The organism is Ohtaekwangia kribbensis (assembly GCF_042676245.1).
GTDB classification, from domain to species: domain Bacteria; phylum Bacteroidota; class Bacteroidia; order Cytophagales; family Cyclobacteriaceae; genus Ohtaekwangia; species Ohtaekwangia kribbensis.
In genome coordinates, this window is record NZ_JBHTKA010000007.1 from 1,095,757 (window position 1) to 1,153,427 (window position 57,671).

Annotated in this window: 51 protein-coding genes (2 of these 51 only partly in view); 24 read left to right on the top strand and 27 right to left on the bottom strand. The window is 43.7% G+C overall.

Annotated features, from left to right (window positions below):
* From ACFQ21_RS19625 to ACFQ21_RS19650, 6 genes are all read left to right on the top strand, one after another.
* Positions 1-548, top strand: partial view of an ABC transporter permease gene (locus ACFQ21_RS19625; RefSeq protein WP_377581517.1) — the 3' end only. It extends 904 nt beyond the left edge of the window; only the last 548 of its 1,452 coding nucleotides appear in the window; the start codon falls outside the window, past its left edge; the stop codon is at positions 546-548.
* 2 nt (positions 549-550) lie between these two features.
* Positions 551-1,897, top strand: coding sequence for a DUF3526 domain-containing protein (locus ACFQ21_RS19630; protein WP_377581519.1), 1,347 nt, complete (start codon positions 551-553; stop codon positions 1,895-1,897).
* Between the two features lie 96 nt (positions 1,898-1,993).
* Entirely contained in the window at positions 1,994-2,851 is an 858-nt protein-coding gene (locus tag ACFQ21_RS19635; protein ID WP_377581522.1) for an AraC family transcriptional regulator, read from the top strand.
* 97 nt (positions 2,852-2,948) lie between these two features.
* Entirely contained in the window at positions 2,949-3,179 is a 231-nt protein-coding gene (locus ACFQ21_RS19640; RefSeq protein ID WP_377581524.1) for a hypothetical protein, read from the top strand.
* 94 nt (positions 3,180-3,273) lie between these two features.
* Positions 3,274-4,182, top strand: coding sequence for an NAD(P)/FAD-dependent oxidoreductase (locus ACFQ21_RS19645; RefSeq protein ID WP_377581526.1), 909 nt, complete (start codon positions 3,274-3,276; stop codon positions 4,180-4,182).
* 142 nt (positions 4,183-4,324) lie between these two features.
* Complete coding sequence (locus tag ACFQ21_RS19650) at positions 4,325-5,560, top strand: multidrug effflux MFS transporter (RefSeq protein ID WP_377581529.1); 1,236 nt, start codon at positions 4,325-4,327, stop codon at positions 5,558-5,560.
* Between the two features lie 33 nt (positions 5,561-5,593).
* Here ACFQ21_RS19650 and ACFQ21_RS19655 read toward each other — a convergent pair whose 3' ends face one another.
* Positions 5,594-7,978 (bottom strand): ABC transporter permease, encoded by a 2,385-nt coding sequence (locus ACFQ21_RS19655; protein WP_377581531.1) that lies wholly within the window; start codon positions 7,976-7,978, stop codon positions 5,594-5,596.
* Positions 7,979-8,840: 862 nt separating this feature from the next.
* Here ACFQ21_RS19655 and ACFQ21_RS19660 point away from each other — a divergent pair.
* Genes ACFQ21_RS19660 through ACFQ21_RS19675 form a run of 4 tightly spaced genes read left to right on the top strand, consistent with a single transcriptional unit; the run spans position 8,841 to position 16,680 of the window.
* A complete protein-coding gene (locus ACFQ21_RS19660) occupies positions 8,841-12,107 on the top strand; it encodes a SusC/RagA family TonB-linked outer membrane protein (RefSeq protein WP_377581534.1) in 3,267 nt (1,088 codons plus the stop codon).
* Positions 12,108-12,140: 33 nt separating this feature from the next.
* Positions 12,141-14,117: a RagB/SusD family nutrient uptake outer membrane protein gene (locus ACFQ21_RS19665; protein ID WP_377581537.1), complete on the top strand. Its 1,977-nt coding sequence runs from the start codon at positions 12,141-12,143 to the stop codon at positions 14,115-14,117.
* A gap of 23 nt (positions 14,118-14,140) precedes the next feature.
* The gene (locus ACFQ21_RS19670) at positions 14,141-15,346 is read left to right on the top strand and encodes a DUF4959 domain-containing protein (protein WP_377581540.1); all 1,206 of its coding nucleotides are present in this window, start codon (positions 14,141-14,143) and stop codon (positions 15,344-15,346) included.
* Between the two features lie 47 nt (positions 15,347-15,393).
* Positions 15,394-16,680 carry a DUF4998 domain-containing protein gene (locus ACFQ21_RS19675; protein ID WP_377581542.1) on the top strand — a complete coding sequence of 429 codons (1,287 nt, stop codon included), beginning with the start codon at positions 15,394-15,396 and terminating at the stop codon, positions 16,678-16,680.
* 211 nt (positions 16,681-16,891) lie between these two features.
* Here ACFQ21_RS19675 and ACFQ21_RS19680 read toward each other — a convergent pair whose 3' ends face one another.
* The gene (locus ACFQ21_RS19680) at positions 16,892-17,260 is read right to left on the bottom strand and encodes a TfoX/Sxy family protein (RefSeq protein ID WP_377581545.1); all 369 of its coding nucleotides are present in this window, start codon (positions 17,258-17,260) and stop codon (positions 16,892-16,894) included.
* 36 nt (positions 17,261-17,296) lie between these two features.
* Positions 17,297-19,618, bottom strand: a complete 2,322-nt coding sequence (locus ACFQ21_RS19685; RefSeq protein WP_377581548.1) for a helix-turn-helix domain-containing protein — start codon at positions 19,616-19,618, stop codon at positions 17,297-17,299.
* Positions 19,619-19,637: 19 nt separating this feature from the next.
* Between ACFQ21_RS19685 and ACFQ21_RS19690 the strand changes: the two genes are divergently transcribed.
* The 4 genes from ACFQ21_RS19690 (at position 19,638) to ACFQ21_RS19705 (ending at position 23,447) form a co-directional block, all read left to right on the top strand.
* Entirely contained in the window at positions 19,638-20,210 is a 573-nt protein-coding gene (locus tag ACFQ21_RS19690) for an ankyrin repeat domain-containing protein (RefSeq protein WP_377581550.1), read from the top strand.
* A gap of 28 nt (positions 20,211-20,238) precedes the next feature.
* Positions 20,239-21,354: an acyltransferase family protein gene (locus tag ACFQ21_RS19695; protein WP_377581553.1), complete on the top strand. Its 1,116-nt coding sequence runs from the start codon at positions 20,239-20,241 to the stop codon at positions 21,352-21,354.
* 242 nt (positions 21,355-21,596) lie between these two features.
* Positions 21,597-22,616 (top strand): SDR family NAD(P)-dependent oxidoreductase, encoded by a 1,020-nt coding sequence (locus ACFQ21_RS19700; protein WP_377581556.1) that lies wholly within the window; start codon positions 21,597-21,599, stop codon positions 22,614-22,616.
* A 15-nt stretch (positions 22,617-22,631) separates the two neighbouring features.
* Positions 22,632-23,447: a helix-turn-helix domain-containing protein gene (locus ACFQ21_RS19705; protein ID WP_377581559.1), complete on the top strand. Its 816-nt coding sequence runs from the start codon at positions 22,632-22,634 to the stop codon at positions 23,445-23,447.
* Positions 23,448-23,461: 14 nt separating this feature from the next.
* On the opposite strand, the gene ACFQ21_RS19710 is transcribed toward ACFQ21_RS19705, so the two are convergent.
* Together ACFQ21_RS19710 and ACFQ21_RS19715 are read right to left on the bottom strand one after the other, a co-directional pair.
* Entirely contained in the window at positions 23,462-24,358 is an 897-nt protein-coding gene (locus ACFQ21_RS19710; RefSeq protein ID WP_377581561.1) for a hypothetical protein, read from the bottom strand.
* Positions 24,359-24,495: 137 nt separating this feature from the next.
* Positions 24,496-25,245, bottom strand: a complete 750-nt coding sequence (locus ACFQ21_RS19715) for a DeoR/GlpR family DNA-binding transcription regulator (protein ID WP_377581564.1) — start codon at positions 25,243-25,245, stop codon at positions 24,496-24,498.
* 124 nt (positions 25,246-25,369) lie between these two features.
* Here ACFQ21_RS19715 and ACFQ21_RS19720 point away from each other — a divergent pair, with 124 nt between their 5' ends.
* Positions 25,370-26,611, top strand: a complete 1,242-nt coding sequence (locus ACFQ21_RS19720; RefSeq protein WP_377581566.1) for an MFS transporter — start codon at positions 25,370-25,372, stop codon at positions 26,609-26,611.
* A gap of 51 nt (positions 26,612-26,662) precedes the next feature.
* Entirely contained in the window at positions 26,663-27,112 is a 450-nt protein-coding gene (locus tag ACFQ21_RS19725) for a DUF1569 domain-containing protein (RefSeq protein ID WP_377581568.1), read from the top strand.
* Positions 27,113-27,134: 22 nt separating this feature from the next.
* Here ACFQ21_RS19725 and ACFQ21_RS19730 read toward each other — a convergent pair whose 3' ends face one another.
* Entirely contained in the window at positions 27,135-29,576 is a 2,442-nt protein-coding gene (locus tag ACFQ21_RS19730) for an ABC transporter permease (RefSeq protein WP_377581570.1), read from the bottom strand.
* Positions 29,577-29,941: 365 nt separating this feature from the next.
* On the opposite strand from ACFQ21_RS19730, the gene ACFQ21_RS19735 reads away from it, so the two are divergent.
* Positions 29,942-32,104, top strand: coding sequence for a xanthine dehydrogenase family protein molybdopterin-binding subunit (locus tag ACFQ21_RS19735; RefSeq protein ID WP_377581573.1), 2,163 nt, complete (start codon positions 29,942-29,944; stop codon positions 32,102-32,104).
* Between the two features lie 172 nt (positions 32,105-32,276).
* Here ACFQ21_RS19735 and ACFQ21_RS19740 read toward each other — a convergent pair whose 3' ends face one another.
* From ACFQ21_RS19740 to ACFQ21_RS19800, 13 genes are all read right to left on the bottom strand, one after another.
* On the bottom strand, positions 32,277-33,101 hold the full coding sequence (locus ACFQ21_RS19740) for a hypothetical protein (RefSeq protein ID WP_377581576.1): 825 nt from the start codon (positions 33,099-33,101) through the stop codon (positions 32,277-32,279).
* 138 nt (positions 33,102-33,239) lie between these two features.
* Positions 33,240-35,921: a carboxypeptidase-like regulatory domain-containing protein gene (locus ACFQ21_RS19745; RefSeq protein ID WP_377581579.1), complete on the bottom strand. Its 2,682-nt coding sequence runs from the start codon at positions 35,919-35,921 to the stop codon at positions 33,240-33,242.
* Positions 35,918-36,826 (bottom strand): FecR family protein, encoded by a 909-nt coding sequence (locus tag ACFQ21_RS19750; RefSeq protein WP_377581582.1) that lies wholly within the window; start codon positions 36,824-36,826, stop codon positions 35,918-35,920. The genes ACFQ21_RS19745 and ACFQ21_RS19750 overlap by 4 nt, the downstream gene beginning before the upstream one ends.
* Positions 36,827-36,829: 3 nt before the next feature.
* On the bottom strand, positions 36,830-37,321 hold the full coding sequence (locus ACFQ21_RS19755; protein WP_377581584.1) for an RNA polymerase sigma factor: 492 nt from the start codon (positions 37,319-37,321) through the stop codon (positions 36,830-36,832).
* Positions 37,322-37,391: 70 nt separating this feature from the next.
* Complete coding sequence (locus tag ACFQ21_RS19760; RefSeq protein WP_377581587.1) at positions 37,392-37,829, bottom strand: lipocalin-like domain-containing protein; 438 nt, start codon at positions 37,827-37,829, stop codon at positions 37,392-37,394.
* A 140-nt stretch (positions 37,830-37,969) separates the two neighbouring features.
* A complete protein-coding gene (locus ACFQ21_RS19765) occupies positions 37,970-40,129 on the bottom strand; it encodes a T9SS type A sorting domain-containing protein (protein WP_377581590.1) in 2,160 nt (719 codons plus the stop codon).
* A 122-nt stretch (positions 40,130-40,251) separates the two neighbouring features.
* The gene (locus ACFQ21_RS19770; RefSeq protein ID WP_377581593.1) at positions 40,252-41,019 is read right to left on the bottom strand and encodes a hypothetical protein; all 768 of its coding nucleotides are present in this window, start codon (positions 41,017-41,019) and stop codon (positions 40,252-40,254) included.
* A gap of 141 nt (positions 41,020-41,160) precedes the next feature.
* Positions 41,161-41,472, bottom strand: coding sequence for a hypothetical protein (locus ACFQ21_RS19775; protein ID WP_377581595.1), 312 nt, complete (start codon positions 41,470-41,472; stop codon positions 41,161-41,163).
* Positions 41,473-41,620: 148 nt separating this feature from the next.
* Complete coding sequence (locus ACFQ21_RS19780; protein WP_377581597.1) at positions 41,621-42,193, bottom strand: sugar O-acetyltransferase; 573 nt, start codon at positions 42,191-42,193, stop codon at positions 41,621-41,623.
* Positions 42,194-42,245: 52 nt separating this feature from the next.
* Positions 42,246-42,824 (bottom strand): YdeI/OmpD-associated family protein, encoded by a 579-nt coding sequence (locus ACFQ21_RS19785; RefSeq protein ID WP_377581600.1) that lies wholly within the window; start codon positions 42,822-42,824, stop codon positions 42,246-42,248.
* 110 nt (positions 42,825-42,934) lie between these two features.
* A complete protein-coding gene (locus ACFQ21_RS19790; protein ID WP_377581603.1) occupies positions 42,935-43,351 on the bottom strand; it encodes a DUF1761 domain-containing protein in 417 nt (138 codons plus the stop codon).
* A gap of 80 nt (positions 43,352-43,431) precedes the next feature.
* On the bottom strand, positions 43,432-44,121 hold the full coding sequence (locus tag ACFQ21_RS19795; protein ID WP_377581605.1) for a helix-turn-helix transcriptional regulator: 690 nt from the start codon (positions 44,119-44,121) through the stop codon (positions 43,432-43,434).
* Between the two features lie 2 nt (positions 44,122-44,123).
* Positions 44,124-45,224, bottom strand: coding sequence for an ATP-grasp domain-containing protein (locus tag ACFQ21_RS19800; protein ID WP_377581607.1), 1,101 nt, complete (start codon positions 45,222-45,224; stop codon positions 44,124-44,126).
* Positions 45,225-45,329: 105 nt separating this feature from the next.
* Between ACFQ21_RS19800 and ACFQ21_RS19805 the strand changes: the two genes are divergently transcribed.
* The 5 genes from ACFQ21_RS19805 to ACFQ21_RS19825 are packed head-to-tail and all read left to right on the top strand — an operon-like array spanning position 45,330 to position 47,732.
* Positions 45,330-45,653 carry an ArsR/SmtB family transcription factor gene (locus tag ACFQ21_RS19805; protein WP_377581609.1) on the top strand — a complete coding sequence of 108 codons (324 nt, stop codon included), beginning with the start codon at positions 45,330-45,332 and terminating at the stop codon, positions 45,651-45,653.
* Between the two features lie 8 nt (positions 45,654-45,661).
* On the top strand, positions 45,662-46,129 hold the full coding sequence (locus ACFQ21_RS19810; protein WP_377581611.1) for an SRPBCC family protein: 468 nt from the start codon (positions 45,662-45,664) through the stop codon (positions 46,127-46,129).
* A 7-nt stretch (positions 46,130-46,136) separates the two neighbouring features.
* Positions 46,137-46,520 carry a DoxX family protein gene (locus ACFQ21_RS19815; RefSeq protein WP_377581613.1) on the top strand — a complete coding sequence of 128 codons (384 nt, stop codon included), beginning with the start codon at positions 46,137-46,139 and terminating at the stop codon, positions 46,518-46,520.
* A gap of 6 nt (positions 46,521-46,526) precedes the next feature.
* Positions 46,527-47,108: a YdeI/OmpD-associated family protein gene (locus ACFQ21_RS19820; protein WP_377581615.1), complete on the top strand. Its 582-nt coding sequence runs from the start codon at positions 46,527-46,529 to the stop codon at positions 47,106-47,108.
* A 57-nt stretch (positions 47,109-47,165) separates the two neighbouring features.
* Positions 47,166-47,732, top strand: coding sequence for a DUF4256 domain-containing protein (locus ACFQ21_RS19825; RefSeq protein WP_377581617.1), 567 nt, complete (start codon positions 47,166-47,168; stop codon positions 47,730-47,732).
* A 27-nt stretch (positions 47,733-47,759) separates the two neighbouring features.
* On the opposite strand, the gene ACFQ21_RS19830 is transcribed toward ACFQ21_RS19825, so the two are convergent.
* A complete protein-coding gene (locus ACFQ21_RS19830) occupies positions 47,760-48,218 on the bottom strand; it encodes an SRPBCC family protein (RefSeq protein WP_377581620.1) in 459 nt (152 codons plus the stop codon).
* A 4-nt stretch (positions 48,219-48,222) separates the two neighbouring features.
* Complete coding sequence (locus ACFQ21_RS19835; protein WP_377581622.1) at positions 48,223-48,549, bottom strand: ArsR/SmtB family transcription factor; 327 nt, start codon at positions 48,547-48,549, stop codon at positions 48,223-48,225.
* Between the two features lie 154 nt (positions 48,550-48,703).
* Between ACFQ21_RS19835 and ACFQ21_RS19840 the strand changes: the two genes are divergently transcribed.
* The gene (locus tag ACFQ21_RS19840; protein WP_377581624.1) at positions 48,704-49,900 is read left to right on the top strand and encodes a DUF3592 domain-containing protein; all 1,197 of its coding nucleotides are present in this window, start codon (positions 48,704-48,706) and stop codon (positions 49,898-49,900) included.
* A gap of 48 nt (positions 49,901-49,948) precedes the next feature.
* Here the strand turns inward: ACFQ21_RS19840 and ACFQ21_RS19845 are convergent, their stop codons facing one another.
* The 6 genes from ACFQ21_RS19845 to ACFQ21_RS19870 are packed head-to-tail and all read right to left on the bottom strand — an operon-like array spanning position 49,949 to position 55,569.
* The gene (locus ACFQ21_RS19845; protein ID WP_377581626.1) at positions 49,949-51,145 is read right to left on the bottom strand and encodes a nucleotidyltransferase family protein; all 1,197 of its coding nucleotides are present in this window, start codon (positions 51,143-51,145) and stop codon (positions 49,949-49,951) included.
* Positions 51,145-52,779 carry an ABC transporter ATP-binding protein gene (locus tag ACFQ21_RS19850; RefSeq protein WP_377581628.1) on the bottom strand — a complete coding sequence of 545 codons (1,635 nt, stop codon included), beginning with the start codon at positions 52,777-52,779 and terminating at the stop codon, positions 51,145-51,147. The genes ACFQ21_RS19845 and ACFQ21_RS19850 overlap by 1 nt, the downstream gene beginning before the upstream one ends.
* Positions 52,779-53,459 (bottom strand): glycosyltransferase family A protein, encoded by a 681-nt coding sequence (locus ACFQ21_RS19855; RefSeq protein WP_377581630.1) that lies wholly within the window; start codon positions 53,457-53,459, stop codon positions 52,779-52,781. The genes ACFQ21_RS19850 and ACFQ21_RS19855 overlap by 1 nt, the downstream gene beginning before the upstream one ends.
* Entirely contained in the window at positions 53,443-54,162 is a 720-nt protein-coding gene (locus tag ACFQ21_RS19860) for a glycosyltransferase family 2 protein (protein ID WP_377581633.1), read from the bottom strand. Before ACFQ21_RS19860 ends, ACFQ21_RS19855 begins: the two co-directional genes overlap by 17 nt.
* Positions 54,163-54,166: 4 nt before the next feature.
* Positions 54,167-55,192 carry a hypothetical protein gene (locus ACFQ21_RS19865; RefSeq protein ID WP_377581635.1) on the bottom strand — a complete coding sequence of 342 codons (1,026 nt, stop codon included), beginning with the start codon at positions 55,190-55,192 and terminating at the stop codon, positions 54,167-54,169.
* Positions 55,189-55,569 carry a PqqD family protein gene (locus tag ACFQ21_RS19870; RefSeq protein ID WP_377581637.1) on the bottom strand — a complete coding sequence of 127 codons (381 nt, stop codon included), beginning with the start codon at positions 55,567-55,569 and terminating at the stop codon, positions 55,189-55,191. The genes ACFQ21_RS19865 and ACFQ21_RS19870 overlap by 4 nt, the downstream gene beginning before the upstream one ends.
* 944 nt (positions 55,570-56,513) lie before the next feature.
* Between ACFQ21_RS19870 and ACFQ21_RS19875 the strand changes: the two genes are divergently transcribed.
* A protein-coding gene (locus ACFQ21_RS19875) for a glycine-rich domain-containing protein (protein ID WP_377581639.1) crosses the window boundary here: on the top strand, positions 56,514-57,671 show its start. 7,599 nt of this gene lie beyond the right edge of the window; 1,158 of the gene's 8,757 nt are visible here — the first part of the coding sequence; it begins with the start codon at positions 56,514-56,516; its stop codon lies beyond the right edge, outside the window.

The window sequence follows — 57,671 nt, forward strand, 5'->3', positions numbered from 1 at the left end:
ACGACCCGCACTACAAAACATTGCGCGATTCGGTACTGCGCGTATATCGTGTGGATTCCGTTCAGCAATTACCTTTTAATTATAGTGGTTTTGTTATGCGCGAGGGCGAACGTATCAGTGCTGAAATATTCAGGCGCCATCTGGATAAGCTTATAGCTACCTATAAGAAGCAAAACCGAATCAATGAACTTACTGCGTGGATAAACCCCTATGCAGCCGTTCGGAATATATCGATGGCGCTGTCCGCAACAGATTTCGAATCATACGTTGTTTTTCAACAGGAGGCAGAGCGTTACCGGTACCAACTGGCACAGACGATGAATGAATTGCAAATGAAATTTATCAGCAACCAGAAACAGGTACCTGATGATAAACCCTATACCATTAGTCATGAGCACTGGAAAGCACTCCCGGACTTCAAACCACAGCAAGCAACCATTGGCACTGCCTTGAGACACGAAGCCGGTTCTGTGCTGGCGCTTGTGATGTGGAGCATCCTGTCTGTCCTGTTCCTTATACGTCTATCCAAAAAAGCCAAAGCTGTTTAGTTATGTACATGCTTCTTGTAAAACAATTTATCCGATCGAAGGCTGTTGTACTTTCATTTATACTGATCGTGGTTATGGGCATCATCAGTATATTGATTGGCCGGCAATTTTTGTCGCGGCAGGAGAATACGATCCGGCAGGTAACAACACACCAGCGTGAACACATTGAGAGAAATGTAGCTGCGCACGATGAGATGGGATTGTTGCTATATTACCTGCGTTTTTCGTTAATCAGCAAGCCCGATAAACTGGCTGCATTATCAATAGGACAACGTGATGTCAATCCCGGTATACAAAGCGTCACCATTCGTACACTCGAAGGTCAGAAGTACGATACAGATCTGAACAATCCTTCAAACCTTCAATCGGGAAACCTGGATTTGGGATTTATTATCCTGTACCTCTTTCCGCTTCTTATTATAGCTTTCACATTCAACCTGCTGTCGGAAGAGAAGGAAGCCGGTACGTGGCGATTGATTGCTGTGCAGGCCCGGTCGGCCAAGGTATATCTGCTTCAAAAGGTATCGGTACGTGCCGTTGCTCTCTATAGCTGGCTGGTAATTTTACTGCTTATCGCTATATTGGTTTTGTCCCTTCCCGTCAATGAAGCTTTGTGGGCGTTTATTGTTGCGAGTATATTATACCTGGCCTTCTGGTTTGCGTTTTGTTTCTGGATCATTACGTTCAGGCGAAGCTCCAGTTTCAATGTTCTTACGTTACTGTCGGCCTGGGTTGTATTTACCATTTTGCTTCCGGCCTCTGTTAATAATATAGTTGCCAATCTATACCCGGTGCCTGAGTCGCTGGCCACCATGGTAAAGCAACGGGATGGCTACCATGAAAAATGGGACATGGACAAAGGCATTACCATGGAGAAATTTTACGCGCATTACCCCCAGTACAAGAGCTATGGAATACCGGAACAAACTTTCAACTGGTTATGGTATTATGCCATGCAGCAGATGGGCGATGATGAATCGGTGCAATACAGCAACGCGATGCGGGAAAAGATCCTGCAACGTGAGCGGGTGAGTCGCTCCATTGCGATGGTTATGCCTACGATGCATACACAATTACTCTTCAACGATGTTGCCCGAACAAGCCTGACGGATTACGTGCAGCTTCTGGATAGTACGCATGTTTTTCATGAGCGCTTGAGATTGCATTTCTATCCAAAGATTTTTGATAATGCTGCCGTAAAGGATGAAAACTGGAAGAGCTTTATTCCCGAATATATATCGGATCGAAAAGATATGAACTGGTCGGCGATGCTATTGCCTTTAATTGTGGCGGTTGTGCTTCTCAGTATATTGTCAGTTGCCAACATGAGACAGATAAAATCAGTTTAAGAACGTGCTTGCAACAGTATAAGGAGGATAATCCATGTATATTTTTGAACTTAATGACTTTTTTATAGGTTGCAGCATTCGTCAGCGATCTGAGCAATGAAAAACATTCCCGTACGACATATTACTAAAACTTCGGAAGGAGAGAATATAGCGGCAAGCTTCAACATACGTGATGTTCGGGATGTGTTAAAGGGAAAAGATATGACGCAGGAACTTCACCGTCATGATTTCTTTTACGTACTGGTATTAAAGAAAGGAGCGGGGACTCATGCGATTGATTTTACATCGTATAAAATTGCTGACCATACTGTTTTCTTTATACGTCCCGGGCAGGTGCACCAGCTTACGCTGAAAGCAGGAAGCACCGGGTACCTGATGGCTTTTAACAGTGGTTTTTATTACACGCATGATCTGGCATCAAACCAGTTATTACGCAAAGCCGGCACTATCAATCTATACCAGCTTGATAGTGCCGGGATAAAGAAGGTGCTGTCCATAGTAAACTATATATGGGACGAGTATACTAGCCAACAGGAAGGTTACCAGGAAGTGATCAAGGCAAATCTGGGTATTCTGTTTATCGAACTGGTTCGGCAGAATACCCATACTGTTTCCGGTAAATCCGATTCGTATGCAGCGCAACGCCTCGATGATTTTACAGCACTTCTGGAGGAGCATATATATACTCATAAACAAGTGTCCCAATATGCCGATATGCTGAACCTTTCGTCTTATCAGCTCAATGCCATTACGAAAGACACGCTGGGAAAAACCGGTTCAGAAGTTATCACGGAGTATATTATACTGGAGTCGAAAAGATACCTGCTGGCCACTTCCAGCCAGGTGAACCAGATTGCCTATCAACTGGGATACGAAGATGTTTCGTACTTTATCCGGTTCTTTAAGAAACATACCGGGTATTCACCGGAAGCATTCCGGGCTAATTTTAAATAAGTCCCATTCAACTTCATTTTTGTCCTACACGCTCCGTTATCACGCGAAGTACTTTTGTTAAACAATTAATGATTGTTCAACAAAATGTAAAGTGAAAATGAAAACAAAAGCAAAGTTACTGGCATCTTTAAAGATATGGGTAGTTATATATCCGTCCATCACCTTATTCCTGTATTGGTTTGGTGAAGTCTTATCGGTCTTGCCGCTATACCAGCGAACATTCTTACTGACGCTTTCATTGGTTCCATGGATTGTTTTTGCAGGAGTTCCGTTCGTGGATTTGATCATCAAGCAGCTATCACCACAAAATCCAGACAAAGCCCATTAAGCATGTCCTCGAGAAAGGATTTTATAAAGTAAAGCAGACTGAGTTAACAGGTCTCGCTTAGTCATTTGATTCATTCCCTTTCAACGATAGTCTTATGATACCCAATAAAAGTTTTGATGTAATTATAGTCGGAGGCAGTTACTCCGGACTCGCGGCAGGTATGGCGCTCGGCAGAGCGCTGCGAAAAGTTCTGATTATTGACAGTGGCAAACCTTGTAACCGGCAAACTCCTCATTCGCATAACTTCATTACGCACGATGGGAGAGCACCTGCCGAGATAGCCGCCATTGCACGACAACAGGTAGAAAACTATAGCACCGTAACATTTCTGAATGACCTGGCTATATATGGTGCAAGGACTAATAAGGGATTTGAAGTAAAGACGGCATCCGGAGATATATTTCGTGCAGAGAAATTGATTTTAGCCACGGGTATCCGAGATATACTTCCTTCTATACCAGGCTTGGCGGAATGCTGGGGAATATCTGTTCTTCATTGTCCATATTGCCATGGTTATGAAGTACGTTATGAGCGCACCGGTATAGTAGCGAACGGTGAAGCAGCCTTTGAACTTGCTGTGCTTATTTCGAATTGGACAAAAGATCTTACGGTATTTACCAACGGTATGGCTACGCTAACTATTTCACAAACGGAAACACTGATGAAACACCGTATCAATATTGTGGAGAAACCGCTGGAAATGCTGGAACATACCAACGGCTACCTGCAACGAATCATCCTGAAAGACGGAACAGTCTACCCGTTGAAATCGCTATATATACGCGCTCCGTTCGGGCAACATTCGGAAATACCAAAGTTGCTGGGCTGTGAATTTACGGATGATGGTTACATCCGGATTGATATGATGCAAAAGACCAGCGTACCGGGAGTTTTTGCCTGTGGTGACAATACAACCCGTATGCGTACGGTTGCCAACGCTGTGGCTATGGGCACAGCCACCGGGATGATGGTAAACAAGGAACTCGTAAGCGAGGCGTTTTAGCTATAGAAGTTTACCGTGTCCAAATCAACCCCTTATAAAGTCTAATTGACACCTCGGGGTGTGTACATTCCGACATTAATTTTGTGTTATTGCACAAATTGGAGAATATGTGTTAAATCAGACATTTTCTCCACCTGCATTTATGAAGGAAAATGATATGCACTCGAATCGTTCACAGTTCGGAAAAATAAAACCTGCCGAGTTCATCGCGTTGTCGGCTTGCACCATGATGCTGACGGCATTGGGTATTGATATAATGCTTCCGGTATTCGGAGAGCTCCGACAATATTTCGGACTTAAACCGGAATCGACTGCCACGGCACAGATCATTGTATTCTTTTTCCTCGGGCAGATTTGTCAAATCATCTTTGGAGCACTGTCTGATCGTTTCGGAAGATTACCTATACTTCGTGTGGGATTTCCGCTTTATATTATTGCCGGTATAGCTGCTGCTTTTTCACCAAGCCTTGAGTTTATGTTCGCGGCACGTTTTGTAGCCGGCATGGGAGCATCAGCCGTTTTCATGACGACTATAGCCGGTGTTCGCGATCGTTTTGTAGGCGATGAGATGGCGCGCATTATGTCGCTGATCTTTACTATATTTTTGTTCACGCCGATTGCTGCACCATTTTTAGGACTTGCCATTTTATCGATTTCGTCTTGGCAAATGGTATTCCTGACACCACCGCTGTTTGCCATTATTATTTTTGTCTGGTCGCTTCGCTTGGAGGAATCGCTTCCACGCGAACAACGTATTGCACTTGATCTGGCAAGTATAGGGCAGTCGATTCGCAAGGTGATCAGCAATCGCGTTTTTCTTCGCTATACTTCCATCACCACCATTCTTTTTGCCGGGTTGAGTTCGTATGTCTCAAGCTCTGAACATATAGTTGGGGAGATCTATGGAAGGCCCGAGTTATTCGTCTGGATCTTTGCAGGTATAGGATTGGGAATGGCTTTTTGCACATTGATAAATTCGCGCCTCTCATCACGCTATGGAGCCCGCAGAACTATACGAGGGCTTCTGGTTATATATACCATTGTAGGGGGATTGCTGCAGGTATATACGTTTACCGTTGGTGATCCACCGGATATGGTATACTTCTTCATTGCTGTTGCTTTGCTGATGGGAATCAATTTGGCAATTGAACCCAACAGCAGCGCATTGGCCATGGAACCGATGGGAGATATGGCGGGTATAGCGTCTGCTGTTTATGGAACTTCGTTCTTTTTTATAGGCGCCTCGTTGGGAGCACTCATCAGCAACCTGATGGTACATGGTGTTTTACCACTGGTACTTGGATTCTTTGTGATTGGACTCACTGCTATATTCCTGGTGTTTAGTGACAAGCGTCCGTTCCCGCAGCAAGCCTCCTGAAGTTGGGCTATATATTTGGTGTCCACGAATGTCTCAATCGTTTCTCAAATTCTTCACCGGGTTTTGAATCGATGCCCGGAAGGTTTGAGAAATGATCATAACGAGGCCAATGAATAACAGAAAAGTAAATACCATCAGCAATGAACCAGCACCCATTGAAATACGGTTGGCAAAGTTCATCAGGAAGAAGGAACTCAGAACATAGCCCGTTGGTATAGCTATAATTCCTGCAATCACCAGGAGTTTAATATACCCTTTGGACAGCAGGTTGATAATTTGCACGACACTCGCCCCGATAATTTTCCGGATGCTGATTTCTTTTCTGCGTGTCTCAACGGTAAACACAACAAGTCCCAATAAACCAAGCGAAGCAATGGTAACCGTCATGAACGCAAGGAAACCGAGCAGCGATATGGTTGCCGATTGATCATAGCGTTGTTCATTCTCATGATCGAGCCAGGTATAGTTTAAGGCTATTCCCGGATATACTTTGTTCCAGAGGTGTTCGATCTGCTGTGTAGTTTCCTGCAGTACATGCGGGTTGATCTTTACCAACAGTTGTTGGTTGGACGTGTTGCTGCGAAGCACCATAGGCGAAATAGCATGTGCAACGCCCTGGTGATAGAAATCTTTTACAATACCGACTATACGCAACTGCAGTGTATCGATCCAGACCGTTTCACCCAGAGCACTGTGTATATTTTTAAGGCCTAGTGCCTGCACGGCTTTCTGATTCAGGATAACCGATTGCTCATCGCGATGTATACCCCTGTCAAAATTGCTGCCGGCTATAATGGTCAGTTCACTGAGCGGTATAGCACCGGCATCACAAAAGTAATAACCGGCTTTAACCAGCTGTTGTGATTCCTGAGACAGTTTTATATCAGCATATCCTGTGGGACGATTCCCAAACGTGGAAGATATTGAACCAACCTGCTGCACACCTGCGAGGCGCGTTATTTCATTTCGGAATGGATCTCGTTCATTTGTCTGCGCCGGTATCGCTACTATATTTTCACGTGCAAAGCCCTGGTCAGCATTCTCCATAAACGAAAACTGTTTATAGAATGCTGTGAGAAAAATCAATACAACCAGCGAAATAGAGAATTGAAATACAAGCAAGATCTTTCGCAGGGTGAGCCCACCCATAATATTTTCTGCCATGGTGTTTCGCAGCATCTTTACTGCTTTGAAAGAAGATTGTATCCACGCAGGCATAATACCGGCGAGCAGACCAGCCGCAAGGGCGAAACCTACAAAGCATGCTATCAATACCCAGTCAACGCTGATCTCCGGTATAAATTCATAGCCATCATTGAACGGCTTATATTCCAGTATGCAGGAGAGCATAGCAGCGGCAAGTACAAGTGAGAAGAGAGACAGCACGATCGATTCCACTATATATTGAAAGAATATCTGCGAACGTTTGGCACCGGCAATCTTCCGAATGCCAATCTCGCGGGTCCGCGTAAGCGAGCGAGCTATCGACAGACTGGTATAATTGAAACATGCTGCCAGTAGTATAATAAAGGCTACAGTACCTTCTGTGATAATTTTGCCCCATGATGCTGCGCGTGCAAAGTCATTGTATAATGTTCCCCAATTAGGAGTAATGGCGGAAAGTTTTTGTGTGTTAAAGGCGAACGTCCCGTGGTTGGATTGTTGATTTATACTTTGTGCCACGCTGTTAAGGTGCCTTTGAAGATCATCGAGCGATGCATGATCATTTAAAACTATATAGGTATAAGCTTTCTCGAAAGAGTTCCATGTTTTTGATTTGGCCGGGAGTTTTCCCAATGTTTCCAGTTTGTCAATGGTTGCGTATGCTATATATACATCGTGTTTGATATGCGTTTTTCCGGGATCTTCGTTGAGTACACCCGTTATTTGGAATACGCCAAGTTTACCAACTGTTAACATGGAGCCGACCGGATTATTGCTTCCGAAGAATTTTTCGGCCGTTGCTTTACTGAGCACAACACTATACGGATGTTGCAAAGCCGTGCGGGCATTACCGTGCAACAGCGTGAAGCCGAATACATCGAAGAAAGAACTTTGGGTGAAACAACCGGCAACGTCAATATCTTTTGCACCATCGGTTAACGTTTCATATATACCCGGGTATAAACTTGTTGATGCCTGGACTGCTAATGTATCGCTGTCCAGAATTTCCTGCAGGGGCAGGGGAGTGCTGGCAAGTTCCCACGATAACTTCTCGGGGTTGGTTATTTGCGAGGTAATTCTATAGGTATAGGCACGATGCGGATGAAAGTGATCATAGCTGAAAGAATCTTTAACACGAATCATTACCATCATGCCAACCGACATCGCGAGCGCGAGTCCGAATATATTGATGAATGAAAACAGTCTGTTCTTGATAAGACTGCGCCATGCGATGATGAAGTAATTTTTGATCATAGAGGGTTGTTGCTGCCAGACGTTGCCAATAATCAAACCAAACTAAATGTCGCGATTTTACTTTGTTTATTGCTATAGCCTGAAGTTCCTAAGTTCGTTTCCGAGCGTGAACGTTCGATATCGAATGTTTTCTCCGTTTGATGTGATCCATGAAAGGCATATATATCGGTCGAAGGTATAACTGTTAACAGGACTAAATTGATGATTATGGAGTGACACAGAGCTGCTTCGGTCATGATCGACCTGACAGCCAAGTCCGGAGTCCATACGATGCGTGCCGGGAGCAATTTCAATTCCTGACACAGACATCCCTGAATTCAATATGAGCCCCCGAGGTTGTGCTGAAGCAGCGTGGATCAGGTGTCGTTATAAAGCAATAAATGCTGCCAAAAGCAGTATGTCAGCCGATCGTAAAATACCCTCCGAGATCGTTTTTTTAAGCGCCATTGCGCGAAAATGAATGTCAGTGTTTCAAATTTCTAAAACTATTGACAACTTTATTATTGTTAATGCAAACGATTTTATAGCTATTTCAAACGATTGAATTTTGGTGGCCCTAAATTCAAATGATGTTTGTTAATCAGCAGTATAAGATAAATTCTCGCTTTCAATAAAAATGGTAATTCAGTTTTTCGATAGCTGTTTCGAGAGTTTACCCGGTATGGGTACCGGTATTTTTATGTCTGTCCGGTACCGCGATTTGATCCTTTCATCTTCAATTTAATCACCTAAAAAAATGACTCTATGACCAGAAACAGATCGCCTTCTTACGCATGATTTAAAAAGTGTCTTTAATACACCTAAAAGTAATACAAAGGTCCATTGACCTTGTATTTATTCTTCAACCTAAACCTGATCTTAAATGAAAGTAAATCTACTGTTGCCAGCAGAGAGGTTTGGCTTTTTCCTGTCGCAAGGAAAAACGATAATTATCCTGCTGCTATATTTTATTTCTGCAGGCGCAGCATATGCGCAGCAAAACACTACGGAGCGAAAGATTTCCGGGACGATCGTAGATGAAACCGGATCTGCCATGCCGGGTGTGAGTATACTTATCTCCGGGACCAGTACCGGTACACGCAGCGATGCCGATGGTAAATATGAATTGATTGTTCCGGCAGACCGTGATGTGTTGCACGTCACATTTATCGGTTATAAAAATGTAGACATTACCGTTGGTTCGCAGACGATCATCAACGTGACGATGACACCCGATATACAATCACTCGAAGAAGTGGTTGTAGTTGGTTATGGTGTTCAGAAAAAACAGAGTGTGGTAAGTGCAGTTACAAGCGTATCGCCCGAGACTCTGAAATCACCCACCGGTAATCTTACGAATTCTATAGCCGGACGCGTAGCCGGTATCATTGCTTACCAGACCAGTGGTGAACCGGGTTTGGGAACTGACAACTCTGCATTCTTTATCCGCGGCCTTTCCAGTTTCGGAAGTGGTAAAGTAAATCCGCTCATTCTTATTGACAATATCGAATCTACTGCGACTGACCTGGCGCGTTTGCAGACGGATGATATAGCAAGCTTCTCTGTATTGAAAGATGCATCAGCAGCTGCGGTATATGGATCGCGCGGTGCCAATGGTGTTATACTGGTAACAACAAAATTAGGTATACCGGGTAAAGCAAGGTATAATTTCAGAGTGGAGAATACGATCTCTACCAATACAAGAAATTATCAGTTAACCGATAATATATCTTATATGCGGGATGCTAACGAAGCAACCCTGACCAGAAATCCTGCTTCAGCTTTACCGTACGGTGAAAACAAAATAAACCACACGCTGGCAGGAGACGATCCTTATCTATATCCCAACAACAACTGGATTGATAAGATGATCAAAGACTATACGGCCAACCAAAGATACAACCTGAATATATCCGGAGGTAGTGAGAACTCTTCCTACTATATAGCAGGAACATACAACGTTGATAACGGGGTATTGAAGATAGATCCGATCAATGACTTCAACAGCAATATCAAACTCCGGAACTACTCCATCCGCAGCAACATCACGGTAAACTTTACAAAGACAACCGAATTTGTACTCAGACTATATGGACAGTTTGATGACTATCGCGGACCGGTAGGAGGAGGAGCTATCGCATTCCGGAATGCACTCGCTGCGAACCCGGTTATGTTCCCGGCAGTATATCCTAAATCAAAGTTGCCCTATATTAACCACCCGTTGTTTGGTTCAGTACCAACACAAGGCTCGGGTTCATTAACAGGTGGATTATTTCTGAATCCGTATGCCGAGATGGTACGCGGTTACCAGGTATATAAAACATCGAACATCAATCCGCAGATTGAACTTCGGCAGAATCTGGATTTTCTAACGGAAGGGCTAAGCGCCAGCGTTATGACTTACCTGCAGCGCTATTCCTTTTTCTCGGTTGCACGTGCCTACAACCCGTTCTACTACACTGCCAATATAGACCCGATAGATCCTTCGCAGTATACATTGTCGGTGTTAAACAACGGTGCGCAGGGCTCTGCTTTTCAACCTACCGGAACCGAGTACCTGGGCTATGCAGAGTTCCCGAAGGAAATTACTTCCAAAATGTATCTTCAGGGATCGATCAATTATGCGCGCACCTTTAATAATAAACATGAAGTCAGTGGTTTGTTAACCGGGTTTATTTCAAGCTTTGAAGCAGGTAATTCCGGTAGTGTAGTAGCATCGTTACCACAGCGCAATACCGTATTGGCTGGTCGGGTTACGTATGGCTATAACAGTAAATATCTGGCTGAATTCAACTTCGGCTATAACGGATCAGAACGCTTTTCAGAGAAGAATCGCTTTGGATTTTTCCCTTCCATTGGTGTTGCTTACAATATATCCAACGAATCATTCTTTGAACCGCTCAAGAATAAAGTATCCGAACTTAAGCTGAGATTCAGTTATGGTCTGGTTGGAAACGATCAGATCGGAAATGTGAATGACAGGTTCTTCTATCTGTCGGATGTAAGCGCAAACGACAATAACTTCGGAGCAAGCTTTGGTACAGGCATTGGTACTGCGCTATATTCCAGACCCGGTTACCGGATTAACCGCTACGGAAATAATAATATAGCATGGGAAGTATCGAGACAGCTCAACCTCGGTGTTGATGTAACGTTGTTCAATTCATTGTCTATCATTGCCAACGCATTTAAGACAAAGCGTTCTAATATATACTTCCCCAACCCGAATATAGAGTCCGCACAAGGTCTCACCAGTGTTCCGTCTGCTAATTATGGATCGGGCGAAACAAAAGGTATAGATCTCTCGCTGGACTATACAAACATGGTCTCGTCAGATCTCTCCTTAACCATCTCCGGCACATTTACCTATGCTACCAGTAAAGTACTGAAGAACGAACAGATCCAGTATGGTTCTGACCTCGCACACTTGTCGAAAAAAGGGTATTCGTTCTCGCAGTCGTGGGGATTTATAGCAGAGCGATTGTTCATTGATGACGAAGAAGTGGAGAACTCTCCCGATCAGTCATTCTTCGGCAGCGAAGTACGCGGAGGAGACATAAAGTATCGCGATATCAATGGTGATAAAGTGATCAATAACGATGATGTGGTACCGATAGGGTATCCTACACAACCTGAAATTGTATATGGTATTGGTCCGTCCATCACCTACAAGCGATTCGATTTTGGATTCATGTTCCAGGGTGCTGCCCGTTCAACGTTCTTCATCGATCCGTTGAAGACATCACCTTTCATCCAGTTTGGTGGTTATGATCAGTATGGAAATATAGTGCTCGGTACAGGTTTTCAGAATGGAGAACTGGAGGCAATTCACCAGGATCACTGGTCGGAAGAAAATCCGAATCCCTATGCATTCTGGCCACGGTTAAGTAATCAGATCGAATGGAATAATGTACAGCGCTCTACCTGGTGGATGCGCAACGGAAGTTTCATTCGCCTTAAAACCGTAACGCTGGGCTATACATTTCAGCCTATAAAAAAACTGTTCGATCTGCAGCCACGCATTTACTTCTCTGCCAATAATCTTTTCGCGATGAGCAGCTTTAAGCTGTGGGATGTTGAGATGGGAGGCAATGGATTGGGATATCCTGTGCAGCGGGTATATATGGTCGGCCTCCAGCTGGACTTTTAACCGAATTGAAATGTGAGTATAAAAAGTATAGATATGAATATATATACATGGATTAATCAAAAGGAACAGAAGAAATACTCCCGGAGTGTTTCCATAAGCATGATCGTGCTTGCTGTTGGCTTGATGTTCAGCGCGGTGTCGTGTAGTGATTACCTGGATGTAGTACCGGATAACGTAACCACGTTAGACAATGCCTTTTCCCTGAAGAATGAAGCAGAGAAATATCTGTTTACCTGCTACTCGTATATTCCCAGGAATGGCGATGGCTGGTTTAATATAGGGATGATGTCGGGAGATGAGATCTGGTTACCGCAGACTGACCGAACATATTGGAACCCGGCCTTCCGGATTGCGCAGGGAAATCAGAATAGTAATATACCGCTGCTGGATGCCTGGAGAGGTTATCAGTTGGGTGCTACCGGCAGTGATAAGAGACTCTTCGCAGGCCTTCGAAGCTGCAATATATTTCTGGAGAATGTTCGCAACCTGAACAAAGTACCGGATCTCACGCTGGATGTACGAACACGCTGGATCGGTGAAGTGGAATTTTTAAAAGCATACTATCATTATTACCTGTTCCGCATGTACGGTCCTATTCCCATCATCGATGTGAATACTCCGCTCGATGCCGATGTACAGGCCAGCTATGTATACCGCAGACCTGTTGATGAATGCGTGAACTATATAGATGCATTACTCGATTCATCAATAGCGAAACTTCCCGATGTAGTGGAGAATGATCTGCAGGAAATGGGAAGAATAACCAAGCCCATAGCCCTGGCGTTGAAAGCCAAACTCTGGGTGTTGGCCGCGAGTCCGTTGTTCAATGGCAACAGCGACTTTGCCAATTTTACCGATCACGAAGGAACGCAGCTGTTTAATCCAACGTACGATCCAACCAAGTGGCAAAAAGCAAAAGAAGCCTGTAAAGCTGCCATTGATGCAGCAGAAGGTGTAGGACACAAGCTGCATGTATATACCAATGATCCATTCGGTCTCACCGATACAACCAAAATACAATTGAGTATACGACAGGCAGTATCAGAACCCTGGAACAGCGAAGTGGTATGGGGAAATTCCAACAGCTACTTCTGGAATTCCAACATGTGCCAGATACTGTTAACCGGTACAAAAGCACAGAACCGTCTGCCAACACCCGGTGTATGGGAAGCTCCTCTTAAAATTGCCAAGATGTTTTATACCAGCAACGGTGTGCCTATCGAAGAAGACATCACGTTCGATTTTACGGACTACGAACAATTACGCAAGGCAACTAAAAGCGATAGCTATAATATTAAAACCAACTATATAACAGCGCGACTGAACTTTGATCGTGAAAACAGGTTTTATGCTGATCTTGGTTTTGATGGTGGCATCTGGTATAAGAAAGATGCGCGTGGTGTAGACACTGCATTTTATGCGCAGACAAAATGGGCTGATCTCGGAGGCGCGCCTTCAACCCTGAGCTGGAATGAGACAGGCTACTACATCAAGAAGCTCGTGAATTGGGAAATGGTATTCGGTGATAATGATGCTACTACCTATGGACAGTATCCGTGGCCTGAGACTCGTCTCGCAGATTTATACTTGCTCTATGCAGAAGCGTTGAATGAGACAGAGCCTGCTTCCGCAGAAGCAATAGTATATCTCGACAAGATCAGGGCGCGGGCAGGACTTGCCGGTGTGGTGGAATCGTGGACTAATTATTCATCGATCCCGGGCAAGTTTGCAACACAGGACGGACTCCGTGAAATTATACATCGTGAGCGTTTGATCGAACTTGCCTTTGAAGGACACCGGTTCTGGGATCTTCGCCGGTGGAAGAAGGCTGCCGAAGAATTGAATAAAGATATAACCGGATGGAATTATACCGGAACTACGGCCGCTACGTATTACCGCGAAACACAGATATATAGTCAGACCTTTGTAACACCACGCGACTATCTCTGGCCCATTGGTGCAGAAGACACCCGGAAAAATCCGAAGCTGGTAGAAAATCCGGGATGGTAATGAATCACTTAAAATTTACAAAGATGAAAATACATGCAATAAAATATAGTCTGTTGGGTATAGCAGCGCTTCTGCTGGTTTACGCCTGTAACGAAGACTTAAGCTACAGGCAGCCTGCGGGTACATCCAACGGAGCACCTCAGCAGGTAGCAGAAGTGCAGGTGAAGAACTATCCAGGTAAAGCCACGATATCGTACAAACTCCCGGCTGATCCTGATTTGCTTTATGTAAAGGCAAGCTATACGCTGGCCAGTGGAAAAGTGATGGACGTGAAATCATCTTACTTTGTCGATTCGCTTGTAGTGGAAGGATTCGCAGATACACAGGAACATGAGATCAAACTATATACTGTAAATCGTCAGGAAGTTGAGTCTGAACCTATATCTGTTACTGTAAAGCCACTTCGCGCTCCCATCTGGTCAATCCTTGAAAGTATAGATATACGTGATGCCTTTGGCGGATATAAGCTCACGGCTGTTAATAAAACGCAGGAGTCGATCGGTGTATTGATTATGGAGCAGAATGTATTGAAAGAATGGGAAGTAAATAACAACCTCAGTGTATATACATCGGTTGATTCTATTCTTTCGCAGCGCAGTGGAATGGATACGATAACACGACACTTTGGTATTGCGATACGTGACCGGTGGAGCAACATTACGGATACACTGTATAAAGACATCAACCCGATCTACGAAGTAGAACTCAATACTGCCAACTTCAGACATTTCCCGTTGCCGGGTGATCCGGCCCAACAACCAGGAGCTGCTGTTGCCAACATGTGGGACAAGCGCTATGGCTGGCCGGTTAGTTTCAGCAGTCTGGCGGCAGCTACGTTAAATGTTCCTTCTATCGTAACAGTTGATATGGGCGTCTCGGCAAAGTTGAGTAAGGTTTGGATCAGACCTTTCAAGGAATTGAGCAATCTATACTATGGCTTTACAACCTTGAAGCACTTTGAGTTATGGGGCTCTTCAAATCCGAATCTGAACGGTGAACTGGATGACAGCTGGACCTTGCTGGGTAAATATGAATTGAAGAAACCTTCAGGAAGTGCAGGCAATACAGAAACAGCATCCGATCAGGAAGCTGCAGCCAATGGATTCTTCTATGACATCGATCTGGATGCTCCGAAGATTCGATATTTGAGAATCAGGTGTCTTGTAAACTGGGCCGGTTCCTGTCCGCAGAGTGTGGATGAACTTAAAGTGTTCGGTGATCCACGCTAACATCTATAGCGGCAGGTTTGATAGTCATAACCATAAAGAATAAACTTATGATATATACATATAAAACCAGGCAGTTCGTGAGCACCATCATGGCTGTATTTTGCCTGGTAATAATACTCGTGTCGTGCTCCGAATGGGACGAATATAAAAAGTATACAAAAAACGGTGAGATCATATATACCGGAAAGTTTGACTCCGTTGTTGTATTTCCCGGAAAGGAGCGGGTAAGACTCTGGGGAATTATTACGCGCGATCCGAAGGTAGAGAAATGCAAGATCTACTGGAACAACTTCAGTGATTCAGTGATCTTTGATGTTGATGGATTGAATGATGACTATATATTCGATGGAATTTTTGATGTAGAGGAAGGCACGAAAAGTTTCTCGGTATATACTTACGATGCTGCGGGTAATTCATCCGTTGGCGTAAACATCACCGGTAATTCATACGGCAGTCGCTATCGCAATACATTGTCAAATCGCAAAATAAAATCCATTGCGTATGACGATGCCGCTACGACTGTATATTGGGACCTCATCGATAAAAGTCTTGGTCCGGTTCAGATGGAAGTACGCTATAAAACGCAACATGGCGACACAGTGGTAATAACACCTGCGTCAGAAACTACTTCAACGCTGAAAGGTCTGGACTTTGGAAATGAAGGGTTCACGTGGCGTACTGTCTTTAAACCATTGCCTGTTACCCCGAACGTTGTGTGTATCGATACATTCTGTACGAAATATAGTACACGCGGTATACCAAACTTTGTAGAGAAAGAATTGGACAGATCTTTATTCGCGGCAATATCCCTTCCGGGTGATGCCGGGGCAAACGGTGGCGCCGGTGGCGTTGCCGCGATGTGGGATGGACAAGCACAGAATTCATACGGTGGTGCCAACTTTACAGATATAGGGGCCGGAGGCTCTTCACCTCAAATGGTAACCTTCGATCTGGGTATGAATGTTGACGTCACGAAGATTACCTTGTATCCATTTCAGGAGTGGTGGGGATCATACTATGTTTTCTCTACAATTCGTGATTACGAAATATATGGTTCATCCAATCCTACCAGTAGCGGTGCACTGGATGAAAGTTGGACATTGCTGAATGCCGGAACGATCGCAAAACCTTCGGGACTTCCGAAAGACAATGAAGATGCTGCTGATAAAGCTGCTGCTATTGCCGGATTTTCGTTAACGGTTGATCCCGCAGCCCCGAAAGTGAGGTATATACGGATACGATGCCTGAAAAATTACGAGGCTTTCTTTGCAGGTAACTCCAATGCTTTCTTCAGCGTTGCCGAAGTAAAAGTTGCCGGAATGCTTCCTGAATAAGTAAAGTAAAAATCCTGTTGTATTGTTAAATACGATTGGAATGAAAATTAAGAAGCCGCCTCAAAACTCTGAGGCGGCTTCTTATTTTTTAAAATGAATTTTTACTCGCAGCTCACAACTCAAAGCTCGCGACTATATATATAGTGGTAGCCACGAGTCTTTGCCTCTGGCCAGGCTTGCAACCAGAAGCCAGTAGCCAGCAGCTTTTTTGCTATAGCTTCCTATTTTTTGCAGGTGTTGATTTCTTTTTGGCTGCTTTTGCTTTCGGGTTAAAGTTCAGGCTCAGCTCAATCCAGTATAGAAGGTCTTTATCGGAGCGAAGGCCTATAGATTCCACAAGTAAAAATCCTTTGAGCGTTCTTCCATTAAAATCCATGTGGCGGCAACCTTTTTTCTTTAAGGCCATTGGGTATAGCTCAGGATCGATGCGAACCATCAGCGAATCGTTCGTTACGCCAACAACCATTTTATCATTCACCATAAAGCAAAGTCCACCGATCATATTTTTTTGAACAGGCTTCATTTTCTTTTTCTTGAAAACTTTCTCAACCCGTTCGAGGAGGTGCTGATCGTATGGCATATTGATAACGTTTAAATATATACTATATGTATCGTCCTACAGGTTTCTGAAATCATCTGCGAAACGCTCTTTCATCTCCCGGTTCTTCTTCCAGAATTTGACTTCGATAAGCTTCATGATCGGATCAAACTCGGGACTCTTCCGCAGGTTATCCCCGAGCGGATCATCGCGCAACAGCAATAACCAGTACAGAAAATTATCCTGCTCATTGGCAAACTTCCTGAAATGCATAATCGCCTTTGCGTTATCACCCTGGTACGAATAGTACGAAGCAAGGAACATATCTTTATACATCGTCTGCGAACTGTCAGCAAAATGCCTGAACTCATTTACATAATAATCAGCTTTTGCTTTGTCTCCGGAGTGAGCATACGCAGCTCCGATCCGCAGGTATTCATGTCTGAAAATGTCCATACCAAACATCTGCATGATGGGTATAGCACGATCATAGCATGATCGCGCACCGGCAAAATCGCGCATCATGAAATTAACCTTTCCGATCTCCTGCAGTATATCAAAGCGCATTGTATCCTTTTTCCATTCGGCTTGAAGTATCGCTTTAGTCTTCTCGCAACTACGATCGGTTCCATAATGTATATAGGCCCGTACATAGCCTGCAAAGAAATTCTTCGGATTGAGTTGTAACGATCGCGTATTGTATCGCAGTGCTTCATCGAGAAATCCGGTCTGGGCCAGCGCATTGCTTAAATGAAAATAGTTGAAACTTCGGGTGGCCGAATCTATAGCATGATCAACTTTTACTTTCTGTATAGCATACTCCAGATATTTAGCCGGATTCGGAACATGAATGTTATAGAACTCCGTTAGAAAATGCAGTACGAGTCCGGAACGCGGATCATACTCCAGTGCTTTTTCAAAATAGGGAATAGACAGCTCATACTCCTGGCGTGCAGCAAACGACAACGCCTTTGCTATGAGACTTTCACTTGATTTAGGATCATATAGCATCGCCTTTTCTGCGAACAATTCTATATCATCAGCGTGCGTTTTTTTCAAATTGAAAATGTCGAGGTAGTAATATACCATGGTGGCTGTTGCATAGGCAAGTGCGAATTCAGGATCTCGCTCTATCGCTTTTTTGAATAACGGAATAGAAGCTTCGAGATCGTTTCGTCCGCTTCGGTAAAACAGATCTTTACCTTTCAGATAGTAGTCGTACGCTTCGAGATCATCGGTAGGTTTCTTTTCGATACGACTCTTTTCTTCTGGTGTAAGAATCACTTCGATCTCGCTCGCTATATTTTGCGCAATCTCTTCCTGCAGCTCAAATATATCTTTAGATTCTCTGCGGTATTGCTTAGCCCATAGATGTTTATCAGTTTCGCCATCAATCAACTGGATGTTCAGTAAAATTTTATCTCCTATTTTCTGGCCGCTTCCTTCTACAAAATATCGAACGTTCAATTCTTTCGCCATCTCCGATACAGACTTGGAAGTCTTGCGATACTTTTCAGCTGATGTTCTGCTGACCACACGAAGGTTCTGAATTTGCTGGAGGTTATTGAGAGTAGCCTCCATCAAACCGTTGATCAGGTATACATTGGATGAATCGCTGCTTTCATTCTTAAAGGGTAATACAACAATAGATTTCTCCTCGTCCTTTAGTCGAAGCGCAGACCATACCCATATAGCCGCTACCACCAGTACGAGCACGACAGCTCCTATAATTATATACCGTTTATAGTGTCGGGGTGTAGCGGGCGTTGGGGTGTTGTCATCATCCGGTAATTTTCCAACCGGTATAGCGGCTGCGGCAACATCACGCTTGCCAACTTCCCCCGGTGGATAGCCATAGTATTCGCGGAAGCATTTAATGAAATACGAACTGCTGTTGAAACCAACCTGGTGCGAAACCTCCGACACATTTTGGGATGTACTTCGCAGTAATTCCATGGCACGCGTAAGTCGAACCTGGCTGATGAGCTGGCTCACCGAAAGGTTATATTCCTTTTTTACTTTTCGCAGCAGGTTCGACCGGCTCATGTTCATTTCGTCTGCAAGCTCGGAGACACCGAACTGCTCGTTGGCCATATTCTTTTCGATCGCGGTGGTAAGCCGTGTTGTAAAATCAGTTTCGGACAAGGGTAAATCGGACATGGTATGTTTCAACAATTTTGTCTGTGAGCAGGGAACGGCAGACCTCCGTGCACACAAAAATTTCTTCAAGGTATAGTAAAACAGCTTCAAGTTACGGGTTTCGCTACGCAGATGCATCAAAATTGCTATCGATGCGTCATCATTTATATCAATTCCAGCAAAGTTGATGGTTTTGGGCGCACCGTTGTTTCGTGCTGCGCGGGCGTTCAGGCGTTCTTTGAGTCCATCAAATTTTTCCAAAAACTAAACTCAAACGAACATGAAAACTTCAACATTCAACAACTTCACATCATCTGTGGCTATCCTTTTTTTATTTCTGGTAACAATGGTATCCTGCAAGTCCGGAAATGAATCTGAAAAGAAAACAGGCGGCCAGATTCCTGACATTGATATTCACACAGCTGTGATCACCGGGAACAAAGAGGCCTTGAGACAACACATCGCAGCTGGAAGCAATATAAATGAGAAAGATCCTTTCGGTGGATCAAGTCCGCTGATCAGCGCGGCCGTGTTTGGTAAAACAGAAGAAGCAAAAATCCTGATCGATGCCGGTGCCGATCTCAACTTTCAGAATAATGACGGATCAACCGCGCTTCACTCATCGGCTTTCTTTTGTCGCCCGGAAATCGTTCGCATGCTGCTTGAGAAAGGTGCGGATAAAACGATCGTGAATAATTTCGGAGCAACGCCTTACCAGACCGTAGCTGGTGCATTCGCGGAGTCAAAAAGTATATATGATATGATTGGAAAGGTACTTGAGCCTATGGGACTTAAACTCGACTATACCTATATCGAGCAGACAAGACCTGTAATCGCAGGCATGCTGAAATAACAAATTCACTCCCTAAACATCAACGAGTATGCTAACCACAAACAGACGGTATGATATCGATTGGCTTCGCGTGATCGCCATCGGATTGCTTTTGATATACCATGTCGCGATTGGATTTCAACCCTGGGGCATCATGATCGGTTTTATTTCCAACGGTGATTCGTGGACATCACTCTGGTTGCCGATGGCAATGTTAAATATATGGCGTATACCGTTTCTGTTCTTTGTGTCGGGGATGGGAGTATATTTTGCCATGCAGCAACGAAGCTGGAAGCAACTTATGCAGGACCGCGCGCTTCGGATACTGCTTCCGTATGTCTTCGGGATGTTTTGCATTTTTCCGTTGAGTGTCATGATCTGGCAACGTTATTATAAGTGGGATGTGAGCTATGCGTTCAACCCGGGACACCTCTGGTTTCTCGGAAACATTATGCTATATGTAACGCTGCTTTCACCACTGTTTTATTATCTGAAAAAAAATGAGCCGGGTAAATTTGTGCACGGTCTCAAAGCTATACTAAGTCATCCCCTCGGATTACTGCCGGTACTGATGCTCTTTGTGGTTGAAGTGTTGATAATAAAACCGAACCCGTATGAACTATACGCCATGACGTGGCACGGGTTCGTGCTTGGTCTGATTGCATTCTTTTGTGGATTCTGTTTCGTGTTAGCAGGCGAAGGATTCTGGAATATGCTGCTGAAGTATAGATGGATATTTTTGATATTGGCGATTGCATTCTTCACTCTTCGATTTATATGGATGGCACTGAAAGCTCCGGGTTATCTGCTAGCAATAGAGTCTCAGTGCTGGATACTAACCATGTTTGCATTTGGATATAAATACCTGAATCGTCCGGGGAAAGTATTGTCCTATTTAAGTGATGCTGCATACCCGGTATATATTCTTCACATGATCTTTTTGTTTTTAGGATCCTGGTGGATTTTCCCGCTGGATATACCCGTGCAGCTTGAGTTTGTGCTGGTACTTTTGTTTACCGGTATAGGATGCTTTGCTGCATTCGAAGTGATAAAACGAATAAATATACTTCGGCCGCTGTTCGGATTGAAGTTGAAGAATAAAAAAGAAGAGTATAGCAGGCATCATGCAACAGAGCGTCATTCCGCCAGCACCATAGTGCTATGAAATATAGTCTTGCTGTGCGGAATCCTCTTGCTGCTATTCGAGAGTAGAAGTGTCTCGATATGAAATCACCACCTTGGGGATGCCGCTACAATTTCACATATCTCCCGATTGAATTTTGCGGCAGCGGCATGACACACAGAATAAATACATCATGACATTTTAAACAAAGCAACAATGGCATTTTAAACAAAGCCGATGGGATGGATGCGTTCTACTTTTGTCTATAACAAAATCAATTGGACATGAAAAAGAACAATTACCAGGGAGCATTGCAGATCCCCATCGGCTCCGGATTTAACGCAACTTCAACAACAAGTGATGTTATCAGGGGAATTAACCTTACCGGCAAAGTAGCGATCATAACAGGCGGCTATGCCGGTATAGGTTTGGAAACCACAAAGACGCTGGCAGCAGCAGGCGCTACGGTTATTGTGCCGGTTCGCGATGTAGAAAAGGCAAAGAAAAATTTAACCGATATAGCGAATGTAGAAATTGAGAAACTGGACCTGATGCAGCCTGCTTCGATTGACGCACTCGCTGAGAAATTTCTGGCGTCCGGAAGACCGCTGCATATACTCATCAATAATGCCGGCATCATGTGGGTGCCCCTGCGCAGAGACAGTCGTGGGTATGAGTCTCAATTGGCAACAAACCATTTAGGACACTTTCAACTTACGGCTCGACTCTGGCCTGCGTTGAAAAAGGCGCATGGTGCAAGGGTTGTGAACGTTTCCTCGTTCGGACATCACATGGCACCGTTCAATTTTGATGATCCGCACTTTGAGCATCACGAGTACCAAACCTTGCTGGGTTATGGACAGTCCAAGACAGCCAACAATTTATTCAGCGTTGAACTGGATAATCGTAGCAAAGCATTTGATGTACGAGTATATTCGCTTCATCCGGGCTCGGTATATGGCACCGACCTGGGCCGCGAAGCCCCGATTGAATTATTCAAGCAAATGGGTACACATGATGCCAACGGCAATATTTTTCCGGAGGTAGAGCGGAAACTGAAAACACTGGCGCAAGGTGCAGCTACATCGGTTTGGTGTGCTACCAGCCCGATGTTAAATGGCGTAGGTGGAGTATATTGCGAGAACGCAGATATAGCCGAGCTGGATTCCGGAAACATCGAGCATAAATATGATGAGCCCTGGACTTTGCGCGGAGTGCAGCCGTATTCACTCGATGAAGCAAATGCAAAACGCTTGTGGACGCTGAGTGAGAAAATGGCAGGTATATCTTTTCCGGTTGATTAAGGATACATGTATTCTATGGAATTTGTAACGAACTATATAACACCTGATATCAAACTTTCCTGCTACGAAGACAAGTTGTTCAAAACCGAAGTGGTGTTTGATCAGCACATGTTGGTGTGGTTTATATCGGGGGAGACGAAGATCATTCAGGCCGATAATGAGTATATATTTCGCGCGGGGGATATCTTTTTAATACCAAGAAACCAACTGGCGACTGTTATCAATTATCCTAAGGACGGATTGCCGCATAAAACCGTAGTGATGCACCTGACAACGGATAGGCTACGTACATTTTACGCCCCAATCGAAGTGAAACCTAAAGCAGCGATATCGCAGAAGATTCGTTGCTTTAGCGACCATCCGTTACTGAAGAGTTGCTTTGCTTCTGTGATTCCCTACTTCGAAGTGCAGGAGCAGTTTCCGGAAAATATAGCCTCGCTGAAAATAAACGAAGCCATCAGTATTCTTCGCATCATCGATAGCGAGATTGATGGTATACTGGCAAACTTTGAAGAGCCCGGAAAAATTGACCTGGTGAGTTTTATGGAAAAGAACTTTATGTTCAATATGCCGATGGAAAAATTCGGCTATCTCACCGGGCGCAGTCTTTCAACTTTTAACCGTGACTTTCGAAAACATTTCAACGCAACACCTCAAAAGTGGCTGACGCAAAAGAGGCTGGAACTGGCTTACTATCAACTTACGGAAAAGAAAAAGAAACCGGTGGAAGTATACCTGGAAGTTGGCTTTGAAGACCTTTCGCACTTTTCGTATGCATTCAAAAAGCAATTTGGATATACACCAACCGGTCTGGGTTCGCGCGCAGGTTAGTATATACGTGCCAGCTATCGTAATTTGTTGATGATGCTGGCATCCACCCAATATATGTCCTGGTTGCTGGTATAGAATAAGTACTTTCCATCTGCGGTTACGAACGGACAGAGCTCATGGTCTTCGGTATTAATAGTCTTACCCATGCTCCGGGCTTTTGTCCACGTGCCGTCAGCCTTTTTGAAACTGATGTAAAGATCACCACGACCAAGTCCGTCCGGATTATCTCCGCAGAATATCAGGTATGATTTATCGCCCGCTATAAATACATCTGCTTCATAGTAAGATGAGTTAACGGAATCGTTTAACGGAACCGCATTTTTGAATTTATTCTGTCCTGCAGGCGATGCGTATAGTATATTATAGTTCCATTCGTTCCGCGGATCCCGGTTGGAAGAGTAATAGATCGTTCCATCCTTCGAAAAAGATATATAGTATTCATTTTTATCGGAGTTGATGGCGGTACCAGCGTTTATCGGTTTAGACCAACCGTTCGCTGTTCTTTCCATATACCAGATATCGTAATCCTTCTTCTCTCCGGTAGCCGCCAAAGGTCTGTCGGATATAAAGAATAGTTTAGTCTCATCCGGGGATAACATCGGGTCGTTGAAGCTGAATGTATTGTCGAATACCAGCCGCTTTGGTTTTGTCCATTTACCTTTGTTGAGGTGCATGAATCGGATCTCCGCTCTGCCGGCAGTGTCAACAGCGAAGTAGAACTCCTGACCGTTGCGTGAAAATACAGAACCGAATTCACTTCGGCCCACCACGGATATTACTCCGGGAGCAAATTTAACAGGAGTAGTACCCGGGCGTTTCTCTCCAAGATACAGAGGTGTGTCTGTCTTTTGCTTTTGTCCTGATACGATACCGGGTAGCGTGATGATAAGCAGGAGGAGAAGAGTTTTCATGATGAGGGCTATTCAATTGGGTACTGTAGTAAATATACCTTTTATAGTATTTATTGATATACCGAATACTCCCGCTTTCCGGATTTTTTTGTACGCCTGCGAGCAACCCCTCTATATTTACCGGAGAGCGTATGCCGTTACATAATTGTAATTCCTGAACCTTTGAAAGAATCTTCTGCCATGGCCTTTCCTTCTTCATCGGTGATGATTACATCCACCTTGGAGGAATCACAAATGAAATAAGCTTCAGCCGTATTTATTCTTTCGTGTGGTGATAACGCGACTACTTTTTTGGACACTTCAGCAACGGCCTTCTTTACCTGGCTCTCTTCGTAATTTATTGTAGTAACACCAATAGTAGGATGAATACTGCAGATTCCCATGAAGAATATATCAGCGCGAATACTGTTGAAAAAATTGATAGCGTTATGTCCAATGGAAGTAAAGGCTGCTTTATACAAGCGACCACCAGCGAATAACACTTCTATGGCCGGATGCGACTCGAGTACATTTACAACGGGGAAGCTATTGGTCACGACCGTTATCTGCAGATCGCGCGGAAGTATACTAGCGATGGCCATCGCGGTTGTGCCACCATCAAACGCCACAACTTGCCCGTTATGCAATAAGCTCAATGCTTTTTCGGCAATGACTTTCTTTGCATCGGTTTTATAGTCCAATCGATCAGCAAAATGATGGGGAGTAGGAGAGTGTGGTATAGCACCGCCTCTCACAGCTTTCAGTAATCCCTGGTCCGTGAGTTCTTTCAAGTCTCTTCGCACGGTATATTCGGAAATCTTCAACTGTTTACTCAGTGACTTCAAGGTCACTTTCTGATCCTTTGAAAGTTTTTCCAGGATAATGCGGAAACGTTCCTCTTTTAACATAGGAGCAATATTATGCAATTTTTTGCTAATAATGATACGATATTGTACAGATACACTGAATCATGTTGCTATTTATTGCTATTAATTGCAATATTATTTAAGTTTATTGCATAATATTGCAAATATGAAAGACAACCTAAAAGTCAGCGTGATAACCCAGACGATATTACCTGATGCCAAACCCGACCGCACGGAAAGTAGATTTACTTCCGGAGTTTCTATGCTACGGATGAACCGTATAGCTGTGAGTGCAATCTTCTTCATGCACGGGCTGTGTTTTGCAAGTTGGGCATCACGCATCCCGAGCATTCAGGAAAAGTTGAATCTCAGTTCCTCTGCATTAGGTACTATACTCTTCGCGTTACCCGTAGGATTCTTTGTCTCTCTTCCCTTTGCCGGATGGCTTGTCGGTATATTGAAGAGCAAGCGCGTTGTTATACTGGCTGCTATATTCTATAGTGTATCGTTGCTGTGCATTGGAACAGCACCCGGTACGGTTGCGTTGTTCGGCTGTTTATTCCTCTTTGGTTTTTTTGCTAACCTTCTCAACATCGCTATTAATACGCAGGCCGTTGCCGTGGAAGGTTTATATCAAAAGAAGATCATGGCATCGTTTCATGGCTTATGGAGCCTGGCGGGTTTTGTAGGTGCAGCACTTGGCACGTGGATGATCAGTCATACCATTGCGCCCTTTCAACATTATATAGTTGTCGCTGTCCTGTTCTTTACAGTTAATATCGTTTGTGCTTTTTACCTTGTAACGAAAGATGAAGCTGCGGGAGAGAAGCGTCCACTTTTCGCTATGCCGGATAAACCGTTGCTTGGCCTCGGCATCATTGCGTTTTGTTCCATGATGGTGGAAGGTGCGATGTTCGATTGGAGCGGACTATATTTCATTAAAGTTGTGAATGTTAAACCGGCATATACCGGGCTCGGATATACTATATTTATGGTAGCCATGGCGGGCATGCGTTTTCTCGCAGATGGTTTCTCCGATAAGTTTGGACTAAAAAGAATATTGCAATTAAGCGGATTACTGACAACAGCGGGATTGTTGTTAGCGGTCCTTCTTCCTGAAATTGTACCATCAACCATTGGATTCTTCCTCATCGGCATGGGCGTTTCTTCCGTTGTGCCCATGGTATATAGCGCAGCCGGAAAGTCCAAATCGCTTTCACCCGGTACAGCGCTCACAGCAGTGTCTTCCATGGGGTTTATAGGGCTGTTGATAGGGCCTCCCATCATCGGCTTCATCGCAGAGGCAACCAGTCTCAAAATGTCATTTCTAACTATTTCGATCATGTCTGTCGCAGTTATTGTTTTTGCTTCGCTGATGGCAACTCCGTCAGAAGGTAAAAGCAACTAATGATACATACATGAACAATCGATCATCACAGGTAAATAAACCACTATATATATGAAAACTATTTTTGATGAAAGCACACGGCAGGAATTGATCGGCAGAATCAACCGTCTCCATGAAAACAGCAAGGCACAATGGGGAAAAATGAATGTATGTCAGATGGCCAAGCATTGTACGATATGGGATGAGTGGGTATTGGGAACGCATAATCCGGAATACAAGCAATGTTTCCTCGGTTTACTGTTTGGTAAGCTGGCGTTGAAAAGTTCGGTGGGCGACAGCCGACCGATGAAACGAAATATGCCTGCCGGTAAACTTGCCGTAAAAGAACGTGGTGGAAATATAGAGCAGCAAAAGGAGAAATGGATTGCACGTGTTGCGGAATACGGACACTTTTCAAACTCACGTTTTATACACGATTTCTTTGGTAAGATCACGCAGGAGGAGATCGGCATTTTCGCTTATAAACATGCCGATCACCACTTGAGACAGTTTAATGCCTAGCAATAATATACTATAGTGATTGTCATTCGTATTTCAGGGCCTTGGCAGGATCTATATTGGCCGAATGCCAGCTCTTGATTGCCACAGTGAGGCCGGCAATAGTTAACGCCAGGAGTCCGGCAATAATGCATATCCAGGCATTAAACGAAATGCGATAGGCAAATTGTGCTAGCCATTTGTTCATGAGCAGTATACCGATAGGACACGCAATAACAAAAGCCATAAAAACTAGCTTAAGGTAATTGGCCGACAGTAAATATACCAGCTGAAAAGTGGAGGACCCCAATACTTTTCGAACACCAATTTCTTTTGTGCGCAGCATGGTCATATAGGCTGTAAGACCGAACAGACCCAGCGAGGCTATAAATATAGCGAGGCCTGAAAAGACAACGAACACTTTGCCGAAGCGATCATCATTTTTGTATTGTGCATTGAAGTGCTGGTCAAGGAAGAAATAATCAAAAGGATTCTGTGGATATAGTGTTGCCCAGAGATGTTGAATTGATTGAATGGACGACTGTATATTTTGGCCCTGGATTTTGAATGCATAAAACTCTCCGGCCCACGGTGCAAAGACATATTCTTTTAGCGTAAAGACAATCGGTTCAATTTTAGTTCGCAGTGATTGCTGGTTAAAGTCTTTTACGACACCGATAACTTTTTTAGGAAGCGGTCGATCGTTCTCATCCCAAAGTATAGTCTGATCGATAGCTTCTGCAGGGTTGTAATAGCCGAACGATTTTGCAGCGGTCTCATTGATGATAATGGCGTCTTGCCATGCCGTTGTGCCGTCCGGGTAATTTTTACCGGCGGCGAAGGAAGCACCTAATAGGGTAAAGAAGTTCTCATCGATGGCTACGATCGCGCATCCTACAGAATTCTCGGGTGCATTCTGCCGGGCAAAACTTCTGCCCCAATGTAATTCATCACCGGGTATAGAAGAGGTTATCGCAAATGAGACAACCCCCGGAAGTCTTTTGGTTTCGATAGCAAACGAAGAACGTATTGCTTTGTAGGTGCTGTCTTTTACCGAAGGGCCTTTCACGATTAAGGTCTGGTCTATATCCATACCCAATGCCTGGTTGCGCATAAATGCAAGCTGTTGGTAAACGGTGATTGTACCGATGATGAGAACCACAGAAGCTGTGAACTGAAATACGATCAAAGCTTTATTGAGATTAACACTCGCCAGTGATCTTGACACTTTGGATTTGAGTAATGATACCGGGCTCAATCTTGATATAAAGAGTGCAGGATATAAACCGGAACAAAGCGTACCGACCAGGTATATAATGAACAGGACAACTGCACCTTGCCAGCCGAGTGAGACGGCATCCGGTAAATCGATCATCACCTTCAGTATAGGTAATGTAGCTTGTATAGCGGCTACCGAAACGATGATAGCTATCAAATTCATGGCAGCGGCATCCATTAGTAACTGTCCAAGGAGTTGGAGCCGGTTGGCACCGTTGATTTTCCGAATACTGATTTCACGACTGTTTTCGGTTGAACGTGCAATCGAAAAGTTTATATAGTTGATCCATGCAATCAATAGAATGAAGGCTGCTACAATTTGCAGAAATGTAACAGTAGTAGCGTCTCCGTTTACTTCCAGTTCGCCCCATAGTTTGGATTCGAGGTGTATGGATTGGACCGGCTGCAATTCAAAATCTGCACGATAGCCGTTCGCATGCATATCGGCTATAATTTTTCCGATATGTTTATTCAGCAATTCCGGAATCTTAGCTTGTATAGTTTCTGCTTTGAGACCGGGTTGCAACTGTATATAGGTATAAAAATTACCCCAGTCCCAATTGTTATCAAGGTCTGTTATACCGAGACTGGAGAACGACAAAACAAAATCAGTGTGGAGGTGCGAATTGAGTGGTATATCTTCAAACACTCCGGAAATTGTAATGGGCAGTGAACCTCTTTCTCCGCGGTGAAAGACCAGTGTTTTGCCAATAGCCGTACCGTTGCCAAAGTATTTCGTAGCCGCAGATTGTGATATTACCGCATGGTCGGGGTTGGCCAACGCAGTGGCGGCATCTCCTTCGATAAGGTTGTATGAAAACATTGAGAGGAATTCGGGATCAGCAAAGTAAATCTTGCTTTCACGGAATTTCTTTTCCTGGTACTCCATCACCGGATCAGCCATGAACGGTCCGGTATGTACCAACCGTACTGCCGATGTTACTTCCGGAATATCATTCTTGATAGCAGGTGCCAAAGCGGGATTGATTTGAGCAGAGCTTCCGGTCTCAACGTTATTCTCGAAGCCGTGATAGGTTACCCTGTATATATCTGCTGACCGGAAGCTATCAAAGCTGCGTTCATAGAAAGTATATAGCAGAATGGTGGTAGCGGAAACGATAGCCAGTGAAAGTCCGGCGATGCTCAGAAATGAGAACGACTTTTCGTTCCATAACTTCCGAAGCGATAGTTTTAGTAATGTTAAAACCATAGTCGTTTATGTAATGCCAGGTGCATGTTCATAATTGTGCCAAAGTTACCATACGTTAAAATAGTGAGAAAAATGAGACATTCCGTTTTTCTACTGACCGATACCGAGCGCTATAGTCCGTTTTTATGAATTCGCATAAGCACACCAGTTACATGGTGTTTCGTGTTTCAACGGGATTCATATACCGACACTTAACTGTATTTTATTTATATATACTCCCGATATATTTGTATTATTATACAAGGTTTGAACGTTGTATCTCTACCTGGGTCTCATGCAGGAGAGGTTGAATAGTGTGGAGGATAGCAAAGCCGTTGTGTTGTTTGCATAAGTATATGTCCCGAAACAGATAAAAACTCATAACGATGGAGCATAAACGGCATCTTTCCAGGCGAACCTTTTTGCAACAGGCAGGCTTGTCGGGTATAGCGCTCACAATCGGCTGCTACTGGCCTGCATCCGGAAAAAGCACGGGAGAAATTGTTCCGGTAGAGGATGCCGAAGCTATAGCAACCGAGCTGATGGCATGGATATCGATTGATACTGCGGGTAACGTTACACTCTTCAACCATCGCTCCGAGATGGGACAGGGTACTTGGCAGGCCATTCCACAAATTGTTGCTGAAGAACTGGAAGTTGCCATGGACAACGTGCGTATACAGTATGCTCCTGCTAATCCAAAAAAATACGGACCACAGCCACAGGAGGGAAGCTTCTCCATTCGCGGCTGGTATCAGCAGTTATTACGCATGGGGGCGTCTGCCCGGGGCATGCTCATTGAAGCGGCCGCCAGGCAATGGAGAGTAGCAGCAACAGAGTGTTATGCTGAGAATGGACATGTGGTACATCGCGCTACCGGAAGAAAACTAAACTATGGTGTATTGGTAAAAGATGCCGCGCAGCTCACACCACCTCAACCGGTAAAACTGAAAGAACGCAAAGACTATAAAATTATAGGCAAGCCGATCAGGCGTAAAGATATAGCCGCCAAGACCAACGGTACCGCTGTATTTGGACTCGATAAAAAATTACCGGGTATGCTCTATGCGGTAGTAGAAAGAAGTCCGCGCTTTCGGGGAAAAGTAAAAAGCTTTGATGATGCAGCGACCAGATCCGTTAGCGGAGTAAAGCATGTGATGAAAGTGCAGCGTGCTGTGTTTGGTTTGATGTACGAAGGTGTTGCTGTAGTAGCGGACTCGTTGTGGACAGCAATGCAAGGTCGCAAGCTGTTGAAAGTGGAATGGGATGATGCCGGCTTTGAACACCTCGATTCAGAACAGCTCTCAACCCGAATGAGACAGGACCTCGACAAACCCGTGACACCGGATGCTTTTGAGACAGCCTTAAAAAATTCTACCGCTGTTATTGAGTATATATATGAAGCACCTTATCAATCGCATAGCTGCATGGAGCCACTCAATTGCATTGCGGATGTAAAGGACAACAGCATTGAAATATGGGGACCAATACAGGAGGCTAACTGGATACAGGCGGATCTAAGCCAAAGACTTAATATACCCATCGAGAATGTTGCAGTAAATATGACTTTTCTCGGAGGTGGCTTTGGTAGAAAAGCATTTCCGGATTACCCGCTCGAAGCAGCTCTTATTTCAAAAGCCATAAAGGCACCTGTGCAGGTAATGTGGACACGAGAAGATGATATGACGATGGGACCTTTTCGGGCAGGCTCTTTCTATAAATGCAGTGGAGGTGTGGACGCGCAGAAAAAGATACATGCTCTTCAGATCATTTCGGCTTCACAATATATAGGACAGGGAGAGGATAAGGACGCACAACCTCAATCACTAAAAGCAAATACCGGTGAGATAGGCGGCTCACTAAGCGACTACTATAAATCAATACCACATTATAGTTTTGGCGGTGTCCCGACCAAGTCGCCTATACCAACCATGTGGTGGCGGGCACCGATAGCCAATGTAGATGCTTTCGCTTTTGAAAGTTTCATCGATGAACTCGCGCACCTAGCGTTACAAGATCCGCTTGAATTCCGAAAGGCTCACCTGGCTTCGTCCCGCAGCCTCGCATTGGTGGATCGGCTTGCCGTTGTAAGCAACTGGAAAAGCAGAGCGAAGAATGAAGGGTGGGGCGTGGCCATTACCGATTGCTTTGGTGCGATGGTAGGACAGGTTGTAAAAGTATCGCGCAAGCCAGACCAGAAAATCAAGATCGATAAAGTATATGCGTTGATTGATTGTGGCATGTATATAAATCCGGATATCATTCGGGCACAGGTAGAAGGTAGTATTATCATGGCATTGGGAGCCGCTATAAATCATGCCACGCATTTTAAAGAAGGTAAAGCCGTTGAAAAGAATTTCAATACCTATACTATGCCGCGCTTGCAGGAGATACCCGAGATTGAAGTGCATATTATGGAGAACGATGAAAAGCCGGGAGGTGTAGGCGAACCCGGATTGCCCGCCTTTGCCCCCGCACTTTGCAACGCTATATTTGACCTGACGGGTAAACGCATACGGAAATTACCTTTTCAATTGGCGGAGGTATAGAAATTAATATTGAATTCAGTAAAGTATATACTTTAAAAGAGTAAATCCCGGAGAGGGCCTTCCGGGATTTTACTATACTGATACGGCACCGTCACTCCCAACTCCAGCAGCCAGAAGCCATCAGCTTTTTTCCTCTCGGAGCTCGAAGCCCGCAACTCTCTATAGCTGAAGTTTACTTTACAGTAAAGTCTCTATCGCAAGTGCGGTTCCCGTAGTTCACGAGAATGCTGTTGCCCTGGAACATCAGCATTTCTTCGCCTTCAATCGGAAAATCGCCGGCACAAGAGAAATCATATACAAGGTTTTTGCGGAGTGTCATCGAGAATGCTCCACCATCTGCAAAGTTACCACTGGTTGTTAGCGAGATCACCCGTAAACCATCTTCTGTCATTTCTGCAGCCTGCGCTACTTTATATTTAGCTTCCGTGTTGTTGGCGTACGTAACGGTAAGATCCTGTTCCATTTCCTGCGTAAATATACCTGCTTCAAGGTCGAACACGAAGCTTCCGCTTACTGTACCATTTACAATTTCTCCTTCGTGCTCATCGGAGTCGAGCTCGCTATAGTCTATAAATTCCAGGCTATATTCAATTGTATTTTCGCTCAAGGAAAATATAATTACCACGCTTCCGGAAACTTCGGTACCTTCTTCCGTTTCGCAGCCGTCACCAAAGTTCATGGTGATCCTTGTTGAACCGTTTGATAGTTCTTCTTCGATTGCCTCTGCACATGGAGCCGAACTTTTTAACCTGGCAATGGTAGAGGTTGCAAATGTACTGCGTCCTGCTTCAGAAGGTATATTGGTTACGCTCTCATTGACAAAGCGATTGACAAAATTGAGATCTTCACGAAAGTCAAGAACCTTATTTACGTTTTCTTTTTTAGCGGCTTCACTGGTGTCGGATGATTTTTCTGCATCGTCATCGCAGGAAGAAAGAAATAATGTTGCTACAAGAACAAACGGGATTAAAAGCGAACTGATAGTCTTTGTTTTCATTTTCATATTGAGTTTTTGTGTTTTTCAATATGATTACAGGCACCCCGTGATTTACCCTAAAAGATTTTTAAAGTTTTTTTTGAAATCGCGATTCTGGTGGAAATAAAGCTGTAGTTGTTACCCAAACGTAGTGTCCTGTTAAAGAGAAACATTTACCGAAAGGGTAGGAGCGAACCCCAGCAGTACAATATCCATGTACGTTGCCGGAACTTCCGTGTTGGTGAGCTTGGCTTCGTCCAGCCGGGTGGTATCGATCTTTCGTGTTTTAATATTCTTATGATCGGTAATGTTGTGGATAGATAGTCCCATTTCAATTTCACGGGAGTTCTTAAGTCGTATACTATAGGAAGCTGCGAAGTCAATTCTGAAATATACCGGCAGCCGTGACTGGTTGCTATAGTCCAGCAGAAGATCATAGTCATTGATCACACCATCCTCATTGCGATGATAACGCACTGTGTATTTGGGATAAGGTTTACCGGATCCGAAGATGAGTGTGGAGGAAAGATTCCAGTTACGTAACATCAGCATGTCTATAACCTTGAGTTCATGGCGTTGATCCTGCCACGATGGCGCGTGGGCTCCCTGCAAAATATAGGGATGTGTTTGTGTAGCATGCGCGAGTGAATAGGCAATCCATCCCTTATGGATACCGCTTGTTTTCTGCACCATAATATCAAGACCATATATAGTTGTGTTGCCGGAGTTCAGATTTTCGTCAATGATCACGCCTTCACTTGTTTTATAATAGACCTCGGCATCGTACGCGAATTGTTTACTTCGCAGGGTTGCGCCTGCGCTCACATGATCGGATGATATAACCGGAGCGCTCACATCTCCGGGACGGGACAGTATCCAGAAGTTTTCATTGATTCCGGATATCGAGCCAGTACGTGAAGGGTAAAAGAGTTGTGTGATAAACTGGTGGCTGCGACCATAACCTGTCTTCAGGTTTAGCTGCCCGGTCAATTTATAGGAGGCAGTAAGTCGCGGTTCAAAATATACCTGCCCACGTTGATTGTAATAATATACCATGCGCGCACCGGCCGAAGTTGTTAATCGGCTTGCAGGTGAAACCGTTATTCCTCCGTATAAGCTGTGAAGCCAGCTATATTCATTTTCGGTGATGTTCGTGTCCTCAGGTATTTCATCCGGAGAAACTATATCGGATGTATATCGGTCTTGTATATGTACGTCCGTTTCCTGTCGCGTACCCGACAGGCCCCAGTCGACGGAGAGCGTATTGCGTGGCTTCCATTCGTTGTCGACAGTGTAGCTCAGGTCGTTGATACTGTTTTTGAAATTAAATGCATACGTGCTTTGTCCCGAATCCAATACGATCTCGTGCTGGTAATTATACTTCCGGAAAAATTTGGAGTCCGATATGCGGATATTGGTATAGTATGTATCGCTCCATTGACGTGCCCAGCGCAGACTTGCCCCGTTATTTCCCCAGCGTGTAACTTCATCGCTGTCTACTATAAAAGTATCGTTGTCACTGCCGAGCGAAGTGCTGTCACGAATGTCCATTCTGTCTCGGCTGATATAAAGGCTAAGCGAAAGTATATCACGACTGGATGGACGGAAGGAAAGTTTGGTATTGGTATCGAAAAAATAATACTGCGGAGTTACTTGTCTGCCGAGCGGTTCAACAAAACGAAAGATATCGATCTGATCATTATAGGTTCTTGCTATTGCAAAGAGATTGTCGAACAGTTTGCTTTGGACAACATCGGTAAACGATCGCCTGGCACCGGCAAAGAGCGACCATTTTTTTGTGATCGGTATTTCGACAGTAGCCTTCCCGTTGATCATGTTGAGCTTGGCGTTGAAGGCCGGTTTTACGCTGTTCCCATTCTTTGTAGTGATGTCAATTACACCCGATACACGGCCGCCATACCTTGGGTCAAACATTCCTTTATGCACGCGCACGTCTTTGATGATATCGGCATTGATGATGCTGAACGAACCGAAGAAATGATCCTGCTGGTATATGGTCATCCCGTCCAGCAGCGTAAGATTATAGCTCGCGTGTGAGCCACGTATAATCATACCGGAAGAAGATTCATCGGTAGCCGTAACGCCCGGCAGTAACTGCATGGTTCGCGACATGTCCTGTTCTCCCAGCGAAGGAAGTGTATGAAGTGCTTTCGGATTAAAAACAAAAGCTCCTGGTATATCTTCTGTATGAACCGCCTGGTTATATTCATCAAGTACAACTACTTCATTCAAAATCTGTGTATCGCTTTTTAAGTGTATACTGAATTCACGGGAAGTATCGAGATCTTTTATGCGAACTGCTTGCGTAATATAGCCGAGGTATCGCACCTCCAACGTACAAGTGTCATGCGGAATGGCAAATAGCGTGAAGTGGCCATCGTTGTTGGTGGTAGTCGTAATGTTTGTGCCGTGTACCCATATCGTTGCCTGTGGCAATGTTTCTTCTGTACTGTGATCAATAACTTTCCCGGACAGACTGATATTTGTCTTCCCCGGTATACTTTCGTCTGAGGCCTTTGGACGCGGTACAATAATGAAGTTGTTTCCTACTTGTTGTGCCTTTACCGGGGTTCCTTCTGTCAGGCGTTCGAGACTTTGCAATATCCCAAGATCATTCAGTCGCAAGTCAACAATTATATTCTGCACGAGAGAAGGATCATAGGCAATCTTCAGACTATATTTATCCTGTATAGTCTTGAGTGCTTTTGACAGCAGAGTTTTTCGAAATATTTCCTGGACGTGAACTTCCTCTACAGGTTGTTGTGCCCGCAGTGTTATGTTAATGACGATGAACAGAACTATAAATATACTCCGGGTCACTTCACCGTTATCTTGTTAGCTGTCTCGTGTGTATAGTTCAGAGACATGGGTTTAAATACCATCTCCAACGCTTCATCCAGATTTTTGTTACTGAAATAACCGGTATATAATCGGGTGCCATCACCCTGCAGTATAATTTCGACATTGAATTGTCGTTCCAGTTCATCAATTACAATATTCAGCGGTCTACCTTCAAAATAGAAATCTCCCTGGCGCCATGTAGTTTTTTTGTCATCGAACGGTTCCGCAGCAATCAGTTTGTCCTTGTCCAATTTAGTAAACAACCCCTTGGTAAGCATAACCTCATGTTTGTCATGAGTTACTTTTACTTTGCCCGTGAAACAAGACACTTCGAATTCTGCAGGTCTTGTATTTACATTGAAACTGGTACCCAGTACAGTAACATTTCCGTTTTCACTTTTCACCGTAAATGTATTTCCCTTGGTTACGTTGAAGAAAGCTTCTCCTTCGAGCGTTACGGTTCGGTCGTCTGAAAAGTTGAATCGGGAGTAAGCAATTTTAGATTCAGCGTTCAGTGTTACTTCCGAACCATCGGGCAAAGTATATACTTTTGTCTCAGCCATGGTTGTTGTAACTGTAGCTTCATGGAATGCGAAGAATGCAATCACTAATAATGTTACCGATGCAGCGATGCTCAACGGAATCCAGCGACCAATCTTTACAACTTTGGCTTCGGGCTTCGGTGTCTCGGTTAATTTACCCGAGAGTTTTTCCCACGCGTCTTCCTTTGAACCGGAGTCGGGTACTTTCAAGCTGGCAGATCGTGTGATCAATTCATCATACTCCCGAATGAGCGCATTGCCATTTTCTTCCCTGGATTTAAGTTCAGCAGGCGATACTTTTCCCTCCAGCCAGTCCTTAAAAAAATCGTTATGGTTCTCCATAAATTAAAACCTGGATTGTGTGATACTTCGTAAACTTTCAAGTGCTCCCTGCATCCGTTTTTCAACGGCCTTCACGCTGATGTCCAATCGCCCGGCAATTTCGCTATAGGTCAGATCATCGATGCGGTTCATCAGAAAGACCACGCGTTGAGACTCGGGTAAATTTTCTAGTGTACGATTCAACCTTGCAGCAAACTCATCTTTCTCCAATACATAGTGGGGTGATTCCTGAACACTGCGATCATGATCTTCGAGCTTCAGTTCGAATCGCGTCTTCGCACTGTTGAAATGATTAATAGCAAGATTATTCGCGATCTTATAGAGATAACTTTTCACGGTCTCAAGCAAGATCGTGTCGCGTTTGTCCCATGCCTTGACAAACACCTCTTGTGTGATGTCTTCCGCTAAATCTATATCTGCCAGTTTATAGTACAGGAAGTTCTTTAGCGGACGATAGTACTCATCAAAAACCGACTTGAAATCTTCCCGTGTCATTCCTGAATATAGAGTTGGTGATCCGATATATTGGTTTGCAGCGCTTGCCTGTCATGAACGTAAATTAAAGTTACAGCGGGGTCATCACAACCACAACCTCAGCCTGAAGCTGCTGTATATATTGTGAGATTTTGAGTGTACTGTCGGTGAGTTCAACAATGTTCCAGTCCGATGCACTTTCTCCTGCCGGACGAATACTGATGATTGTCTCATTCGCCTTGAACTCCCAGGTACCCTGAACGTCTGTTTCGAACTCTTCACACAGCTCATTACCTATATCATCGATGAAAGTTCCATCAGCAAAAAAAGTTGTTGTGTTGTCTTCTTCGCATGCTTCCCGATCATCGGTGATGTCTTCATCATCCATTTCATAATAGACCGTTGTCCATTGTTTACCCACCAGCAGCGGGCGTTTGCTGGGAGTTGCGTCATCGTCTTTACACGATGATGTGAAGAGCGTTAGTACAATACCTGCGGATAGGAGGTGTCTTGCGGATAAAAGGGGCATAAGCTGAATTTATTAAGAATACAAGTAATTCCCAATTTACCCTACCCGCCTGTAAAAAAAATCTGTGAAAATCTTACAAAGCTCCGCCAGGGCTGTGCTGACGGGACAACCTTTGCGTTGTGCTGAGTGGATGTATCTACTCAGCGGATAACCACATTGGCGGAAATCAGTTTTGATTCTTTTCGTAACAGCAGTCTATATATACCGGCAGGCAGTTGTCCAAATGAGATCGTATTTTCGTCTCGGTTGAAGTGTATGGAACGTTTGATCACCAGTTGACCGCTTGTGTTATACAACGATACCTCTACCGGCCCGATCAGTTCCTCGCGAACACGTACGTTTACAATGCCACGGCTAGGGTTCGGGTAGATTGCCAGTTGTTCTTTTCCGGCTGCTTCGAGTCCGGTGACTACAAAAGTAAGCGATGCAAAATCTTCCGAGCGGCATCCTTTGTCACTCACGCTGCGAACCTCGTAAACACCGGTTTCGGTTACGGTGATCTCGGCCGTTTGATCACTTAGCAGTGTACCGTTGAATGTCCATTCGTAACGGGTAGTACTTCCAACAGCTTTTAATTTGTTATAGGCTGTTGATTCAATATGGGTTGGTGCCGAAGGCAATTCTAGCACTGTTACGGTTACCGGTTGAGACAGCGGACTCTCGCAGCCATTGTTTACGCTCACCGTATAGTCTCCGCTTTCGCTGATTATAATTTCGCGCGATGTTTCTCCGGTAGACCAGGTATAGCTGGCGAATCCTTCAGGGGCAATGAGTGTGATCGTTTCACCGCTGCAAAATGTTGCAGGGCCTCCTGGTGTTATTACGGGTTGAGGAGGATTGTTCATAACAAGCTTGAAGGTCTGTGATGTCGTGGAGCCGCATTCATTGGTCAGTGTACATACCCAGGTGCCTGCATCGGCTGCCGTAAATGTCTCAAAACTCAACGTTGATGTTGTTCGCGATGCATCAGTAACATTGTTATGTTTCCAGACTATAGTTGTAGCATTCGGACTCGCGAGGTCAAGTGTGAACGCAGCGTCTTTACACACCTCGTGTGTAGTAACGGTCTGGTGTTGATACGATGGTTTTCTGCAGACCTGGAGCATAGAAGGAGCGAAGCCGCGTGTCCAGAAGCGACCCGCCATACGAAGTTCGCTTGTCGTAGTATTATACTCAAAGACTCCGAATTCTGTGCAACCATACAGTTTACCGTTGCCACTGATGACGAGCGAAGAAGGGAAGGTACCTACATCTCCAAGCCATCCGATACCCAGAAGGAAATCGTGTTTTTTAGTAAACGTGTTTGTGATCAAATCAAACTCGTATAGTATACCTCCACCACTGGCCAGATTTTGTTCCGGCACACCACCACCATGCGCAGTACCATATAGTTTACCATTCTTGGCAAACACGAGCGATGTAGGGTAGAAGCTGTTGGTAAGTACGCCTCCGTGAAAATCGTGACGCTTGCTATAGGTGTTGGACGAAGGTATATATTCGAAGATTACACCCTGGTTGGATGTACCTCCGTTGTTTGTTGTTCCGTAAAGTTTACCGTTAGCCTCTGCAAAATGACCGTTGTATGTATAGCCATTGTCCACCAGGCACACACTCCGGTAGCGAATGGCAAGTGCATTGGTGGAAGGAATAACACGAATGATAGAGCCCATGTAAGGATTGGCAACAGGACAACTTGAATTGGTCGTGGTGCAGGCATATAAATTTCCATCGGTTGCCTTATAGAATGCTTCTGCTATCTGGTTCTGCATCGTGCTGTTGGTAGGGCCACCCTGGTATGTAGGTAATACGAAGGGTTTGTCGAATACACCTGTGTTGAAATTATAGGAGAATACATACTTACCTTGACGAGCCAGTCCATAAATAAGACCAGGAGACACTTCTGTTAAACCACGCACTCCTTCCGCCCGTGGGGTAAATATATTTGGTAAGTTAGTACTCAGTGGACCCAGATGTTCGATCACACGAAACTGGTCCGTGTTAAGATCATATTCGAAGAGCGTACCACTTGAGAATACACTGTTACTTCCTCCCTGGCCTCCGGAGGCTGCAAGACCATATAGTTTATTGTTGCTCGCCAGTAGCAAGGCACCAATGTTGGACCCGTCAATTTCATTTTTGAAGTGATGAACAATCTCAAGGTTATCACCGATAGAGTCTGTTTTAAAGATGAAGCCATTTTCGTATTGGCCGCCCGAACTGGTAGTGCCCCAAAATTGTCGTTGTGCTTCTGCACCCAGGCAGGTTGCAGTAAGAAGGATAGCAGACAAGAGTTTATACATATACTAATAAATATAGCAATCACCAGTATCCATACCGTTGGAAGGTAAGATTAAACTGAAATCTCACGAATTCTATAGCCGTTAAAAAGCACGGTGCAACGGTAAATCAGCTATAGGTATACTTACTGTTTCTCAAAATACTCACCTGTAAATTTATATATGATCAGCTTGCTGGTTACTTTGCCATTTTCCCAGACTATAGGAATGCTGATTGCCTTTTCGTTTGTATTGTAATTGATGAGCTTTACCGGCCGTTCGGTTCGGTCCACAACAGAAAAGAAATCGAAGTTAAATCCAAGCTCATTCCGTATACCGGTTTTTGTTTTGATCAGCTTTACATCGTGTTGTAAGGTGCCGTTCACAATACTGAATATCTTTATACCCTGGTAGCAATCTTTAGAAGAGTAAATGCCATGCTTCACGGCCAGATAGTAAGTCTTGCCGGCATTTTTTAATGTATAGATGTCAGAATACCAATCGCCCAGTTCTTCCTGCGAAGTCTCAACGCGAATGATTTTTGAATATAGCTTTCCATCGTTTTTATACTGAAATATAGTTTTGAAATAGCGCATGGTACCGCCACCCTGATCGTCCCAGGAGTATATTCTGAAAAGCCCGTCATCGGAGGTTGCTATCCGAAGACCTTTGTCGCGCAGGGCTGTAAACGTATCAGTTATTGAAGAAGGCTGTCGCGATGTATAGGCCAGCAGTTTTGTGGCAAATACCTGGTTTGCGTGCTCCAACGAATCGTATTTGTCAACTTTTGAGTCGGAGCCATCATACTCGGCCCAATAGGATATTCTTTCAAATTGCCTGAGCAGATCGCTTGAAGAATGTTGTGCGTATACCGGAACAGAGAAGAATAAAAACAGGACGGGAATCAGTTTCATAGAAGAATCGGAGAATATATAGTTCACCGATGCAAATATGCTTTCTTTTGATGAATGCGTTAACAATTCAGGTAAACAAAGTTATAGACATTCGGAATATACTTTGAATCCTGAATCGTTAGCGGGAAGAATTATAGCAGACTATAGATCCGCCATCATCAAATCGATCTTGTCGAACAGTTCGCCTACACCCAGGGCAGCCCATAGAATAAAAACACCTAACAGAATTTTGATGATACGCGGAACGGAACGACCTGTCTTTTCTTTTATCATCGCAGTTATAGGAGGGAAGTATACAAGCGAAAGAAGTACTATAAAAACTCCGAAGCCGGGATCGTTACCCCAGAAGGTGTTTATCACACCGATCGCAAAAAATACCACGCCAAAGAGGAGGCTTATCGAGTTCAAAATGATTGAATTCCTGCTCATCGCTACTTCTGTTTTGTTGTTCATAGTTATTTTCTGTTATGCTGTTTTGTTGCGCCTTTCTGAAAGACATGTAAAGATATTTAAAAGTACTTTGTATTTCAAAGTATATTGAGAGATTTTTTGATGAATCCATTTTCATAGGAATTTTTAACGCTTGGCAGGGAATGGGATCTCAGTCAGTACGAGAAGAATCTAACGACCTGATTACTTTGCAGGGATTGCCGGCTGCAAATACATCGGAAGGAATGTCTTTTGTTACAACGCTCCCTGCGCCAATCACGGTTCTGTCTCCAATATTTATCCCGGGACAGATCACAGCGCTTCCACCAATCCATACATCTTCTCCGATCGTTATTGGTTTGGCATACTCAAGGCCCGTGGCGCGCTCACGAAAATCGACAGGATGTGTAGCGGTATAGATCTGCACGTTCGGACCAAAGAGTGTCCGGTGTCCTATCGTAACATAGGTTACATCCAGCACAACACAATTGAAATTGAAAAATACTTTCTCTCCGATCTTTATGTTATAGCCATAGTCACAATAGAAGGGAGGTTGAATCCACAATCCATCGGAAGCATGCGGCAGCAGTTGTTTTAGTATTTCAGCACGCAGCACAGTCTCATTCTCGGCTGTTTCATTCAATCGCTTCAGCAGGAGACGTGTAGCGGTTCTTTCATCGGAGATCTCTTTGTCTAGAGCGTTGTATAGCTCACCGGCAAGCATTTTTTGTTTTTCTGTTTTCATAGGCCTATATATAGATAAGACTAATAAAAACTTGTTCCCGGTGAGTAGTGTGTCAAAATAAATCGGTTGTCAGTTTTTTGGCGCAGTGTTCTGCAATTTTAGAAATGCGTGCTGCCCGTGTTTCCGGTCGTTTCGTTAAGGCCAGCGATAACAGCATAGCTCTTCGTCTCGATTTACTTAAACTCAGGAAATGATTTTTTGAACCGGCTTTCTTTTTAAAAGCATCTTCGAGGTCTTTCGGAATAACATGTTCTTCCACTTCGTCCAAAACAGACCACGATCCATTTTCCTTGGCAGCTTCGATTACTTTTACCCCGGCTGTTGTCATAAGCCCTTCTTTCATAAGTCGTTTGATTTTCTGCTTGTTTATTTTCGACCAGGTACTGTTGGGCTTTCGTATGCTGAAACGCTGCATGAATTTTTCTTTGTCAATAGATTTTCGAGTGCTATCGATCCATCCAAAGCAAAGCGCTTCGTCAACAGCGTCACTCCAGTCAAGGGTAGGTATATCAGATTCCTTTCGGTAGAGTATGAGCCATACTGATTGTTTTTTACTATGATTTTTCTCTAACCACTTTCGCCATTGCTGCCGACTGCCAGGGGTAAATGATTCGATTGAGGACTCTTTCATTTCATGTTTGAAGTTAGCATAATCCGAAAATAACCAGTATGGATGCCAGGTGCTTGTTCATTGTCTCAACGCCATTGCATCGCTACCATAAAAAGATATTGAAATATATACTATTTCATGACTACCAGAATAACCGTTACGATCACAATGCCAACGAGGTGATAGGTTCCACTGATAAAGCTATAATAGAGCGGCCTGGGTATATTGGGATTGATGGCAATATTAACGGTATTGGCAACGAGGTACCCAACTCCCACCAGCAAGGCAAATTGAAGAGCCTTTCCAATGGAGTCAATCTGAAGCGAATGCATTAACATAGCACTGGCAATAGTAATGACGAGACAACACAATGCCGGACCTATAATAAAAATAGGGGCGACATTTTTTTGTTGATCATTTTCTTTTCCGAGGGAACTTCGATACTGCTTATTGAAAAATAATGTGAACCATACTGCGCCCAGTATGAAGTATGCTGTAAAGGCAAGGAGAACGCTGATCCAATTGATGTCTTTTAATACATTAAACATGATGCGATACTTTGTTAGTTTAAAATGATTCAACAAAAGTATAGCGGGCTGCGACAGCCTTGTGTCAGGGGTAGGAGGAATTAATGATGCCGGTCAAAATATTCCTGCAAGGTCATGTTATGAGGTTTAAATTTTTCGGAGAGTACTTCCAGTTTTGTGATCCGGTCAAGACGGAAGTACCTGAACTCTTTGCGCAAGCGACACCACGCAACCAGCAACCAGTTGTCGGTACTTAATAACGCAAAGGGTTCTATGATCCTGTCGGATATTCTATTTGCTTCGTTTCTATATTCTATTTTGGTGAGGTAAAAATTAGTAAGTGCGAATTGGAGGACTGAAAGATTGTCACTCGTTCTTTCGATATTCTTTAACTGATCAGTATGTGTACGTTCGACCAGTAAATTAACCTTGTCTTTTGCAGTATGGCTCAGAACAGCTTTGATCTTGTCGATCGCGTCTGCGTAATCTTTGATAAGCGATGCATCTTTATTCCGAAGCACCAGTTGTTCTGCAGTAATCAACGCATTGGCTTCATTCTCGGTAAACATGACAGGAGGGAGCCTGTAGGTCTCCATCAGTTTATATCCCATGCCTTCTTCCGTTATGATCGGGATGCCGGATTGTTCCAACGTCTTAATATCTCGGTAAACTGTTCTAACGCTTACTGCGTATTTCGAAGCGAGTTCCGTGGCCGTTATCAGTCTTTTCGTTTGCAGTTGAGTAAGTATTGCAGTCAGTCGCGCAATTCGTTTTTTCTCGGTATTGTCCATGGCTATAGCACAAATGTATCGGTATCGGTTGACTTGTGAAGTGTCCATCGCTGCCTGAACATATTGAGCAACAAGTCGGTAAAGCTCCATCCGATTTTCCGGGCCGCCAATGCTGTTAAACTGTCCTGACCTATTCGGTTGGGTCTTGATGCTCCCGTCATGTTAGGCTTCATGTTCAAATCGAATAAAAAGAACGTACCGGTCGCATCTGCCCGACAATCAATCCGGACAGGAGCTTTTGCGTGTACGAGGTAAGCCGCACGTTCACACTGCCTGCACACTGATTTTATCGGATCAGTTTCAAGTTCATATTCATTCAGCACTCTGCTATTGTTAATCACGGCTACGACTCCGTTGTAAGGAGCAACACCATCCTGATGATTAAACCGTTTTACCGGAGGGAGGCTCCAGTATTTTTCATATATACATTCTTTACCATTCAGTATATAATTACCGGGAGGCATTACGGTGATGGTGATTTCTTCTCCGGGTAAATAAGGCTCCATATATATAGCATCTCCATACCGTTGCTCCGCGAACAGCTCGTTTAATACGTTAGGTAAATCTGCTGCATTCCGAACTACAACAACTCCCTGGCTTCCGCGACCTCGTACAGGCTTGATTACTACCGGAAATATAAAAGGCACAGACATGCTTGCAACGTCATTGGCATGTATCAATACCGACTCGGGTATAGGCACATGGTTGCTCCGCAGAAGTTCATTTGTAACAAGCTTGTCATCATAGATATCTGCCACGCGAGGAACTTGTCCGACAATAGCCATACCGTTGTTAATAACATCCTCAACGGGATGTCCAGCAAACAAAACCGTATTCAGCCAAAGTATCGTTGCGCCTCGTGCCCGTGCATCTGCTATTCCTTTTCTTGTATCAGGAAACACCCAATCCAGATCTCGCTCGACATCCGGTAAATCAACCGGTGTAATAACATCTATCCCGGCCTGTTTTAAAGCGAATCCTATATCTGCTCCACTATCGGAATAGCCGCCCGGTTTCATAGGCTTTATGATTCTGTTTTTGGCAGGAGGAGTATCAGCCTGGTATAGAATAGCCACTGATTCGGTTGTCGCGGATTTGTTCATCGATATATGTTGGATCAGGTAATTTTCTTCAAGATTAAAAAAATCTTATTAAAAAATTATGTAGTTAAGTGGCTACGCGTATATTTGTAGTCAAATAGCTACACGATGAATTTACGAAGAGATGTATTTCAGGCCATAGCGGACCCGACACGAAGGGCTATACTTCTGTTGGTTGCTTCGCAGTCGATGACAGCAGGTGCAATAGCTTCAAACTTTGATACAGCGAGACCAACGGTTTCAAAACATTTGCAAATACTTACCGAGTGTGAATTGCTGGCGCAAGAACAAAACGGAAGAGAAATATATTATCACCTAAATCCTAAGAAGATCAAAGAGATAGCAGACTTCATCGAGCCGTTTCGCAAATTGTGGGACGATCGGTTTAATAAATTAGAGTCCATCATGAAAAAATACAAACCCAAAAAATAGTTATAATCATGGAACGAAAAACCAAAATTGATGCCGAAGAAGGCAAGCACGACATACTGATAACGCGTGAGTTTGATTTACCGCTGGACTTGCTTTTCAGAGCGCATATCGAGCCTGAAATTATTGAGCAATGGATGAGTACGAACGTACTGAAGTTTGAAGGTAAAAAACATGGAGGCTGGCAATACCAAACCAGAGACGAACACGGGAACGTGGTGTTCCAGGCGAGCGGAGTGTTTCATGAATTTGTACCGGAGCAAAAAATTACACGGACATTTGAAATGGAGAATACACCTTTTGCTCCTCAACTCGAGTTTCTTGAGTTTGAAAAAATTACAGAGGACACAAGCAAACTCACTATACATATAGTATATAAATCTGTTGGACTCAGGGATCAGATGCTGAAGCTACCTTTCGCGCAGGGTATAAATATGGCGCATAACCTTTTACAAAAAGTAGTAAGCAAACTAAAATAAAAACACTATGTCAAAGAGAAATAAAATCATCTATTGGATTGCCACCCTCTGGCTTTCATTGGGTATGGTATCAACCGGACTGGTACAATTGTTAAAGAGGAAAGAGGAAATAGATTTAATGGCGCGCCTGGGGTATCCTGATTATTTTTTAACTATACTAGGTGTCTGGAAAATTTTAGGTGTTGTAGCTATACTTGTCCCCAGGTTTCCGGTGGTGAAGGAATGGGCTTATGCAGGCTTTTTCTTTTCAATGACGGGCGCTGCATTTTCACATGTAGCATCGGGTACGCTGAATGAAATATACCCTTCGTTGCTGCTGTTGGCACTTACAATAGTATCCTGGTATTTCAGACCTGCCGAAAGAAAAGTAATATTAGTAACCCAAAAATGATGTAACATGAATCCCAAGGTTGATTTCTATTTTATCAAAGCTAAGAAATGGAAGAAGGAATTTGAGACATTGCGGTCGATCGTTCTTGATTGTCAGCTAACGGAAGAATTGAAGTGGGGCAACCCGTGTTACACGTTTGAAAGGAAGAATATAGTTTTAATACATGGGTTTAAGGATTATTGTGCGCTGCTGCTTTTCAAAGGCGCGTTGTTGAAAGATCCGAAAGGAATCCTGGTTCAACAAACGGAGAACGTACAGTCTGCGAGGCAGATTCGTTTTACCAATGTACAGGAGATCATCAAGCTGAAGGCAACGTTGAAGTCCTATATCTATGAAGCTGTGAAAGTTGAGGAAGCTGGTTTGAAAGTTGATTTTAAAAAGACCTCAGACTTTGAGGTACCCGAAGAGTTTCAAAGTAAACTTGACAAGAGCCGTGCGTTGAAAAACGCTTTCAGTTCTCTTACACCGGGCCGGCAACGTGCATACCTGTTTTATTTTTCATCAGCAAAACAATCCAAGACACGTGCAGCCAGAGTTGAAAAATATATGGACCAGATTATGGATGGCAGGGGAATGGATGACGAATAGCATTTGAAATTCATAAACGAACAGTAAATCTTTAAACCGAAACTATATAGTATATATATGAAGAGCAGTAAAAAGAAATTGTCAGCGGAAGACCGCGATGAATTACTTAAAATATTGAAAGGTCGCTTCGAGAAAAATATGAAACGCCATAAAAGTCTCAAATGGACAGATGTGGAAGCAAAGCTCGATGCGAATGCGGAAAAACTTTGGTCGCTTAGTGAAATGGAAATAAGCGGGGGGGAACCGGACGTTGTCGGTTACGATAAAAAAGCGGACGAGTATATTTTCTACGATTGTTCTGCAGAAACTCCGAAAGGACGCAGAAGCATCTGTTATGACGCTGAAGCACTGGAGTCGAGAAAAGAACATAAGCCCAAGAACAGCGCCATCGAAATGGCGGCTGCCATGGGCATAGAGCTTTTAACCGAAGAACAATACCGTGAACTGCAGGAGCTTGGAGAATTCGATTTGAAAACATCCAGTTGGGTGAAGACTCCGGTTGCCGTTCGTGAACTTGGAGGCGCTCTCTTTTGTGATCGCCGTTATGACCAGGTCTTCCTGTATCACAACGGAGCAGAATCCTACTATGCTGCGAGAGGGTTCCGGGGTGCGCTGCGCGTCTGAGTATTCGTAATTCGTACGCTATATATACTATACTTTTGGCTTCAGAACATTCGACACCAGGTATTGTTCGAGTTTGTCCAGATTCTGTTTTTGACCTTCGTCAGCTTTGTGTGCTTTTACAACAATGTCACGCATCTCTGCGGTGTCAAATTCTAGTGACCAGTCTATTTTCGTTTCTTCGCCTTTTGATTCAAAGAGAACGGTGGTAATGAAGTGCGGATTGAAATGCTCGAACACGATTTTCTTCAGTGGTATAATTTCTTTGAAGATACTTCTGTTCGGATAGTTTGTTCCGTCTGGTCCGTGCATCGTTAATGTCCATTCACCACCTTCTTTAAAATCCATGGTGTGAATGGTATTGGTAAATCCGTTAGGGCCCCACCAATTGACGATGTGTTCGGGTTTTGTCCATACTTCCCATACAAGGTCGATCGGAGCCTTGAATATTCGCGTACTGCGTATCTCGTTGCTTTGTTTAGTCTCCATGGTTTTATCGTTTATTTTTCTGAATTTTTTCCAGATATGTATCGAGATTGTCAAAGCGGTTTTCCCAGATTTTCAGGATCTGATCTAACCACAGATCAATTTCTTTCATCTTCTCAATTTTGATCTGATAGTATATTTCCCGGCCTTGCTGGTTGGACTCTACCAGGCCACATTCCGTCAGTATTTGAATGTGTTTGGAGATGGTGGACCGTGCTCCGTCAAACTGATCGGCAATAGCACCAGCAGTTATAGTCTGTGACGCCAGAAGCGCCAGAATTGATCTCCTGGTTGGGTCGGCAATAGCTTGGAAAATATCTCGTCTTAAAATCATTGTGTCGTCATTTGACGACAATATAACATGCCGTCATTTAACGACATAATTTTTTGAGATTTTTTAAAAGCAGTTGTCATGTGTGACTGATGCGAGATATCAAGCGTGTTCGTAAAAATGTGATTATATTGATGCGTAAGCAGTTAATTTCAACGTGGATCATTTTAAAACGAACATTGCCTTAATACCGAAGGCAACGGGAGCGGAGAAAACGATTGGAGCAATCATTATAGCCCTGATGTTTGTACCCTTTGCTATCGGGATTTTTTCTGAGAACAAAAGGCTGCTGCTAAGTCTTCCGGCCGCATTTGTATTGTTGTTCATTTTTAATTTGGTGAGTAAGGAGAAGTTCAATCACAGGAACTGGGTTCAAAAAGATTTCTTTGTTGAATTTACCCTGAGCGGCGTAAAGATCATCAGCAGTACCGGACAGAAAGAATTTCTTTGGACAGCGATGCGAGGTACTCAATTACAGGTTCGGGGTTTTGATGGCGAAGTAAAGCCTGGTGAAGACGAGTCTGGTCACTATAACGGAACTGAAAATAGACTTACCTTCCACGCTCATAACAGGAAGTATGAATTAAATTTCTATCTGAAGAACGCGGAACAAAAACAGGCGCTCAAATTATTTCTGCAAAATATAATTGCGCCCGATACACATCTTACTTTTCAGGAGCAGCAAGAGATATATAGTGCTGATATAAATAGTTTTAAGGAGGTGCTTAAAGAGTCGGAGCCAACGGGTCAGAAGAAAAGTATAAAGTCAATGGGCTGCCTGGTTTTGTTTATAACACCATTTGTTTTAATTGGTATCGGCACATTCGGATTGGCTTTATATCAATTTGGCAAAGTCGCTCAGGCAAGGAATTGGACACCTGTGCATGCAAAAGTCCTTTCGGTGGAGATGGTTTCCAGTAGTGATTCAGAGTCGACATCCTACAAGGTTGAGATGAAGTATAAATATAGCGTTAGCTCACAAACGTTTATGGGAAGTTCGGTTTCATTTAACTCCGGAATGAATAATATAGAACACTACGGGGAATTGTATAATGTGCTGAATCAATCGCAAGTCATTCAGATTTATGTGAATGAGAATGACCCGGCAGAATCGGTAGTAATAAGAGGCATAACCAATGCCATGATTGGTATGCTCATATTTTCAATTATGTGGAATTCGCTTCTTCTTACATTTTTATTACCGGCACTGAACAGGAAATTAGAAATGAAGAAAGTACTTATAGTTACCCTGGTTATGTGGGCGCTGGGAATTGGTAAATTTATATTTCAAGTGGGCGATATAGATATATCCACACAAGTATCCGTGATCGAAGCAAAGGAAGGGCGCAAATGATGTTACGCGCTCATATAGTGTGATATGTGATTTTACATTGGACTGTCTCTAAAATTTTCTTGTCACCACAGACTTTTCCGGAGACTTGAATTTGTCAATCATTACAAGGGTTGTGCGATATGCTAATGTGAATAACGATGATGCGCCCCATTGGTATTTATAGGTATTGATCAGAATTTTCACTTTTTCAAAGATTGATACTTTTACCAAGCCGAGTTGTAATAGCCGTAGCTTAAGAAGTTTATACCCGTTGCCAACATCAGGTGTAGTAAGCAGGTTGAAATACCGGGCTTCTTTATTGGTGAGAGAATAATTCTGCAATGCTGCCAGAGCATATTCCGGTATGGGACAGATTCCTTCGTTGTTCAGATATTCCAGGAGCACCTTCGCGGGAATGTGCAGGTTATTTTGTTGTATGACTTCGAGAACCAGTTTCCAGTCAAACCCGGGTGTATTCTGAATGATATAGGTTGTATCGACAATTGCACGAAGTATAGTATCACCACCAAGATCATAACCATGAATAAGGGCACTGATAAACTGATGTTCCGGGCGTAGCATTTTATGTCCTGGTTTGTAAGTAATCGCTTCTTTCCAGAAACTCTCCACCGTATTTTCGGTAAGCGGAAAATCATGAAAACGGATATGAAGGTCGATTTCAAACTGATCTTTAACAAGGTGTGTTGCGTGGTGCAGACTATGCGTCACGGCCTCCGGAGTATACTGTGCTTCCTTGCTTACCCATCTGTTTTCGGATAAGATTTTCAGAGCCTGATGCCAGGAATCATGGTGGATCATAATATCGAGATCCAATACTGATCGAACGCCCAGGTCTTTATAGTATACTTCGGTCATGGGGAAACCTTTGATAACAATGTGTTTTATACCTTGCGCGTTGAATGTCTCAGCGATGTTTTTAAGTTCATCTTTCAACAACTGGTTTCGCACCCATATATAGCGGTAGTATCCTTTCAGCGCGGTGACCAACGGATGATTAACGCCTGCCGCAGACATCTTTTTATATAGCAACGCAAGTAAACGCTGAGAGGCGAAATCAAGACGATCGTAAACCTGGGGAAGTATACCGTTTGATGGCTGGCTGGTCAGATCACGGAAGCCCTTTACCAACATCCATTTCTCCCAGTATTGAACAGCCTGACCATTGTCCAAAAGGCATGCTTTCAACAAGAGCGTTTGATGCGCAGTAGGCAATGGGTTGTAAAAATTTTTTGGTAAGGTGTGCATCAGGCGTAAGCTGTTTTTAATTCGATAACTTGATCTGAGCGTGAACGCAATCGCTCGGTGTGTGTGATGATGAGAACCGAAGGCGTATGCTTTTGTTTTTTTAATGAGCTTGCTATGAGTTCTACGGTAGATTCATCCAGGTGGTTTGTGGGTTCATCTAAAATTATAAGCGATGCTTTGGCAAGAAAGCATCTTGCTATAGCAATCTTCTGCCGTTGGCCACCAGAGAGGCTTGCTCCCTTTTCTCCGATAACCGTGTGAAGTCCTTCAGGCAGAGACTCGATAAATTCGTGTAAACCTGAATACTGAACAGCCTCTTGCACAGCGCCAGGACCTGCGTTGGGAATTCCGTACGTTATATTCTCCAGTATAGTGCCTTGAAATGTAGTGTCTTCCTGTAACACCACGGCTATCTTGCTTCGCAGGTATTGAATATCCCATTGGGTGTAGGCCATATCACTTGCGTATACAGTGCCTTCATGCGGTTGATATAGGCCCAGTATAAGATTTACCAATGTACTTTTACCAGAGCCGTTGGGGCCGATCACCAGCGTTGTCTCACCGGGACGTAAGGAGAGGTTGAAGTTTTTAAACAAGGGTAGTTCACCGAAAGAGAACGTAATGTCTCTGCATTCAATTTTACCATCGAACACATGTTGTATTGTGCCGGTATAGGTCTCATCATGCTGTTCGGATAACAACCGGGTGCATTGCTGCCATGAATCAGTTCCTTCTATAACAGAGGGGAGTGCACTGCCAATTGTATTCAAATATCGTTTCAGCAAGAAGAGGCAAAAATAGAATGACATCAACGTTCCGATAGTCATGCTGCCTTGCATAACAGTATAACTGCCCCATGCCAGGAGTATAATGCTGCTGACGGAGAACACTACTTCCTGGTAATTGGACATCTTGATGAAGCCAATGGCCATTCGGAGACTTGAATTGTTCAATTCACGGACAATACTTTTATGATGCTCAGCTTCTTTTTGTTGTGTAGATGAGACTTTGATCAGTTTGTTGAACTCAAGAAGAAAAAGGGATTTCTTATGAAAACTTTCAAAAGATGCTTGAAATTGGCTTAAGCTTTTTTTGCTGGCTCTTCTCAGGAATTCGGTAATCAGTATAATGAGTGGAGTAATTGCGAGGAGCAACAGACTCATTTGTAAATTGAGGATTATCAGTATAATCACCAGGCAAAGGCTTATACAGGCAGAAGGTATCATGACTGAAAATATAGCGTTGGCAAAATTGTCAAGCTTCTCGGTGTCATAAACAAGAATCTTGTGGATTCGGGATATGTCAGCCTGTTGATAGGAGGCATGAGACAGTCGGAGTAATTTTTCAGACAAAGCGTTGCGTATATTAGACACTGCGTCTTTCGTATAGCGCAATATTGTAGCCCGTGTATATATCGAGAGAATACCATTGCATGTCATCAGTGCGATCAGTGCTACGGTTAACTTCAGCAACAAATTGACATCGTTATTGGGGATAGCCTGATCAAAAATTACTTTCACTAAAAAACTTACCGGTATAAGAAGCGCTGATAAGAGAACAGCAAAGATGACAACGATCCATATTTTCTGATGGAAGGAAGCGATCAAGACACGAATGGAATTTAAAATCTTCATTACTCTTGCTGTCGTCTTCTATCCAGCGCAGCTTTCAGGATGCGGGGATAATCTTGTTTTATATTCTTTTGAACACGAGATGTATTGGACTGATGTATTCTTCTTTTGGCAACCACGTGTTGAATAACGGCCTCATGAAGTTTCTTCTCCTTTGAGCGCGCGTACCAATCGGTAAACTCTTCGAGTAAAAATCCTCCGGCAAAAAGTCCAACACGCATCAAGGTCTCGCGTTTTATTAACCATGCAGATTTATGTATGCCTACCATTACTTCTGCCGTGTTTACTTCTATTTTACGCTGCTCTTCTTCCGGTAATTCTGGACTAATGAATTGTTGCATCAGGCCAAACACCATATCCAAGGCGGTATCTTTTTCGAAGGCCTGCAGTTGCAGATGTAGTCGTTGAGACATCCATAGATCATCGGCATCGAGAAACGCCAGGTATTCTCCGGACGATTGTTCTATTCCTGCATTCAACGCAGCCGCTGTTCCCTTATTGGTCTGATAAAAATATCGGACCGGAAAATTAGAAACTACTTCTCTGGTATTGTCTGTAGAGCCATCGTCTATAACAATGATTTCATCCACAGGTATAGTTTGATCCAGAATACTCTGTAGGGCTTCTCCTATATATTTACCTGCGTTATAGGCAGGAACAATCACACTAATCTTTGCTTTCATCGTTACCTGGTTTCAAAGGATCTGTAGACATTTGTCTTCTTCTGTCTAATGACAATTTCAATGCCCGCAATACCCCTAAATCTTTCAGTGTCTTGTGAATGGTTATATTCCCCGGATGAATCCGATAGAAAAGAACAATATCATTCAGAATGGTCATCTTAACATTTGATTCCTTTACGCGAAGCACCCAATCCTGATCTTCGGAAAAACGAAGCTGTTCGTTAAAATATCCCACGCGATCAAACACGTTCTTGCGAACGATGAGTCCACCGAGTTGGACATTAAAAACAGGGCTATCTATTTTTATCTGTTCCTTTCTATATTCTGAACCGGGCATATAAAAATAATCAATCAAACCGCCCACTACATCAACGTTTTGATTCTCCCTGAGGAATGACAGTTGGCGTTTTAGTTTATCGGCAGGCCAGCAATCATCTGCATCCAGAAATGCAATCAACTTGCCTTGTGCCTGAAGTATGCCGGTGTTTCTTGCTTTTGAAGGTCCACTGTTTGATTGGTGAATATACCGAACGACAGGACTATTCAATGCATGAATAATATCGGCAGTAGAATCCGTAGAGCCATCATCAACGACAATAATTTCGAGCGCGATGGTTATGTCCTGTTGCGCCAGGATGCTTTCAATAGCTTCCTTTATATAGGCAGCACCGTTGTATACAGGCATAATCACTGATAGCAACATGACATTAATTTTTATCGATCAGAAACTCCGAGATCGCTGCCGCTATTTCATTGGCATCTGTACCAAGCTCAATTCTATAGGGCCTGAGTTTCTTTGTTAATGTAATACATTTTTGAAATGTTTCATTTTGTCCGAAAGGTAATTGAAACATTGTAGTAGGAGCGATGCTTTTCAGAACTTCAGCTTCAGTACATTTTACAATGGAAGTCTTATTTGCTTTGCATACCATGGGAATGAATGCATACTCAAGCTTGCTGCGTTGCATAATTTTTTCTGCACAAGCTTCATGCATAAAAATCATGGCTTTCTCGGCTTCTTTAATAGTTGTATTTACCAGTGGCTTTAGAAAATCCAGTCTTTCTAAATTGTCCCATTCAACTTTCGCGCAGTTGTATAGTGAATATAGGGTACATGTCGCTGTATCTACCAGCACATAGTCATCACCTGCAATGAGCAGGTCATCTCTCAACAGGCAAGACAAGGTAGTACTGGACTTGCCTGAACCACTTTTCCCGGAGAGAAGTGCAGCGCTATGGTGTTGTCCAATACCTGCTGCATGTAACAAAATGTAAGATGTATCGCGCGACCACCAATGCAAAATAGATCGGAAAGGAAAGCTACGTTCCCAATACGGAATATCGGTAAAGTCTCTTATCCAATATATACCTTCTTTTGTTTCGCGATCATACATCATTACGGCTCCGGAACCATGCTGGTATGCGGTTTGGAAGCGTGCAGTATTAAAGCCTTCTATGGTACCGTGCACACCATATTGTTGCCCTTGCCAGGGAAACGATGTGAGGAGGGGACTATCAAAGCAATATATAGTAATGTCAGACGAAGAAACGTTATTCACCCGTATATGCGATAGCGAACCGAGCATATATACTTTTAACTCCGGCCTGGAAAAATTTATAGTCAATATTTTTTCAGCCAGTTGCACATGAACGGTTGAGGGGTTTTGCGCAACGGAGTTTGTATATAATGCCTTAAGTGTATTGAAGAAAATTTCCGGGTCTGAAGCTTTCATTCAGCTTTCTTATGAGGCCAGCCGGTTTGATCAACTTCGTGAATAGGATCCAGGAGTAAAAGATCCTTCATATCGTCATATTTTTTATACTCGGGAAGCATGAATTGCTGATCGAATGGTATAGTTTCTTTCACGATTGCATCAGATGGTGCAATCAAATTCTCCTGCGTCAGGAACGCTATAAATTTGTTGATAGACTCTGTCTCTTTAAACTGTCCAATGATTTCCTCAACACTATAGCCTGCGCCTAATAATTGCCAGATTGTAATTGCTGATCCTTTAAAGCTATAGTACGCTCCACTCGCCAAATTCACAATGACAGCTTCGTCATTAAAAATCTCACTTACTACTTTGTTTGTATCGATGGTATAGGTCATAAGGCTTAAATATAAGAGCGTGCTATTATATACGCAAGGATAAAAGGGCGAGCAGATAGAAGCCTGCTACATTCGGTTGATTCGGAATTCGCGAAGCTGAAATATATACCCCTTTCTGTTACAGCACGTGCAATGAAAATACTTTAGGACGATTGCTCAGTGCCTGTTGTTGCAACGTTGATGAAACAGTAGCGCAATGTTCTTGTTGAAGCGATGTCTGCTTTTTTCATTGATTGCACTCATTTCGTCAAGGTGTAATCCGTTTTTTGTGTTTGGCTTTATTTTATTGCTCTGGATTAAACCCCGACAGAAATGTTTCTCATCGTTGGCGCGCGGCATTTTCCGTCTTATGAAGAATTACCAATTTTTCGGTTATCTTGTTATTGTCGCAACTCTAAAAATTTCCGTGTTGAAACGTAATTTTGCGGAAAATAGCGCGGAAGATGGGACGGAATCACACCCCTTTTATCGCTCTTTTAAAGGAGGTCAATGTTCGCCAAAGTGATGAAAATATTGGTGAACGTGCATTGCACGGCCAAAAGACGGGATTCTATTCATGTTAGGAAATTGCTCATGTAATGTTGCACCATTTATTGCACACTTTTCTCCGGAAAATGTCTAGATGCTGAACAAATCTAAGCGTCAATCACCCGAAATGCCGCGACAAAAGCAGCTCCCACATTGACATTATTGATCAAATTTGGAAAACAGGTTTAAATGTTCAAACCGCGTTTAGGGCCTGTTCAGAAAGCTTTCGCAGATAAAAGCGCAGAAATCGGAGGCAAAGTGCGCTAAAATCCTTTCAAGCCATCCTGAAGGCAGTCTAAAAATTACATCTAAAACCGAGCGATTAGTATCGTTGTTCAATTACCGTCATTAGTGTTACGTTCAATTCTTCTACTTTTATGTCCCCCCACACTACAACTTGTTATTGATTTATATCTATGAAAACAACACTTGGCTTGGCATTAAGTATCGCTTTAGGCGCATTGCTTTGTACACCGAGTTTTTCACAATCTCTGTCCACGGTAACACACAATACTACGACAACATGGTCTGCACCCGCTGGTGTGACTGAGGTGACCGTTCAATGTTGGGGTGGCGGTGGATCTGGTGGTGGTAGCACTGCAAGCACGGTCCTCGGAGGAGGAGGAGGTGCCGGTGGTTCCTATGCGAGTTCAGTGTTAACAGTTACTCCACTAACAACTTATACTGTTACCGTTGGGGCAACCCGCACAGGTACAGCAGCTGCAGGTGTAGCCGGCAATCCATCATGGTTTAATACAGCGGGAACAATTTTCGCGCAAGGTGGAGCTGGCGGAGCCGCACCGAATGGTGCACTTGGAGCTGCAGGTGGTGCAGGTTCTACTGCTTCCAGCATAGGAGATATATTGGCAGCAGGTGGTAATGGAGCCAATGGAACAGCACTTATAGGCGCAGCAGGCGGAGCCGGAGGAAACTCTGGTGGAGCTGGCGGACCACAACGAAATACAGGTGGTGCAGGAAATGCAGGAACTGCTCCTGGCGGAGGCGGTGGCGGTGCGTTTGTGAATAACGGCACGGATAGAAACGGAGGAAACGGAGCAGCAGGACGCGTGATTATAACTTGGGTTACGCCTCCAACAGTAACAGCAATTTCACCTAACAAAATGTGTGATGGTGCCAGTGCAAATGTGAATATTACGGGTACCAATTTTACAGGTGCTTCTACAGTAACTTTCAACGGTGTTTCAGTTCCCTTTGTAGTGAACAGCGCTACATCAATCACGGCAACGGTGCCCGCAAGCGGTGTGTCTACCGGAAATGTTGTTGTGACGAATGGTAATAACTACAATACAACTTCACCTACATTTACTGTTAATGCAGGCTCATCTACGCCTGGTGCTATAACCGGTATAACTTCTACATGTCCATCAATTACAGGATTAACCTATAGCATTGCGGCAGTAAGTGGTGCGAGCAGCTATACGTGGACAGTGCCTACAGGCTGGACAATTACTTCAGGACAAAATACAACTTCAATTACAGTTACTGCCGGATTGCAGGGACAAAACGGAAATATATCTGTCATTACGGATAATACGTGTACACCTTCAACTTTG

Excerpts from the sequence above, each read along its gene's own strand:
- ACFQ21_RS19830 (WP_377581620.1), bottom strand. The coding sequence starts at position 48,218 with ATGGAGACTAAACAAAGCAACGAGATACGCAGTACGCGAATATTCAAG.
- ACFQ21_RS19725 (WP_377581568.1), top strand. The coding sequence starts at position 26,663 with ATGAAAACTATTTTTGATGAAAGCACACGGCAGGAATTGATCGGCAGA.
- ACFQ21_RS19705 (WP_377581559.1), top strand. The coding sequence starts at position 22,632 with ATGGAATTTGTAACGAACTATATAACACCTGATATCAAACTTTCCTGC.
- ACFQ21_RS19835 (WP_377581622.1), bottom strand. The coding sequence starts at position 48,549 with ATGATTTTAAGACGAGATATTTTCCAAGCTATTGCCGACCCAACCAGG.
- ACFQ21_RS19765 (WP_377581590.1), bottom strand. The coding sequence starts at position 40,129 with ATGTATAAACTCTTGTCTGCTATCCTTCTTACTGCAACCTGCCTGGGT.
- ACFQ21_RS19790 (WP_377581603.1), bottom strand. The coding sequence starts at position 43,351 with ATGTTTAATGTATTAAAAGACATCAATTGGATCAGCGTTCTCCTTGCC.
- ACFQ21_RS19680 (WP_377581545.1), bottom strand. The coding sequence starts at position 17,260 with ATGCCATACGATCAGCACCTCCTCGAACGGGTTGAGAAAGTTTTCAAG.
- ACFQ21_RS19755 (WP_377581584.1), bottom strand. The coding sequence starts at position 37,321 with ATGACACGGGAAGATTTCAAGTCGGTTTTTGATGAGTACTATCGTCCG.
- ACFQ21_RS19715 (WP_377581564.1), bottom strand. The coding sequence starts at position 25,245 with ATGTTAAAAGAGGAACGTTTCCGCATTATCCTGGAAAAACTTTCAAAG.
- ACFQ21_RS19735 (WP_377581573.1), top strand. The coding sequence starts at position 29,942 with ATGGAGCATAAACGGCATCTTTCCAGGCGAACCTTTTTGCAACAGGCA.
- ACFQ21_RS19800 (WP_377581607.1), bottom strand. The coding sequence starts at position 45,224 with ATGAACAAATCCGCGACAACCGAATCAGTGGCTATTCTATACCAGGCT.
- ACFQ21_RS19640 (WP_377581524.1), top strand. The coding sequence starts at position 2,949 with ATGAAAACAAAAGCAAAGTTACTGGCATCTTTAAAGATATGGGTAGTT.
- ACFQ21_RS19870 (WP_377581637.1), bottom strand. The coding sequence starts at position 55,569 with ATGACCTATACCATCGATACAAACAAAGTAGTAAGTGAGATTTTTAAT.
- ACFQ21_RS19820 (WP_377581615.1), top strand. The coding sequence starts at position 46,527 with ATGAATCCCAAGGTTGATTTCTATTTTATCAAAGCTAAGAAATGGAAG.
- ACFQ21_RS19865 (WP_377581635.1), bottom strand. The coding sequence starts at position 55,192 with ATGAAAGCTTCAGACCCGGAAATTTTCTTCAATACACTTAAGGCATTA.
- ACFQ21_RS19650 (WP_377581529.1), top strand. The coding sequence starts at position 4,325 with ATGAAGGAAAATGATATGCACTCGAATCGTTCACAGTTCGGAAAAATA.
- ACFQ21_RS19785 (WP_377581600.1), bottom strand. The coding sequence starts at position 42,824 with ATGAAAGAGTCCTCAATCGAATCATTTACCCCTGGCAGTCGGCAGCAA.
- ACFQ21_RS19710 (WP_377581561.1), bottom strand. The coding sequence starts at position 24,358 with ATGAAAACTCTTCTCCTCCTGCTTATCATCACGCTACCCGGTATCGTA.
- ACFQ21_RS19815 (WP_377581613.1), top strand. The coding sequence starts at position 46,137 with ATGTCAAAGAGAAATAAAATCATCTATTGGATTGCCACCCTCTGGCTT.
- ACFQ21_RS19630 (WP_377581519.1), top strand. The coding sequence starts at position 551 with ATGTACATGCTTCTTGTAAAACAATTTATCCGATCGAAGGCTGTTGTA.
- ACFQ21_RS19825 (WP_377581617.1), top strand. The coding sequence starts at position 47,166 with ATGAAGAGCAGTAAAAAGAAATTGTCAGCGGAAGACCGCGATGAATTA.
- ACFQ21_RS19855 (WP_377581630.1), bottom strand. The coding sequence starts at position 53,459 with ATGAAAGCAAAGATTAGTGTGATTGTTCCTGCCTATAACGCAGGTAAA.
- ACFQ21_RS19660 (WP_377581534.1), top strand. The coding sequence starts at position 8,841 with ATGAAAGTAAATCTACTGTTGCCAGCAGAGAGGTTTGGCTTTTTCCTG.
- ACFQ21_RS19730 (WP_377581570.1), bottom strand. The coding sequence starts at position 29,576 with ATGGTTTTAACATTACTAAAACTATCGCTTCGGAAGTTATGGAACGAA.
- ACFQ21_RS19665 (WP_377581537.1), top strand. The coding sequence starts at position 12,141 with ATGAATATATATACATGGATTAATCAAAAGGAACAGAAGAAATACTCC.
- ACFQ21_RS19720 (WP_377581566.1), top strand. The coding sequence starts at position 25,370 with ATGAAAGACAACCTAAAAGTCAGCGTGATAACCCAGACGATATTACCT.
- ACFQ21_RS19845 (WP_377581626.1), bottom strand. The coding sequence starts at position 51,145 with ATGCACACCTTACCAAAAAATTTTTACAACCCATTGCCTACTGCGCAT.
- ACFQ21_RS19810 (WP_377581611.1), top strand. The coding sequence starts at position 45,662 with ATGGAACGAAAAACCAAAATTGATGCCGAAGAAGGCAAGCACGACATA.
- ACFQ21_RS19805 (WP_377581609.1), top strand. The coding sequence starts at position 45,330 with ATGAATTTACGAAGAGATGTATTTCAGGCCATAGCGGACCCGACACGA.
- ACFQ21_RS19770 (WP_377581593.1), bottom strand. The coding sequence starts at position 41,019 with ATGAAACTGATTCCCGTCCTGTTTTTATTCTTCTCTGTTCCGGTATAC.
- ACFQ21_RS19670 (WP_377581540.1), top strand. The coding sequence starts at position 14,141 with ATGAAAATACATGCAATAAAATATAGTCTGTTGGGTATAGCAGCGCTT.
- ACFQ21_RS19655 (WP_377581531.1), bottom strand. The coding sequence starts at position 7,978 with ATGATCAAAAATTACTTCATCATCGCATGGCGCAGTCTTATCAAGAAC.
- ACFQ21_RS19795 (WP_377581605.1), bottom strand. The coding sequence starts at position 44,121 with ATGGACAATACCGAGAAAAAACGAATTGCGCGACTGACTGCAATACTT.
- ACFQ21_RS19645 (WP_377581526.1), top strand. The coding sequence starts at position 3,274 with ATGATACCCAATAAAAGTTTTGATGTAATTATAGTCGGAGGCAGTTAC.
- ACFQ21_RS19750 (WP_377581582.1), bottom strand. The coding sequence starts at position 36,826 with ATGGAGAACCATAACGATTTTTTTAAGGACTGGCTGGAGGGAAAAGTA.
- ACFQ21_RS19695 (WP_377581553.1), top strand. The coding sequence starts at position 20,239 with ATGCTAACCACAAACAGACGGTATGATATCGATTGGCTTCGCGTGATC.
- ACFQ21_RS19775 (WP_377581595.1), bottom strand. The coding sequence starts at position 41,472 with ATGAACAACAAAACAGAAGTAGCGATGAGCAGGAATTCAATCATTTTG.
- ACFQ21_RS19850 (WP_377581628.1), bottom strand. The coding sequence starts at position 52,779 with ATGAAGATTTTAAATTCCATTCGTGTCTTGATCGCTTCCTTCCATCAG.
- ACFQ21_RS19780 (WP_377581597.1), bottom strand. The coding sequence starts at position 42,193 with ATGAAAACAGAAAAACAAAAAATGCTTGCCGGTGAGCTATACAACGCT.
- ACFQ21_RS19675 (WP_377581542.1), top strand. The coding sequence starts at position 15,394 with ATGATATATACATATAAAACCAGGCAGTTCGTGAGCACCATCATGGCT.
- ACFQ21_RS19860 (WP_377581633.1), bottom strand. The coding sequence starts at position 54,162 with ATGTTGCTATCAGTGATTATGCCTGTATACAACGGTGCTGCCTATATA.
- ACFQ21_RS19635 (WP_377581522.1), top strand. The coding sequence starts at position 1,994 with ATGAAAAACATTCCCGTACGACATATTACTAAAACTTCGGAAGGAGAG.
- ACFQ21_RS19760 (WP_377581587.1), bottom strand. The coding sequence starts at position 37,829 with ATGCCCCTTTTATCCGCAAGACACCTCCTATCCGCAGGTATTGTACTA.
- ACFQ21_RS19690 (WP_377581550.1), top strand. The coding sequence starts at position 19,638 with ATGAAAACTTCAACATTCAACAACTTCACATCATCTGTGGCTATCCTT.
- ACFQ21_RS19700 (WP_377581556.1), top strand. The coding sequence starts at position 21,597 with ATGAAAAAGAACAATTACCAGGGAGCATTGCAGATCCCCATCGGCTCC.
- ACFQ21_RS19740 (WP_377581576.1), bottom strand. The coding sequence starts at position 33,101 with ATGAAAACAAAGACTATCAGTTCGCTTTTAATCCCGTTTGTTCTTGTA.